Source organism: Pseudomonas sp. G(2018) (genome assembly GCF_005502415.1).
Taxonomy (GTDB): Bacteria; Pseudomonadota; Gammaproteobacteria; order Pseudomonadales; family Pseudomonadaceae; genus Aquipseudomonas.
Map to the genome: position 1 here is coordinate 1 of NZ_SCOO01000044.1, position 45,985 is coordinate 45,985.

Here is a 45,985-nt window from a genome sequence, read left to right on the forward strand (position 1 = left end):
CCTGGCCCAAAAGCTCTCCACTCTTATCGTTGCTTTTAGTCATAAACATAACCGTTTGCCTATCCCTTATCGTAAGGGGGAAACGGTGTCCTGTCTTTCATGGGGCTCGTTCAAGACCTTAGGTCGGTGCCTAGATCCTCAAACTCGGAAGCAGGTGAGTTTCAGGCAGGATGTCTACGCCAGTGTGGGGGTCCTTGCCCAAAACTGGGACGGCATCAAACGTGAGATCGAGGTCATGATCACGACTCGCCAATACGTAGCGTTCTTCGACTATATGCGTTCATTGAAAGGCTTGGGGACCGGCGAGAAAAGCATGCTGATAAAGATCCCTCTGGTCATGCGAGAGTTGCGTTGTCAGCTTTATCCATCGATTCCAGGTGAGTTCTGCTGTGTGCCGGATGCTCGTGTCTATGATGCGTTAAGTGCGATGAACCGAGACCACAACAAGCGTATAAACCTGACGCATCACGCTGGCAGCGTAAAAAAACTGATCAACGCCTCTGCGAAGATTTATCAGCTGTTCGGTGATTTGTATGACCTGCCGTTGTTCGCTTATGTTGACCTTGGCCCGAACGGCGGGTGACGGTTACGAGGTGCAAATCCACATGGACCCGCTTTCGCATGGCTGATGCTATCAATTGGTAAATATTGGCCGCCCGTATTGGAGCAAAGAAGTGGATCGAACTGCGTGGCCTCTTGGACCATATCGGCCGAGTCGTTCGAGTTGTGGTTGGAGAGGATGGAATGACATGTAGTTTGGGGGCTGAACGAGCCCATTTCGAGCTACATGTGGGAAAGCTATCGCACGTCCCGTGACGTCACGCTAGGTTTGTAGATGGACTTGTGGGGAGCCACCCGGTACTCCATGCGATGGGCGCCTCGCCGTGCTGGGGCAGTCAATACAAGGAAACGTAGGCATGCAAATCGTCGATGGTAACCGGCTTTACTCCGCTTCAGATCTTTGCGGTTTTCTAGAATGCGAGCACCTGACGGCTCTCGACATGGCCCACCTTGTATCGCCTATGGAGAGGGCACCAGAAACTGAGGAAAATCGCCTGATTCAGGAAAAGGGCCTTGAGCATGAGGCGGCCTACCTTGAACGGCTGAAGCTTGAGTATCCAGTAGTGGTGGATATCGCTGCGAGTGGCGCGCGGTCTATCTCAAAGAAGGTCGAGTTGACACGGGAAGCGATGCAGGCCGGTGCCGATATCATTTTCCAGGCGACGTTACAGGACGATGTTTTTATTGGTCATGCCGACTTTCTCCGAAAGGTTGCACTGCCCTCAGATCTTGGTGATTACAGCTACGAGGTGATCGATACCAAGCTGGCGAAAACGCCCAAAGCAAAGTTCATTGTCCAGTTAGCGCTGTACTCCCAGCTGCTGGTTCCATTGCAAGGTGTTCGTCCTCACTTCATGCATGTTGTGCTCGGTGATGCAGTGCGTAGCGAACGGCCATTTCGTGTGGCAGATTACGCAGATTATCTCGATCAGGTTCTTCAGCGCTTCGATGCTTTTGTCTCTGCCCCACAGCCGTCAACCACCTATCCTGATCCTTGTGATCATTGCCGCTTTTGCGGGTGGCGCGACCTTTGTGCCATTCAACGCGAGCAAGATGATCATTTGTCTGCGGTCGCGAATATCAGCAAGTCCCAAATCAAAAAATTGCAAAGCGCCGGTGTTCAGACCTTGGAGCAATTGGCCAACATTCCGGAACGTATTTCCATTCCCAAACTTAACGGCGAGTCCTTGAGTAAATTGAGGCATCAAGCCCGTCTGCAACACCTGGGCCGTCATAGCGATGCACCAATTTACGAACTGTTGCCTCCGCAGGCTGGGCTGCGTGGATTCGGCCGTATGCCTGAGCCAGCGGAAGGCGATCTTTTTTTTGATATGGAGGGGGATCCGCTTGAAGAGGGCGGTTTGGAGTATTTGTTTGGCTTGTACATTGATGAGGCAGGGAGCCAACGCTTCCTGCCTTTTTGGGGGCACTCTCGTACAGAAGAGAAACAAGCGTTCGAAGCCTTCATCGATTTTTTGATGGCGCATTTGGCGCGCTATCCGCAAGCCTACATCTATCACTACGCCAGCTACGAAGAGACAGCGATCAAGCGTTTGATGAGCCAGCACGGCACCCGTGAGACTCAAGTTGACTGGTTGCTGCGGAACGGCAAGCTGATCGATCTGTATAAGGTGGTGCGGGAGGCGATACGCGTTTCCGAACCGAGCTACTCGATCAAGTACATCGAACATTTCTACATGGAAAGACGGGTTGGCGAGGTGACCAGTGCCGGCGCGAGCATCGTGTTTTATGAACGTTGGAAGCAGAGCGGTGATCCTGAACTGTTGGAAACCATTGAGCGCTACAACGAGGATGATGTGCGCTCCACTTACTTGCTGCGTAACTGGCTGCTTGCGATCAACCCCGATGGCAGCAATTTTGCCGCGACGAATGTGGGGACCGTCGAAGTTGATCCTGTTGCCGTAGGGGCCAGCGAACAGGAGATTCGCCTGGAAAGTTATCGTCAGCGCCTTATTGGTCAGTTGCCGGAGGATGAATCGCAGTGGGATGACGAGGCGCTTGTTAAGGCGTTGATTTTTCAGTTGCTTGATTTTCATCGGCGCACCGAGAAGCCGGTGTGGTGGGATATGTTCAAGCGTCAGGACATGGCGAGGGATGAGCTTCTTGAGGATATCGAGAGCCTGGCTGGGTTGACACGCACAACACAGCCACCCGTACCGGAAAAGCGCTCATTCCTTTATCAATACCGCTTCCCCGAGCAGGAGACCAAGCTGCGTATCGGGTCGCAGGGAATGGTGGTCGAAACACTGAGCGCGATTACTCTGCATGAATTGGACATGGAAAACCGATTGGCGACCTTTAAGGCCACTGCCGAACGGCAACCTCCCGAAGACTTTGATATGGGACCCGGTGGGCCAATTAATAGCAACGTTATTCGCGAAGCATTATTCCGCTACGCCGATGCGGTTCTGGCAGGTGGTGGGCATTTTCAAGCGGTGGAAGACTTTTTGTTTCGTCGCTCACCCAGAGTGATTGGCTTGGAAGCCGGGACGGCCCTTTTAGCGGCTGGACTGGATCCTCTCGATGCAGTCAAGCAGGTGGTGCGTAACCTCGACCATAGTGTGCTGTTCATTCAGGGGCCTCCGGGTGCTGGTAAAACGTATACGGGGTCTCACCTGATAGTTGATCTGCTGCAAGCTGGCAAGCGGGTCGGGATTACCTCTAACTCTCATCACGCGATCAACAACTTGCTTGCTGCGATAGAAACCTGTGCTGAGGCGTCTGGTTTCAACTTCGTCGGCTTGAAAAAATCCACTCAGGGGGCTGAGGAGAGTCGTTTTGCCGGGCGCTGCATCACGTCCCAAGATGACAAAACGAAATTGTTGGCCGCATGGAACTCGGGAGCACGTCTTGTCGCTGGTACTGCTTGGCTGTTCGCGGATGATGCATTTAGCGAAGCGTTGGATTACCTGTTCATTGACGAAGCTGGTCAGGTCAGTGTGGCCAACCTCGTGGCGATGGGGATGTCAGCCCGCAGTTTGGTGCTGATGGGCGATCAGATGCAATTATCGCAACCGATTAAGGGGACGCATCCAGGGCGCTCAGGAGATTCGATCCTGGATTATCTGCTTGATGACGTGGCCACGATTCCCACGGATCGTGGGGTATTCCTGGCGCAGACATGGCGTATGCACCCTGAGGTGTGTTCCTTTATTTCCGATGCGGTGTACGACGGACAATTAACATCGGCCCCGGGAACCGAGCGACAAGTACTGGTGCTGGATGGCGAGCGTCCTGAGATACCCGATTGCGGGTTGTATTTTTGTGCGGTGGAGCACGACGCCAATAGCCAAAGCTCAGAGGAGGAAGCCGCTGTCGTCCGCGACCTCTACTGCTATTTCCTAGGGCAAACTTATGTAGATAAGGATGGCGAGGTGCACCGGGTCGACGTGGACAATATCTTGGTTGTCGCACCGTATAACCTTCAGGTGCAATTGCTCAAACGGGAGCTGCCGGCCGGCGCCCGAGTCGGGACGGTGGACAAGTTTCAGGGGCAAGAAGCCGAAATTGTGATTGTATCGATGGCAACTTCGAATGAAGACTATTTACCTCGGGATATTGGTTTCCTCTACTCGAAAAACCGCTTGAATGTAGCGGTCAGTCGAGCCAAAACCTTGGCTTGTGTGATAGCCAGTCCAGCCTTGACGGCCATCCGCTGCAAGACACCAGAGGAGATGTCGCTGGTAAATACACTTTGTAAGGTAGTTAAAAGTGGATCAATGACGCGCGACAGAGTGTAGAGCTGACGGTGCGCCGCTCCAACGGGCGGCGCAGTTTTGCTCGAAAAGTACTCTCAGCGAACTTGCGTCGGTGCGTTAATGCATTTGTAGCCAGGGTACTGGGCTTCGGCGGTGATCTTAGCCATGTTTGAGGTCACGGCTTGCACCGTGATGCTGAAGTTGGCCTGGGGGCCTGCGTTGGCGACCACGCGCTGCATAAAAGCTGAATAGATTTTCATCAGGTGAGGCTCCTTGTTTGTTGATCTCCTAGCCTAAGCCGTTTGACGACAACCTGTGTCGCGGTTGATTTTTTGCGACTCGTGCTGACTTGCCCTTCGAAGCCCGCTTTATCTAAACACGACTCACGTTAATCAGGAGCCCAAACCAATGCAGGACATATTTCTGTTGGAGCCTCAAACGAAGGTAGACCGTAAGAAGTCCTACATTCGATCTTACCCACATATTCTCGCGCAATTACAGACAGGGTCGGCATTAACCGAGCGAGATTTTGTCTGCGGAGCGCACATCGTTTACGGCTGGATGCCGACCATCTTGGATCTGTACCCAACGGCTGAACGGACATTGCAGCAGGGAGCCAACTTACTCAACAAAGCGCGTGTCAATGGAGTTTTGAATCAATGCGAATTGGCCGAGCTGGCGGCTCTAGTCAACAATTCGGTGGTAGGGGCGTCCAAGCTGCTGCACTTTGTTAATCCCGATGCTTTCGCCATTTGGGATTCGAAGATCTATCGCTTTACTCATGGTCATGCGGCTCATCAGTACAGAGTGAACAATACGGAGGCTTATTTGAAATATCTGGGCCAGTTGAGTGAGCTTCGAAAAGACGGACGGTTTCCAGGCCTTCACTCTTCGGTCAACGAAAAAATGGGTTACCCAGTGTCACCGCTCCGAGCCATCGAAGTGGTGATGTTTCTAAATGCTTGAGTGATGTGAGTGAGTGTGAAATTGACCGAGAGGTAGGCATTCCGACCTCTCGTGGCGCGTTGCTCTCTGTGGAACAGGTTGGAGCACGGTCTCGCAAAATGGCATTTATGGGCGCGGAATCGTTACGCCACTTTCGCTCAGCCCTGGACTGATCACCTGGAGAAATCGTTGAATTTTCAACAAGCTTATGCCGCCCTAGAAAGCCTGATTCATAGCCTCCCTAGCCTCTTTTCAGATGTCACGGTCAATTTCGCGTTCGGCGAAAATAGACCAGCCATAGGGAACTGGTTAGATCCACTAAACTTAGGCCTCCTCGCGACCGGTGATGGCGTTGGTTCCAAGAGCGGGGTGTACTTTTTTGGCTCGCCGGAGGGCGAGATTATCTATATCGGCAAGGCGACCAAAAACAATCTGCATCACCGAGTATGGGGCCATGTGAAAACCCCGCAGGTCGAGCTTGATGGCAGACGAACTTTTCCAAAGCATGGGTTCAGTGAGCACTCTTATACACCTGAGCAAACGGCTTGTATCCTCGGAGGTGATGCCTTTTTGGGGGTGGTGACAGTGTCTGATCCCGAGCTTGTATCAATGGTTGAGGTGTACCTACATACCGTGCATGTCAAAACACATGGTTGCCTTCCCTGCCTCAATAAACAGATTGGATAGGCGGCGAATGATTTCGCTTGGCAAAACCCCTGCTGACAGAGCTACACCATCCAAGGAATGTAGGTAACAGCACGACTGTTGCCATCAGGGTCTCTGGTGGTGCGCTCACTTGTCTACAGTCCTCAAATTAGAGATCTGCTCAAAACCATGGCATACCAGCTAGGTGGGTACTACAAACCGGCGTATCGCAATTGAGCCTTTCCGGCTGAGGTCATTCCGAGGCTCATCGAACGGCTTGAGGGCTGCGCGCTGATAGAGTGACTCTGCTCATGGGGCAAACGACCAAGCAGGAACACCGGCTGCGAGAAGCTCGTGCTTGTTCTCAAGGTAAAGGTGTTGAGCCTTTGGGTTGCCGGTTGCTGAGTCAGTGACATCTATATTCCACTGCCGGAGAAAGTAGCCGACGAGGCATGCCTTTAGCTCAACATACTTGGCCTCTTCTGTTATGTCGTAATCAAGGCGAATGGTGTCAGGATGCTCGGCTGCTGGATGCGGAACAAGCCTCAAGCGAACGTCAGCTGTCCAATGTGCGTCGTTATCGAGCTTGGCATCTGAATGATCTCCAGGGTGGGCGGAAGTGAATCGCGAGAGGTTGAAGTCCCGAAAGTCTTCTTTAGCATGATCGAAGCAGCGTACATGCCAGCGCAATCCGTCATGCACCATCGCCAGTGGGGACAACACGCGCTCTCGGTGTCCACTGCTCATCGATCCGTATTCAACCGTCATCTTCCGGCCCAGGTAGATGCAACGTGTAATCGTGCTCACCAGGGATAACGGAATCTTTCTTTTGATGCTGGAGCTGATCCAGCCAGGTAGACGCTTGGCATGCTCTGAGTCCATGGCGATTGCTCGCTCACCGACGAGTGAGAACAGCGCCTGATCAACGTCATGCTGGAAGTGGGGTTTACCTTCGGACAGGACGTAACACTTTTGCCGCAGGTCATAACGCAGTACATCGGGAGCCAACTCTGAGTACAGGGACAGATCTTTCGTGGCCGCTGGTTCACTGATCCCAAAACGGGACACTAGATCTTTTCGACTGACCTGGCCGGTGAACAAGGCGAGGAACTCAATGTAGAACAGTCGTTCGCGCTGGATGTCTCGTTGCTGATCCATATGTTGGCTTAGCTTAATTTCGCATGAGTAGAATTTTTCAGTTTAGCAGGTGAGCATAAAAAAAGTGACAGAATAAAAAATATTATGTGATAAAAAGAATTACGTGATAAAAAGTATTTGCATTTTCTTGGTCTGGGCGTATAGTCATGGCTGTGGTGCCTGGTTTGGACAAGTGTAGATTTCGTCTAGGCGCCCCAATCCTTGGTTTCACCTTCGCTATGTAGGAGCATTTCAATGAGCCAGCCTGACAAGCCCGAACACCCGCACGATCCCGCGAACCCGGATCACGGCAAGCCGAATCAAACCCACATCATCGTCAATGGCCGGCCGCGCACAGTCGAAGGTGATCAGGTCTCCTACGCCCAGATCGTGGCCATGGGCTCCGATGGCTCGGACCCAAGTCAGGCCTTCTACACCGTGCAATACACCGGGCCACACGTCCCTGACGGCACTCTTGCCGAAGGCCAGACCATGAAGGTTTATAACGGGATGAAGTTCGATGTCTCCAAAACCAACAGGTCTTGATTCAGCGGTTCAGCAGCTCATAGAAGAGGGCTACGAAGTAGAGATTCTGCATAGCTTCCTGCTGATCCACTCCGTACCCTACGTCACGCCTGAACGGGAAATTAAACTGGGTACGCTGGTTTGCGCTTATTCAGGCACGCCAGGCGTAGCTGGTCGGCCGAACGATCACACCGTATGGTTTGCGGGCGCGACACCTTGCAAGGCCAGTGGCGAACCCTTGGCGGAGGTCATCAATAACTCGAATGAGTGTGTGCTGTTTGACCAGTTCAAGGTTAACCACTACTTCTCAAACAAGCCGGCATCGAACCCTACCTTCCCAAACACTTACCACGAGAAAATCAGCCACTACGCTGAGGTTCTTGCTGCCCAAGCGCGAGTTATCGACTGCGATGCCGACCCTAAGACCGGTAAGGCCTTTCCTTCGCGGGACGTAGACTCGGTTTTTCGTTACGGCGACTCAGCATCGTCACGGGCGGGCATCACGGCAATCGCGCAAAAACTCCAATTGGCCAAGGTCGCGATTGTCGGTGCTGGCGGTACGGGGAGCTACATACTGGATTTGGTGGCGAAGACCCCGGTGCGTGAAATCCATCTGTTCGATGAGGATGAGTTCAAACGGCACAACGCCTTCCGCGCTCCTGGCGCGGCAACTCTGGAAATGTTGGAAACCCGTCCGGCAAAGGTTGATTACCTGCACGGCATTTACACCCACATGCACAAAGGCGTAGTTGCCCACCCATACCATCTGACATCGACTAATATCGGCGAGCTGGAGCAATTCAGTTTCGTGTTCGTGTGCGTAGACGATGGCCCCGCGCGCGGACTGATCTGCGGGCACTTGCGACATGCCGGCATTCCGTTCATCGATGTTGGGATGGCCATCAACAAGCAGGACGAGACCTCAAGCCTGCGAGGTACATGCCGGGTGACATTGGGAACCGTCCAGAAGAACGATCACCTGGAGAGGCTGCTTGATATTGAGCCTGAGCAGGGGGATGCGCTTTACCGGAGCAATATTCAGGTCGCTGACATGAACGCGCTCAATGCAGCATTGGCCGTGATCCGCTGGAAGCAGCATTGCGGGTTCTACTCCGATCAAGAGCTAGCCCACAATCAGACCTTTACGGTTGCGCTCCAATCGCTCGCACGCTCTGAATTTGGTGTCACTGAATGAGGCAGGCCAGTATCACTCCAGAGTTCGTCGAGATCATCCCAGATAAGCTGGTCGACGGCGTGCTGTACATCAGCGAGAGGTACGGCACTGCGCTGCACAAATGCTGCTGTGGCTGTGGGCAGGAAGTGGTCACCCCGCTCAAACCTTCTGGCTGGAAGGTCATGCGAGACGGCGGGAAAGTATCCTTGGCCCCCTCCATTGGCAACTGGACATTTCCCTGCCGGTCGCACTACTGGATTCGGCGTAATCAAATTGTCTGGGCGGGGGCGTTCAGCGACCAGATGATCAAGCGCGTGCAGGCCCGTGATCGCCGTGACATTGATCTGCATATTGCAAGGGTGAATGCCCAAAAGGCAGACGCGCAGGGGCACGTTCATCAACCGACAGATCAAGATCCGGGCGACAGAGGGTTCACATGGGGCGACCTGATAACGGCCTGCCTCGCCCGAGTTAAGGCCTGGTGGCGCGGTCGTAGGTGATTCGACCCGCGCCAGAGATAACGGGCTGGCGCTGATCCCGTTCGGTGGGGTGGCCTTTGCAGCAATTGATGGGCGTGTGGTTCTAATGGCGTCACATCGGAGCAATGTCGGCCTGCGCTGGGTGTAATTGGGCATTATGGTCAATCGACCCCCTCATGTCACCCATGTCTGGGGAGAGTCCCAATGGGGACTGGTGGCCAACACCCCGGTCGCTGGTCGACCGGAAGTAGGCCAGCTGGTCGATGTCTTTCCTGCTGCGGTCAAGTTATCTAATGCGCCGAGGTGTACACACCCGAATTACGCTCCGGATAACTCTCATACACATGCTCAAACACCGCTGAGCATTTCAGGTAGTAGAGTTCAGGTGTATAGGCGCGAGGCAGACCGAGGTCCAGAGTGTCTTCGATGGCTAACTTCAATTGTGAGCGCGCTGTGGACTTCTGTCGCCAGTTGATGACGAGCAACTCCTTGAGGCGGGCCAGCAGTTCGCGGGCGGCTTTCTTGACCGCAGTACGCTCTTCCGGGCTGAGGTCTGGGGCAGGACGAGTGAGGATGTCGAAGATGACTAGCTCTTCCTCAGTCACGTTCTCGCGGACATGCCGCTCCTGCTCCTGATTCAAGTTGTTACTTAGGTCTAACAACTCCTGATAAAGCTCTTCAATACTGCGACTGCCAGCGTTGTAGCTCTCAATCAGCGCTTCAAATTTCTCGGCAAAGTCGGCACGAGTGCGGTTCAGCTGAATCATTTTTTCAAGCTTGGCGCGAATCGCCGCCTTGAGTTGCTCAAGGTCGGTGTTCTTGTGCTTGGCTTCTTTGAAGCGCTTGGCCAATGCTTCGAAGTTTATCTTTGATAGATCCAGCGCTGGAGGCCCTTCCTCGCGGATGGCATGCCCGGTGATGGAGTCATCCAGCAAATTGTTGATGTTATTAATTACCAGCGAAATGTCAGGCGGGTTCGGGCTCAGACTGGTGCGGATACAATCAGCCAGCGTCGATATGCAGGCAACACGACTGGCAAACTCCAGCGCAGACGGATCAGGTTTGACTGCCTGGTACAGCGTGCTGACCAGCCTTTCATGCGCAAAGAAATCACGGCGCAATGAATCAGGTGAGATCAGTTCGTTCATTGCGTCAGCGATGCACTGCAAGCGCTCTAAGCCACCAACGGGTGTTGCCTCGATCTCATCCAATATCACGCCATGAGCGGCGCAGAACGTGGTCGCTTCAGCAACTGTATTGCGCAAATCTTCAATCAGCTGCTGCTTATCTTTTACCGGCTTCTTGCCGTTCTTACCTGCGCCATAGATGGCCAGCGCCTTTTCCAGGGAGGCGAAGACGTTGGCGTAATCGACGATGACACCGCTGTGTTTACCAGGGAAAACACGGTTGGCACGCGCAATAGTCTGCATCAACGAATGGTTACGCATCGGTTTGTCGAGGTAGATCGTCGAGCAGCTTGGTGCGTCGAAGCCGGTCAGCCACATGGCGCAAACAAAGGCGATGCGCAGCGGGTCTTCCGTATCCTTGAACTTCTCATCCAATCCCGGATTCGACTCGAACATCCTTTTGCGATGTGGTTCGATATCTAACCCAAGGCTCTGCATTTGCTGAATTTCGTTTTGCCCTGGTGAAACAATCAGCGCCATGTCGGTGCTGGTCAGCACCTCTAGGCGCTGTTTCAGTTCGGCTGCGCGCGCATCGCGTCTTGCCTGGTCTGGGGTCATTTCCCCGGTACGGGGCTGGTATGCGAGTTCACCCAGTTCCTTCTGTACTTTTACGGTTTCACCAGCCCAGTACTGTTTAACCTTGTCGTGCATGCGCAGCGCAGTAGCCTTGTCGATGCACACCACCATCGCCTTACCGACGAAGCCACGACCCAGGAAGTGACGCACGATGTCGACCGCCACGGTGTCCAGTCGGTCATCACGGGTGATCAGATGATATTGCCGACCTAGTTCGCGCTCCAGCTTGGCTTCTTGGTCCGGGTCGAGTTCGGCATCTTCGATCAGTTGGTAGATGTCCTCGTTCAAGTTCGGGTTGATAAGCTGTAATTCTGGAGTGCGGTTCTCGTAGAACAGCGGCACGGTGGCGCCGTCTTCGATGGACTGCTGGAAGTCATAGATCGAAACGTAGTCACCGAAGATTTCTTTGGTCCGCTCTTCGCCGGTAATCAGCGGCGTGCCGGTAAAGGCCAGAAACATCGCCTTGGGCAATGCCGCACGCATGTTCAGCGCCAGCGTGTCGTATTGGCTGCGATGCGCCTCGTCGGTGAGTACGATCACATCAGAGCGGTCACAGAGCATCTCCGGTGTCTGGAATTTATGCACTAGGGTGAACACGTAGCGGTGGTTGCCGCGCAACAGTTCGCGCAGGTGAGCGCCACTGGCGGCATGGCACTCATCCCCTTCGGCCTCACTTACCGCGCCGGTAGATTTGAAGGTTTTGGCAATTTGCTCGTCCAATTCCACCCGGTCGGTAACGACCACGAAGGTCCAATTACCGACCAGCTTGCGCAGCACCTTCTGGGCGAAGAACACCATCGAGAAGCTCTTACCGCTGCCCTGGGTCTGCCAGAACACGCCGCCGCGCCCATGGCCCAGCTTGCGCGCTTCCAGCATCGAGGCGATGGCATTGTTTACGCCGAGAAACTGGTGGTTCTGCCCGATGATTTTGACCAGCCCGGCCTTGTGTTCGGAAAAAAGCGTGAAGTTCTCCACCAGGTCCAGCAGGCGACTAGGGTCGCATGTACCTCGCAGCATCACTTCCAGCGACACCCGGCGCGGCTCATCTTCGCGTTCGATACGCTTCCATCTGACCCAGCGCTCCCAGTCGGCGGTCAGCGAGCCAACCAGGCTGTCCGTGCCATTGGAAGCAATCATCAGTGCGTTAAACCAGAACAGCCCAGGAATCTGCTGTTTGTAGTGCGTCAGATTCTCGTCGAATGCAGCGCGTGCAGGCACTCCGGGCTTCTTCAGCTCGATCACCACCCAGGGCAACCCATTGACGAAGCCCACTAAGTCGGGTCGACAGGTATAGAGAGCGCCGGTCACGCTGAATTGGCTGACCAGCAGAAAGTCGTTGTTCTGCGGCTGCTCCCAGTCCACCACACGTAAGCGCTCAATCTTCTGGCCACCGTGTTCATGGTCGGGCACGGACACCGTGATGCCTTCCTTGAGCAGTTGATAGGTCTCGCGATTGGCGGCTTCCGCAAGCATGGCGGAGCGGTCGCGGGCCAGTTCGTCGATGGCGGCGGAGATGGCTTCAGCAGGTAGCGTTGGGTTGAGCTTGCACAGTGCCGCGCGCAGGCGGGCAGCCAGAACAACCTCGCTCTTGGTTTCGCGTCCCAGCGTGCCGCTGGGGCCGAAGGTTTCTTCCAGCGCCGACAGCGTCTGCCAGCCGAGATCAGCAAACAATCCGATGGCAGGTTGCTCGACGAGCTGGTCTTCACTGTAGGCGTAAGCGCTCATTTCTCGGTCGTCCTTGAGGTCAATCTAACCAGATGGCTAGCGCGGTAGCAGTGGGTCGCGGGGCTGAAAAGGCTTTGTCATCTTAAGGCTTTAATAATTAAGTTTTAGCACTTGGTCAATCCTTACCAGCCGTTGCGTGAGTCAGTCCAGATACTCATCCCATCTCCCTTCATCTTCAATGGGTGAATCTGGATACTAGGTTGCGACCCGACGAGTCATGGCAATGGGTAATTCCAGTCAATCCAGCTCAATCTCTAACTTGTCTTCGATTTCCTTTTTTATTTAGAGAGCTTGGCGAACTGCTGCTTGGCCGCTGCCCCGGAATCCAAAGCTCCAAGCAACAGCTCACTTAGCCTCAAGTCGTCCGCCAGCGTGTTCAAATTTTTGGCTTCAGTCAGCCACGGTGTGAAATCGTTCGCTTCATGTTTCCATGCCTCATGCAATGGCACGCGCTCCAGCTTACACAGGTTCTTTTTCATACTCATGCGGATGTTTCTACGTCGATCTGGCCGGAGAGCAGGCGCGGCAACAATAGGTCGCGGGTGCGGCGGAGGTTTTTGATTTGCTTACTATAGGTTTCTGCTGCGGATCTCATTCCCTTGACCGCAGACCCGAACTGACATTGCAGAACGGTTGGAGGCACTACCAGATCAATGTCTGCAATAGCCGCACGACCAAGTTCGGTCTGTCCAGTCGCGCCAGTTCCGAGGCGCTCAAAGGTCTCCTGAAGACTGAGCAGGCAGCAGCCATAGAAGTCGAGATCAATGTGGGATGCCGCACGGGAAATCGTCACATGGGTATCGATCGTGCATTTTTCAGGACATTCATAAACCTGCGCGACACGCCCAAGTGTGCCGACACCGGTTGAGTTGATTAGCACATCGCCGAAACAAATCTGCTTTTCGCTTGGTATAGCTTTGGATTGCCTGCGCGCGGGTTCAAGGTTTAGTCGCTGGTCACGGACGCACCTTTGGTTGATTACGACTGAATCACCCTCCTCGTCATATCGTGGCGTTATCCCTCGGTTGATATATGACGAGATGTTACCGAGCTTCTTTACCTCCCACCCCTGTGGAATCTCACCGAGGGGGGAAGTGATGCGATGCACGTTCTCGTGGCCGGGGAAGCGGAAGTGAACGAACCATTCGCGGTAGAGCGTACGGGCCATCGACTCCAGAATCTTAATGCGCCGCTGGCTGTTTTCGATTAGTTCGTCGTAGGCCGATAGAATGCCCGCGATGCGTTGCTGGACTGGAAGGGGGGGTACTACAACGGGCATGACCTTGAGTAACCCAATCGCCATTCGGACCTGACTTGCTGACCCTCGTGCGCAACTGATGATGTATTCATGGAACTCTTGACTACGACCAAGATAGCCAAGCCAGCGTTGGTCAATGTCAGGCGATGACGAGCGGATGCACACTGCATTCTGGTTGAGCAGAGCGCCGTCCGCACTGGCCGGAATTATTGCAGCCCGCCCCACAACCGATCCAGGCTGGGTTGGGTGAGAGCCAACCGTACAAATAACGAGATCACCTTTACGCAACCTATGCCTAAAGTACTTTTCGAACGAAGACTTTGGTAGAAACTTACAGGCAGTGAGGTCAACCGTTTCGTTCTTGATATCGGTGACGCGAACAACGGGCACGCCTTCATCGGAGTACTCGGTTTGATTCCAAGCACCTCCGTTTGTGAAGTCGGCAATAGCATCTAAGGTGGTCTGACTAAAGGAATTATTCGTCATGCGCTTAGAATTCCCGCCACATTAGTGGCAATGGTCTGTTCCAGCTTCCGCGCCTGGGCATTCAGAGATTCCAGTTCCTCATTCAGAATTTCCAGTTGCTCCTTGAAGTCTTCGTCGCTGGCCTCTTCGCCTGGCGTAACACCGACATAGCGGCCGGGATTGAGCGACCAGCCCTGGGCTTCGATTTCCTGAAGGGTGGCGGCTTTGCACAGTCCCAGCACATCTGTATATGCGGGCTGGTCACCGAAGATCTCCTTGAGCTTGCCTTGGGTATCCGCTCCCCCAAGAGTGAGGTCGAGTGCTTCGCCGCGATACAGACGTACCAAATTGGCTATAAAGCCGATCTGCGCGGCTGTCCAGTCACGGTGAGCGCGGTCGATCTGGCGGTAGATGTGGCGGGCGTCGATAAACAGCACGGTATCGGCACGCGGGGTGTTGGCCTTGCCCTTGTCGAGAAACCACAAAGTTACGGGAAGGGTAACGGTGTAGAACATGTTGGGGCCAACCGCGACCATCACGTCCACTGCCTGTGCTTCAATCAGCTTCTGCCGTAATTCCTGCTCGGAGGAGCGCGCATCTGAGGCCGAGTTGGCCATGACGAAGCCTGCGCGGCCTTGCTTGTTCAATGACGAGTAGAACAGCTGAATCCACAGGTAGTTGCCGTTGTCGGTGCGCGGCAAGCCAAAAGGGTAACGGCGTGACTTCCCTTGCGCATCGTGGCCAACCATCTCGGTCAGACGCTCTTTGTCTACGGCATTAACGTTGAACGGTGGATTGGCAAGTACAAAGTCGAACTGGCCGACGGCGTTGTGCGGGTCGTCATAGTAACTATTGATGTTGCCGCCATGGCTTATCTGGCCTTCCAGACCATGCACCGCCAAGTTGAGGCGGCACAGACGGCCGGTTTCATCGGTTTTCTCGACGCCACTGATGGAGAGTTCGGCGGCAGGATTTTTTCGGTGTTCGGCCACGAAGCGCGCCGACTGTACGAACATGCCGCCAGAGCCGCAGGCGGGGTCAAGAATGCGGCCATGGAAGGGTTCAATCACTTCGGTGAGCAGGCGCACAATGCTGCTAGGGGTGTAAAACTCGCCACCTCCCTGGCCCTCGCTCATGGCGAAGGCACCGAGGAAGTATTCGTAAATGCGGCCAAAGGCGTCGTAGTCGAGTGTGGCAGGTATCTCGGAGACCTTCTTCAGCAGCTCCTTGAGTAGGGTGCTGGTGAATAGGTTATAGGTCTTTGGCAGCACGCCAGCGAGCTTGGGATTGTGCTTCTCGATTTCACGCATAGCGGTGTTGACAGCACCGCCGATGTCGGATGCCTCGGGAAGGTTTAGCAGGTGGTCGAAGCGCGCTTCTTGGCTTAGGTACAGCGTGCTTTCCGCATGGTAAGCCTCCGGCACATCTACCCGGCTACCCCTGCGCGCTGAAGCACTTTCCGCTTCAAGCTTGCTGCGCAGCAAGGCAAAGCGCGCCTCTGCAAAGCGCAGGAAGATCAATCCAAGGATGGGGCCGGAGTATTCCTGTGCCTTCAAACCCGAGTTGGCGCGGAACTGGTCAGCGGCATCCCATAGGCGTTTTTCAAGCGAGTTGGCGGTAGCGTCTTTTTCGGAGGGGGCGATCCATTGCATGGTCTGTATTTCTCAATCTGGTGCAGCTTGTTAATTGGCGCGCAGGGCTTGCTGGGGCTGAAACGGTGACCTCAAATTAGTCACCTCAGTTCTTACAGCTCATTTTGCTTGCTTGCCCGATTTTGCGAGCTGTAGACGCCGTCGTCGTGTGTGGCGCATTGACCATGAAATTCAGGAGGCCGGAAATTAAAAAAAGGCTGCCATTGGACAGCCCTTTTTGGTGCCTCAATTTTGCGTTTATTGAAAAACTTTCACGCTTTAGTGATTTTGAGCGAGCATAGGAATCAATCCCAGCTCAACGCCCCACCAGTCTGATACTCAATAACCCGAGTCTCAAAGAAGTTCTTCTCTTTCTTCAAGTCCATGATCTCGCTCATCCAAGGGAACGGGTTAGTCGTCCCTGGGTACTCTTCCTTCAGACCGATCTGCGACAGGCGACGGTTAGCGATGAACTTGAGGTAGTCCTCCATCATCGCCGCGTTCATGCCCAGCACGCCGCGAGGCATGGTGTCGCGGGCGTATTCGATCTCCAGTTGAGTGCCCTGCAGGATCATCTGCGAGGCTTCTTCCTTCATTTCGGCATCCCACAGGTGTGGGTTTTCGATTTTGATCTGGTTGATCACGTCGATGCCGAAGTTCAGGTGCATGGATTCGTCGCGCAGGATGTATTGGAACTGCTCGGCGACGCCGGTCATTTTGTTGCGGCGGCCCATGGAGAGGATTTGGGTGAAGCCGCAGTAGAAGAAGATGCCTTCCAGAACGCAGTAGTAGGCGATCAGGTTGCGCAGCAGTTCCTTGTCGGTTTCGACGGTGCCGGTTTCGAACTTCGGATCGGAGATCGAGCGGGTGTATTTCAGGCCCCAGGTGGCTTTTTTCGCGACCGATGGGATCTCGTGGTACATGTTGAAGATTTCGCCTTCATCCATGGCCAGCGATTCGATGCAGTACTGGTAGGCGTGGGTGTGGATCGCTTCTTCGAAAGCCTGGCGCAGGATGTACTGGCGGCATTCCGGGTTGGTGATCAGGCGGTACACGGCCAGGACCAGGTTGTTGGCAACCAGGGAGTCGGCGGTGGAGAAGAAGCCGAGGTTGCGCATCACGATGCGGCGCTCGTCGTCGGTCAGGCCTTCCGGGTTTTTCCAGAGGGCGATGTCGGCGGTCATGTTGACTTCTTGCGGCATCCAGTGGTTTGCGCAGCCGTCCAGGTATTTCTGCCAGGCCCAGTCGTACTTGAAGGGCACGAGTTGGTTGAGGTCGGCGCGGCAGTTGATCATGCGCTTTTCGTCAACGGCGACACGGGCGGAGGCGCCTTCGAGTTCGGCGAGGCCTTCGGCGACGTCGAGGGAGTCCAGGGCGGCTTTGGCGCGGGCAACGGCGGCGGAGTCAGCGGCGGTCACGGCGCGGGCTTCCAGGGCGGCGGCACCACCGGCGCTGTCGAGACGGTCCATATTGGCTTCGGTGGCGTGGCCGGCGTTGGCGCTCTTGGCCGCTACTTCCGTGTCTTCTTTATCGAATTCGTCCCAGCTCAGCATGACGTGTCGTCTCCTGCGTGAGGGCCAGTGTGCCCGTGTGAAAATGGATGGTCTGGTTTTTCACACGGCCGTACTGGCCGCGTTGATAGCGTTTTTTGCAGCGGTACACGCAGGCAAATAAACATAATTTTGTACGGGTACTGAGAGCCTCTGACGGGCGCAAAAGTCGGTGACGACTTCGGCGTGGGCTTCAGACTGGCTGTCATCCCTGTAAGGGAATATTGCAGGCCCGTTTAAGGCGGCATTATAAGGAAATTTTTACGGCCGTGGTGGGGCGAATCCGCGCATGGAGCGGTCGATGAGCAGGGTTTTTCGGTCGGAGCTAGGGATTATAGGGCTTTGCCGGGTGCAGATTTTTTTTCAGAAAAAAAGCTTGATATCGGATTTGCTCAAGAAGTGATCAAAAAGCGCCTTTTTTCACTACATCTTGTGTTTCGAAACGCTTTTCGATGACTCCAGACACAACTGAGCCCGACCGAAGCCGGGCTGAAATCGACCCTGGGCGTTGCGCTGAAAAGGGTGCGATTCGGTGCAGTCTGATCAGCCGCTGGAGCAGCCATTGCCCATGACGCTGTAGCGCAGAATATGGCGCTGGCCTTTGGAGTCGTCGTATTCCATTTTCATTGGGACAACTTCACAGACATTGGGCACTTCGCTCATGGAAATAACGTTGGCGATGTCCAGGTGCATTGAGTAGGTGTAATCCTCAATAGGCGGTTGTTGCTGTGCGACATCAGTCTGGACCTCGTCTGCCATGGCGGTTAAGCACAGACTGCCGAGGGCCAGTACCCATAAAGCTTTCATCTGATTTTTACCTTTTTAAGGTCGAATGGGGTCACGCAACCTTTTTGGGGTTGCGTGTGGAACTGCACTACTTGGTTTGGGTTAACGGCCTTCGTGGGGGCTGTAACTGGGTTAACTCAGGTTGCCGGGTTGGCGAGGCGAATTTTAGGCGGGGGGGGATACGTTCATATAGATGTGGTTCTGATAAACACTTTTGACAGATCCTGTAACAATCCCTGAATAGCCTCCATTTCTGTAGGAGCGAGCTCGCTCGCGATGAATCTGAGGGCTCTGCGGGGTGTCTGGTTTGGCGCGTTATCGTTGACGACCATCGCGAGCAGAGCTCGCTCCTACAGGTGTTGTGTGATGTTTTGGCCGCTGGCGAAGGGATATCCACGACATTTTGTAGGGCCTTGTTACTACCATCGTCGAATGGTTCTATAGCGCCGGCCCGGCTAAAACGGGGGCCATACAAAAACAACTATTCCACCGAGGTAAGAAAGATGAGTGCGGCTTCTCTGTATCCCGTTCGTCCCGAGGTTCTGGCCAATACGCTGACTGACGAGGCGACCTACAAGGCCATGTACCAGCAGTCGGTCGTCAACCCGGACGGTTTCTGGCGCGAGCAAGCCAAGCGCCTCGACTGGATCAAGCCTTTCACCACGGTGAAGCAGACTTCCTTCGACGATCACCATGTCGACATCAAATGGTTCGCCGATGGCACCCTGAACGTTTCCTACAACTGCCTCGACCGTCATCTGGCCGAGCGCGGCGATCAAGTCGCAATCATTTGGGAAGGGGATGACCCTTCCGAAAGCCGCCACATCACCTACCGCGAACTGCATGAACAAGTCTGCAAGTTCGCCAACGCCCTGCGTGGCCAGGATGTGCACCGCGGCGATGTGGTGACTATCTATATGCCGATGATTCCCGAAGCCGTGGTCGCCATGCTGGCCTGCACCCGGATCGGTGCGATTCACTCGGTGGTGTTCGGTGGTTTCTCGCCGGAAGCCCTGGCGGGCCGCATCATCGACTGCCGCTCGAAAGTGGTGATCACCGCCGACGAAGGTATTCGTGCCGGCAAGAAGATCCCGCTCAAGGCCAACGTCGACGACGCCCTGACCAACCCGGAAACCAGCAGCATCCAGAAAGTCATCGTGTGCCAGCGCACCGGTGGCGATATCAAGTGGAACCAGCACCGCGACATCTGGTACGAAGACCTGATGAAAGTGGCTGGCACCGTTTGCGCGCCGAAAGAGATGGGCGCCGAAGAAGCGCTGTTCATCCTTTACACCTCCGGTTCCACCGGCAAGCCGAAGGGCGTGCAGCACACCACCGGCGGTTATCTGTTGTACGCGGCCATGACCCACGAGCGCGTGTTCGACTACCGCCCGGGTGAAATCTACTGGTGCACCGCTGACGTCGGCTGGGTCACCGGCCACAGTTACATCGTCTACGGCCCGCTGGCCAATGGTGCGACCACGCTGCTGTTCGAGGGCGTGCCGAACTATCCGGACATTACCCGTGTGGCGAAGATCGTCGACAAGCACAAGGTCAACATCCTCTACACCGCGCCGACCGCGATCCGCGCGATGATGGCGTCGGGCACTGCTGCCGTAGAAGGCGCCGATGGCAGCAGCCTGCGCCTGCTCGGTTCGGTGGGTGAGCCGATCAACCCGGAAGCCTGGGATTGGTACTACAAGAATGTCGGCAAGTCCCGTTGCCCGATCGTCGATACATGGTGGCAGACCGAAACCGGCGGCAACATGATGAGCCCGCTACCGGGGGCTCATGGCCTCAAGCCAGGCTCTGCGGCACGTCCGTTCTTCGGCGTGGTGCCGGCCCTGGTGGACAATCTGGGCAACATCATTGAGGGCGAGGCCGAGGGCAATCTGGTGATCCTCGATTCGTGGCCAGGTCAGGCGCGTACGCTGTACGGCGACCATGACCGTTTCGTCGATACCTACTTCAAGACTTTCCGCGGCATGTACTTCACCGGTGACGGTGCTCGTCGCGATGCCGATGGTTACTACTGGATCACCGGTCGTGTGGATGACGTACTCAACGTCTCCGGCCACCGCATGGGCACCGCCGAGATCGAAAGCGCGATGGTTGCTCACCCGAAAGTCGCCGAAGCGGCAGTGGTGGGTGTGCCGCACGACATCAAGGGGCAGGGCATTTATGTCTACGTCACCCTGAACGCTGGCGAAGAAACGAGCGAGCAATTGCGCCTGGAGCTGAAAAACTGGGTGCGTAAAGAGATCGGCCCGATTGCTTCGCCGGATGTCATCCAGTGGGCGCCGGGGCTGCCGAAGACTCGCTCGGGCAAAATCATGCGCCGGATTCTGCGCAAGATTGCGACCGCTGAATACGAAGGGTTGGGCGATATCTCCACCCTGGCCGATCCGGGTGTGGTGCAGCATTTGATTGATACGCACAAGACGATGAATGTTGCGTAAGTAGCGTTTGGCGTCATTGAAGCCCTGCCGGGTGTGAGTCCGGTGGGGTTTTTTATTGCCTGTGGGTTTTGTGTTGTCTGGGCGGGCCTCTTCGCGGGCAAGCCCACTCCCACAGGGATTGATGGTGTTTTTGTGATCTGAGCCACACCACAAAAAACTGTGGGAGCGGGCTTGCCCGCGAAGGCGGTTTGGCAGGCGCAACAGCAACATCTACCAATAATTATCGGGTTCCCCTGTCGGCATTTTCCTACTGTTACCCGCGTTCTTTCAGGTTACTGAATGTGTAACCGCATCGCGCCAGTGCGGGGCGTTGGGAAACGCCAAGCCCCGTATCAGGGCCTCAAAACCACCGATGAAAAATAAGACCCTACGCTGCGCTTGCCGGATTAGAAGGGTTTGCCAATAATAGGCCCGCAATTTGCAGCATAGATCGGTTTACTGTCTTTTGCTCTTGCATGATTTTGCAAGGCTGTCAACGTGCCCAAACGGCTTTCTTGGTGCTTCTGTAACTAGTTGTCGCATTGAAGAAATATCGGCTTCGGGCCTGTCGTTAGAATGCCGATCATTCGCTCGTCGTTGCCTGTGTTGAAATTTCGCACACGCAATGTAGGACGCAGCAACGCTTTCCGGTTCCACTCATTCGCATATTGGGCTGTCGCTCACTCTGCCGTTTTAGCCCTTTTCCGATGGAGTCCCAAGATGAAGAAACTCGTGCTGCTTGGCGCCCTGGCACTGTCTTCCGTGCTGTCCCTGCCAACCTTCGCCGACGAAAAACCTCTGAAAATCGGCATTGAAGCGGCCTACCCTCCGTTCGCCTCCAAAGCACCGGACGGCAGCATCGTTGGTTTTGACTACGACATCGGCAATGCATTGTGCGAAGAGATGAAGGTCAAGTGCGTGTGGGTCGAGCAAGAGTTCGACGGTCTGATCCCGGCACTCAAAGTGCGCAAGATCGACGCGATCCTGTCGTCCATGTCGATCACTGAAGACCGCAAGAAGTCCGTGGACTTCACCAACAAGTACTACAACACCCCGGCGCGCCTGGTCATGAAGGCTGGCACTCAGGTCAGCGACAACCTGACCGAGCTCAAAGGCAAGAACATCGGCGTGCAACGTGGTTCGATCCACGAGCGCTTCGCCCGCGAAGTCCTGGCTCCGCTGGGTGCCGAGGTCAAGCCATACGGTTCGCAGAACGAAATTTATCTGGATGTGGCCGCCGGCCGCCTCGACGGCACCGTGGCAGACGCTACGCTGCTGGATGACGGTTTCCTGAAAACCGACGCTGGCAAAGGCTTCGCGTTCGTAGGCCCGGCCTTCACCGACGTCAAATACTTCGGCGATGGCGTGGGTATCGCGGTGCGCAAGGGTGACGCGTTGAAAGACAAGATCAACACCGCGATCGCTGCCATCCGCGAAAACGGCAAGTACAAGCAAATCCAGGACAAATACTTCGCCTTCGATATCTACGGCAAGTAACACGTCTCGGCGACAAGTCCGAAATGGCGCAAGCAACAGGGTCTCTGCGGTTTGCGCCATTTTTTCATCCCAACTCTCGAGGACCTGAATCATGTTGAAAGGCTACGGGGCTGTCATCCTCGATGGCGTTTGGCTGACGCTTCAGCTCGCCTTGTCGTCCATGGCCCTGGCCATTGTTCTGGGCCTGATCGGCGTGGCACTGCGTCTGTCGCCGGTGCGCTGGCTGGCCTGGCTGGGCGATCTGTACTCCACGGTGATCCGTGGTATTCCCGATCTGGTACTGATCCTGCTGATTTTCTACGGCGGCCAGGACTTGCTCAACCGCGTCGCGCCGATGCTGGGCTACGACGAATACATCGACCTGAACCCGTTGGCCGCCGGTATCGGCACCCTGGGCTTCATCTTCGGTGCGTACTTGTCGGAAACCTTCCGTGGCGCGTTCATGGCGATCCCCAAAGGTCAGGCCGAAGCCGGCATGGCTTACGGCATGAGCAGTTTTCAGGTGTTCTTCCGGGTGTTGGTGCCACAGATGATTCGCCTGGCGATTCCGGGGTTCACCAACAACTGGCTGGTACTGACCAAGGCTACCGCACTGATTTCGGTGGTGGGTCTGCAAGACATGATGTTCAAGGCCAAGCAGGCGGCCGATGCCACCCGTGAGCCTTTCACCTTCTTCCTCGCAGTGGCGGCTTTGTACCTGGTGATCACCAGTGTCTCGTTGCTGGCATTGCGTCACCTTGAGAAGCGCTACTCGGTAGGCGTAAGGGCGGCTGATCTATGATCTTCGACTACAACGTCATTTGGGAGTCCTTGCCGCTGTACTTCGGCGGCCTGGTGACCACCCTCAAACTGCTCGCGCTGTCGCTGTTCTTCGGCCTGCTGTGCGCGCTGCCGCTGGGCTTGATGCGGGTCTCGAAAAACGCCGTGGTCAACTTGACCGCATGGCTCTACACCTACGTGATTCGCGGCACGCCGATGCTGGTGCAGCTGTTCCTGATCTACTACGGTCTGGCGCAATTCCAGGCCGTGCGCGAGAGCTTCCTGTGGCCGTGGCTGTCCAGCGCCACCTTCTGTGCGTGCCTGGCGTTCGCCATCAATACCAGCGCCTACACCGCCGAAATCATCGCCGGCAGCCTGCGGGCCACGCCGAACGGCGAGATCGAAGCGGCGAAGGCCATGGGCATGTCGCGGGTCAAGATGTACAAGCGCATCCTGCTGCCGTCGGCCCTGCGCCGTGCGCTGCCGCAGTACAGCAACGAAGTGATCATGATGCTGCAAACCACCAGTCTGGCGTCCATCGTGACCCTGATCGACATCACCGGTGCCGCGCGCACGGTCAACGCCCAGTTCTACCTGCCGTTCGAGGCGTACATCACCGCCGGCGTGTTCTACCTGTGCCTGACCTTCATTCTGGTGAAGCTGTTCAAGCTGGCCGAGCGTCGCTGGCTGGGCTACCTGGCCCCGCGGAAGCACTGATATGGAACGCATCGATCATGCATTGCCGTGGAGCCATCTGGGCAGCGAGCGCCAGATCTCGGTGTTTCGCTTCGGCAGAGGCGAGCGCAAGGCCTACATCCAGGCCAGTCTCCACGCCGATGAACTGCCGGGGATGCGCACGGCCTGGGCGCTGAAAAAGCGCCTGGTCGAACTCGAAGCCCAGGGCTTGCTCAACGGTGTGATCGAGTTGGTGCCGGTGGCCAACCCGCTGGGCCTCGGTCAACTGCTGCAGGGCAATCATCAAGGGCGTTTCGAGGCGGGTAGCGGCAAGAATTTCAACCGCGATTTCGTCGAACTCAGTGCGCCAGTGGCCGCTGAGCTCGATGGGCATCTGGGCGATGATCCGCACGCCAATATCCGTTTGATCCGCCAGACCATGAGCGATCTGCTGGCCGCGTTGCCACCGGCCACCAGCCAGTTGCAGGGCATGCAGCGTGTCTTGCTCAGCCATGCCTGCACCGCCGATGTGGTGCTGGATTTGCACTGCGATTGCGAAGCGGCGCTGCACATGTACGCCTTGCCGCAGCATTGGTCGCAGTGGCGTTCACTGGCCGCGCACCTGAATGTGCGGGTCGGCCTGCTGGCGGAAGATTCCGGCGGCAGCTCCTTCGACGAAGCCTGTTCGCTGCCGTGGTTGCGGTTGTCGCGTCTGTTCCCGGACGCGCAGATTCCGCTGGCGTGCCTGGCGACTACCATTGAATTAGGTGGTCAGGCCGACACCGGTCGCGCTGAGACTGAGGTGCACGCCGAAGGCATTCTGGCGTTCCTCGCCGAGCAAGGCCTGATCAGCGGCGACTGGCCAAATGCAGCGCATGAGCCTTGCGAGGGCTTGCCGTTCGAAGGCACTGAGTTGCTGTTCGCGCCGCATCCTGGCGTGGTGAGTTTTCTGCGTAGACCCGGCGAGTGGATCGAGACCGGTGATGAGATTTTTGAAGTGATCGATCCGCTGGCGGATCGGGTCAGCACGGTGTGTGCTGGTACGTCCGGGGTGCTGTTTGCCATTGAACGGCTGCGTTATGCCCAACCCGGTTTCTGGCTGGCCAAGGTGGCGGGGCGCGAAGCGCTGCGTCACGGGCGCTTGCTCAACGACTGACTGACTGCTTTTTGTGAGAACCGACCGCATGTACAAACTTGAAGTCCAAGACCTGCATAAACGCTATGGCAGTCACGAAGTGCTCAAGGGCGTGTCCCTGAAAGCGGCGGCTGGCGATGTGATCAGCATCATCGGCTCCAGTGGCTCCGGCAAAAGTACCTTCCTGCGCTGCATCAACCTGCTGGAGCAGCCGCACGCGGGCAAGATCCTGCTCAACAACGAAGAGTTGAAGCTGGTGGCGAACAAGGACGGTGCGCTGAAGGCCGCTGACCCGAAACAGCTGCAACGCATGCGTTCGCGCCTGTCGATGGTGTTCCAGCACTTCAACCTGTGGTCGCACATGACCGCGCTGGAAAACATCATGGAAGCGCCGGTGCACGTACTCGGTGTATCCAAGGCCGAAGCCCGCGAGAAAGCCGAGCACTACCTGAACAAGGTGGGCGTGGCGCATCGCAAGGACGCTTACCCGGGCCACATGTCCGGCGGCGAACAACAGCGCGTGGCGATTGCCCGTGCGCTGGCGATGGAGCCCGAGGTGATGCTGTTCGACGAGCCGACCTCGGCACTGGACCCGGAACTGGTCGGCGACGTGCTGAAAGTCATGCAGGCCCTGGCCCAGGAAGGCCGGACCATGGTGGTGGTGACCCACGAAATGGGCTTCGCCCGTGAAGTGTCGAACCAGTTGGTGTTCCTGCACAAAGGTGTCGTCGAAGAAAGCGGCAACCCGCGTGAAGTGCTGGTGAACCCACAATCCGAGCGCTTGCAGCAATTCCTCTCGGGCAGCCTCAAGTAATCAAGACTGCCGTTGTGCACCGCGATAGTGCATGCTTCGCAAACTAAAGGCCGGCCCCCGATCTCTGTGGGAGCTGGCTTGCCAGCGATAGCGGTGGGTCAGTTTGCATCTCTGGCACAGACAGACCGCTATCGCTGGCAAGCCAGCTCCCACAAGGGATCGCTGTTGGTTTTGAGATTTGTGTTCATTTACGGGCTAGCATTGGCCCATGCCTTCATCACTGTTCTTCGTTTCGGATTGCCCACCCATGACTGCCCATCGAATTGGTTTCCTGATTTGGCCCAGCACTAAAGCACTGACGCTTGCGCTGGCTGAGGAGGCCTTGCGTGTTGCCCAGCGTGTGCATCCGGACGTGGTCTACGAACTGTCGTTCTTGCAGGCCGAACCGCCAACCGAAAGCGCCTGGCAATTGCCCGGCGAAGCCTGGACCGGCAAGCTCGAGAACTTCCAGAAACTGTTCTTGCTCGCCGACGAACCGCCGACCACTTTGGCGCCGGCGCTCAGCAGTGCGTTGAAGCAACTGGTGCGTTCCGGGTGTGCGATCGGTGGCCTGTCGGCCGGTGTCTATCCGTTGGCGCAACTCGGCTTGCTCGATGGCTATCGCGCGGCCGTGCACTGGCGCTGGCAGGATGATTTCGCCGAACGCTTCCCGAAGGTCATCGCCACCAGTCATCTGTTCGATTGGGACCGCGATCGCCTGACTGCATGTGGCGGCATGTCGGTACTCGATCTGTTGCTGGCGGTGTTGGCCCGTGATCACGGTGCGGAGCTGGCCGGTGCGGTGTCGGAAGAGCTGGTGGTCGAGCGCATCCGCGAAGGCGGCGAGCGTCAGCGCATTCCATTGCAGAATCGCCTCGGCTCCAGCCATCCGAAGCTCACCCAGGCCGTGTTGCTGATGGAAGCCAACATCGAAGAACCGCTGACCACCGACGAAATCGCCCAGCATGTGTGCGTGTCCCGTCGACAATTGGAGCGGATCTTCAAGCAATACCTCAACCGTGTGCCGAGCCAGTACTACCTGGAGCTGCGCCTGAACAAGGCCCGGCAGATGTTGATGCAAACCAGCAAGTCGATCATCCAGATCGGCCTGTCGTGCGGTTTCTCCTCGGGGCCGCATTTCTCCAGCGCCTACCGCAACTTCTTCGGCGCCACGCCGCGGGAAGATCGTAACCAGCGACGTAGCAGCAGTCCGTTCGAGTTGTCGTCGGTACCGTCCGAGCGCGGCTGACCGCTGGCGCAATTTGCGCAAATCAAATCCCGGCAACTCTGCCGCTAACCCTGCCGGGCAGTTAAACTGCGCCTTTGCGACCCTATATGTCGCATTGCCGTAAACCCGGGAAAATCCGGGGTTTGCGCTATAAGAAGTTGTCGCTTGGCGGCAAGGCCGGGCTGAAAACTGTCCTTACAATCCCCCCATCGCTCGCCAGTTTCAGGCGAGTGTTTTCTCTTCAGGAGACTCCGATGTCCGTTGAGCACGCTGCGGTACAACGCGCCGATTTCGACCAGGTTATGGTTCCCAACTACGCGCCTGCCGCTTTCATTCCTGTGCGTGGCGCCGGTTCCCGCGTCTGGGACCAGTCCGGTCGCGAGCTGATCGACTTCGCTGGCGGGATTGCCGTAAACGTATTGGGCCATGCGCACCCGGCGCTGGTCGGTGCCTTGACCGAGCAGGCCAACAAGCTGTGGCACGTGTCCAACGTGTTCACCAATGAGCCGGCCCTGCGTCTGGCCCATAAGCTGATCGATGCCACCTTTGCCGAGCGTGCCTTCTTCTGCAACTCCGGCGCCGAAGCCAACGAGGCCGCCTTCAAGCTGGCCCGTCGCGTCGGCCACGATCGCTTCGGCAGCGAGAAGTACGAAATCATCGCCGCCCTCAACAGCTTCCACGGTCGTACCCTGTTCACCGTGAACGTCGGTGGCCAGTCGAAGTATTCCGACGGTTTCGGTCCGAAAATCACCGGTATCAGCCACGTGCCGTACAACGATCTGGCCGCGCTGAAAGCCGCCATTTCCGACAAGACTTGCGCGGTGGTGCTGGAGCCGATCCAGGGCGAAAGCGGTGTGATCCCGGCTGAACTCGAATACCTGCAAGGCGCCCGCGAACTCTGCACCGCGCACAACGCGCTGCTGATTTTCGACGAAGTGCAAACCGGCATGGGCCGTACCGGCAAACTGTTTGCGTACCAGCATTACGGCGTGACCCCGGACATCCTGACCAGCGCCAAGAGCCTGGGCGGCGGTTTCCCGATCGCGGCGATGCTGACCACCGAAGACCTGGCCAAGCACCTGGTCGTCGGCACCCACGGCACCACCTATGGCGGCAACCCACTGGCGTGCGCGGTCGCCGAAGCGGTGATCGACGTGATCAACACCCCTGAAGTGCTGGCCGGCGTCAACGCCAAGCACGACAAGTTCAAGGCGCGCCTGGAGCAGATCGGCGAGAAGTACGGCCTGTTCACCAAGGTGCGTGGCCTGGGCCTATTGATCGGATGCGTGTTGACCGACGCCTGGAAAGGCAAGGCCAAGGACATCTTCAACGCCGCTGAAAAAGAAGGCCTGATGGTGTTGCAAGCTGGCCCGGACGTGGTGCGTTTCGCCCCGAGCCTGGTGGTGGAAGACGCCGATATCGATGCCGGTCTGGACCGCTTCGAACGCGCCGCGGCAAAACTGACGCAAGCCTGATAGCCCCTCGGCGCCTGACCGTTCAGGCGTCGAACCAAATTTTTGTTTCGGGTTGAATCAAAAGTGTGGGAGCCAGCCTGCTGGCGATGAGGGCCTGATAGCCAACATCATTGTTGCCTGACAGGACGATATCGCCAGCAGGCTAGCTCCCACAGTTGACTCTGAGTTGTTTCAGGGATGGCCCGGGATTTTTCTTCTGTAAGTTCTGAGATTAAGGAGTGACACCATGCTGGTGATGCGCCCCGCGCAAATGGCTGATCTGGGCGAGGTACAGCGTCTGGCTGCGGACAGCCCGATTGGTGTCACTTCCTTGCCGGATGACGTTGAACGCCTGAGCGACAAGATCGCCGCGAGCGAAGCGTCGTTCGCCGCCGAAGTGAGCTTCAACGGCGAAGAGAGCTATTTCTTCGTCCTCGAGGACACCGCCACCGGCAAGCTGGTGGGCTGTTCGGCAATCGTTGCCTCCGCCGGTTATTCCGAACCGTTCTACAGCTTCCGTAATGAAACCTTCGTTCACGCTTCTCGCGAGCTGAAGATTCATAACAAGATTCATGTGCTCTCCCAGTGCCACGACCTGACCGGCAACAGCCTGCTGACCAGTTTCTACGTGCAGCGCGAGCTGGTGGGTTCGCCCTGGGCCGAGCTCAATTCCCGTGGACGCCTGCTGTTCGTGGCCAGCCATCCGGAGCGCTTTGCCGATTCCGTGGTGACCGAGATCGTCGGCTACAGCGATGAAAATGGCGACTCGCCGTTCTGGGATGCCATCGGCCGCAACTTCTTCGACCTCAACTACGCTGAAGCCGAGCGTCTTTGCGGCCTGAAGAGCCGTACGTTCCTGGCCGAGCTGATGCCGCATTACCCGATCTACGTGCCGCTGTTGCCGGACTCCGCGCAAGAAGCGATGGGCCAGGTGCATCCACGAGCGCAAATCACCTTCGACATCCTGATGCGCGAAGGCTTCGAGACCGATCACTACATCGATATTTTCGACGGCGGCCCGACCTTGCATGCCCGCGTCTCGGGGATCCGTTCGATCGCCCAGAGCCGCGTGGTGCCGGTGAAAATCGGCGAGCCGGTCAAAGGTGTCGGTCGACAGTATCTGGTGGCCAACGCGCAGTTGCAGGATTACCGCGCCGTCATGCTTGAGCTCGATTACGCGCCAGGCAAACCCGTGACCCTGGACCTGGAAGCGGCCGAAGCCCTGGGTGTCGGTGAAGGTGCGAGCGTACGCCTGGTGGCGGTTTAACGCCTGCTTCAAAAAATGCCTGAAAAGCAGCGAGTTTCACGGGTGGCGCAAGCGGCCCGTTTGAGGAGATAGCATGATCGTTCGTCCCGTACGCAGCAGCGATTTACCCGCTCTGATCGACCTGGCCCGCAGCACCGGCACCGGCCTGACCACTTTGCCGGCCAACGAAGAACGTCTGGCCCATCGGGTTGGCTGGGCCGAGAAGACCTTTCGCGGTGAAGCCGGGCGGGCTGATGCGGACTACCTGTTCGTACTCGAAGATGACGACGGTCGGGTGGTGGGCATTTCCGCCATCGCTGGCGCGGTCGGTCTGCGTGAGCCCTGGTACAACTTCCGCGTCGGCCTGACCGTCAGCGCTTCGCAAGAGCTGAACATCTATCGCGAAATCCCGACGCTGTTCCTGGCCAACGACCTGACCGGCAACTCCGAGCTGTGCTCGCTGTTCCTGCACGCCGATTTCCGCAGTGGCCTTAACGGTCGCATGCTGTCCAAGGCGCGGATGCTGTTCATCGCCGAATTCCCGCAACTGTTCGGCAACAAGATCATCGCCGAGATGCGCGGTGTGTCCGATGATGCCGGGCGTTCGCCGTTCTGGGAAAGCCTGGGCCGCCACTTCTTCAAGATGGAATTCAGCCAGGCCGATTACCTGACCGGCGTGGGCAACAAGGCGTTCATCGCCGAACTGATGCCAAAATTCCCGCTGTACACCTGCTTCCTGTCGCCGGATGCGCGCAATGTGATCGGTCAGGTGCACCCTGATACCGAGCCTGCGCTGTCGATGCTCAAGAGCGAAGGTTTCAGCTACCAAGGCTACGTCGACATTTTCGACGCAGGCCCGGCGATCGAGTGCGAAACCGGCAAGATCCGCGCCGTGCGCGACAGCCAGGCGCTGGTGCTGGCCATCGGCACGCCGGGCGACGACGCCACGCCATTCATTATCCACAACCGCAAGCGCGAAGAGTGCCGCATCACTGCCGCACCCGCACGCTTCGCCGCCGGCACGCTGGTGGTCGACCCGCTGACCGCCAAACGTCTTCAACTCAACGCCGGCGATCAGGTGCGCGCCGTTCCGTTGTCCGCAGCCCGGGAGTCGAAATAATGAAGTCGCTATACATTGCAGGTGAATGGCTGGCCGGTCAGGGCGAAGCCTTTGAGTCGCTGAACCCGGTGACCCAGCAAGTGCTGTGGTCCGGTCAAGGCGCCACGGCCGCTCAGGTTGAATCGGCGGTGCAAGCGGCGCGTCAGGCGTTCCCGGGTTGGGCTCGCCGGACTCTGGAGGAGCGTATCTCGGTGCTGGAAGCCTTTGCTGCCGCCCTGAAAAATCACGCTGACGAATTGGCCCGCACCATCGGTGAGGAAACCGGCAAGCCCCTGTGGGAATCGGCGACCGAAGTCACCAGCATGGTCAACAAGATTGCAATCTCGGTACAGAGCTACCGCGAGCGCACTGGCGAGAAGAGCGGCCCGCTGGGCGACGCCACCGCCGTATTGCGTCACAAGCCACATGGTGTTGTAGCGGTATTTGGTCCTTACAATTTCCCTGGCCACTTGCCCAACGGGCATATCGTGCCGGCGCTGCTGGCCGGTAACAGCGTGTTGTTCAAGCCTAGCGAGCTGACGCCGAAAGTCGCCGAGCTGACGGTCAAATGCTGGATCGAGGCCGGTCTGCCGGCCGGTGTGCTGAACCTGCTGCAAGGCGCCCGCGAAACCGGTATCGCTTTGGCGGCGAACCCGGGCATCGACGGTCTGTTCTTTACCGGTTCCAGCCGCACCGGCAATCACCTGCATAATCAATTCGCCGGTCGCCCGGACAAGATCCTCGCGCTGGAGATGGGCGGCAACAACCCGCTGGTGGTCGATCAGGTCGCCGATGTGGACGCTGCTGTTTACACCATCATCCAGTCGGCGTTCATTTCTGCCGGTCAACGCTGCACCTGTGCGCGCCGCTTGCTGGTACCGCAAGGCGCGTGGGGTGACGCGTTGCTGGCGCGATTGGTGGCGGTCAGCTCGACCCTTTCGGTCGGTGCTTTCGATCAGCAACCGGCGCCGTTCATGGGCTCGGTGATTTCCCTTGGCGCGGCCAAAGCATTGATGGAAGCCCAGGAGCATTTGTTGGCCAACGGTGCGCTGGCCTTGCTGGAAATGACCCAACCTCAGGCTCAGGCCGCATTGTTGACCCCGGGCATCCTCGACGTGACCGCCGTGACCGAACGCCCGGACGAAGAGCTGTTCGGCCCGTTGCTGCAAGTGATCCGCTACGCTGATTTTGAAGCAGCGATCGCTGAAGCCAACGACACCGCGTACGGTCTGGCGGCGGGGCTGCTGTCGGATTCCGAAGCGCGTTATCAGCAATTCTGGCTGGAAAGCCGCGCCGGTATCGTCAACTGGAACAAGCAACTGACCGGTGCTGCGAGCAGCGCGCCTTTCGGCGGCGTCGGCGCTTCGGGCAACCATCGCGCCAGTGCCTACTACGCGGCGGATTATTGCGCGTATCCAGTGGCCTCGCTGGAAACCCCGAGCCTGGTGTTGCCCGCAGCGCTTACACCTGGCGTGAAGATGGCGTGATGCCCATCGCCAGCAGGCTGGCTCCCACAGGTTCAGTGGTGTTCACACATTTTGTGTACCACGCTATCACTGTGGGAGCCAGCCTGCTGGCGATGGCCGCGCCTCGGTCTCAAATCTCGTTACTGAAGCCATAACAACAGATTCTCGTGGAGCCTCGCTGATGAAATCCTATGAAGTCAATTTTGACGGTCTAGTGGGGCCGACCCATAACTACGGCGGCCTGTCCTACGGCAACGTCGCATCCCAGAGCAACAGCCAACAATCTTCGAATCCGAAGGAAGCAGCGCTGCAAGGCCTGGCGAAGATGAAAGCACTGATGGACATGGGCTTTCAGCAAGGCGTGCTGGCGCCACAGGAGCGCCCGGACGTGGCGGCACTGCGTCGCCTGGGCTTTGGCGGCACCGACGCTGAAGTGATCGAACGCGCGGCAAAAGACGCGATGCCGCTGCTGGTCGCCAGTTGCTCGGCGTCGAGCATGTGGGTTGCCAACGCCGCCACCGTCAGCCCGAGTGCCGACACTGCGGATGGCCGCGTGCACTTCACCGCCGCTAACCTCAACTGCAAATACCACCGCAGCATCGAGCACCCGACCACCAGCCGCGTGCTGGGGGCAATGTTCGCCGACCAGAAGCACTTTGCGCACCACGCGGCCCTGCCGGCCGTGGCCCAGTTCGGTGACGAAGGCGCGGCCAACCATACCCGTTTCTGCCGCGAATACGGCGAAGCCGGTGTCGAGTTCTTCGTGTTCGGTCGCAGTGCGTTCGATAACCGCTACCCGGCTCCGCAGAAGTACCCGGCCCGCCAGACCCTGGAAGCGTCCCAGGCCGTGGCGCGTCTGCATGGCTTGAAGGATGAAGGCGTGGTCTATGCCCAGCAGAATCCATCGGTGATCGATCAAGGTGTGTTCCACAACGACGTGATCGCCGTGGGTAACGGTGAGGTGTTGTTCTACCACGAGGACGCGTTCCTCGAGACCGAACAGATGCTCGCTGAATTGCAGAGCAAACTCGCCAAGGTCGGTGGGAAATTTCAGTCAATCTGCGTACCGCGTTCCGCGGTAACCGTGGAAGACGCGGTTCGGTCCTACCTGTTCAATAGTCAACTGCTGTCGCGTCCTGACGGCTCCATGCTGTTGATCGTCCCGGAAGAATGCCATGGCAACGAGCGTGTCTGGCAGTATCTGCAGGGTTTGACCAGCTCCGGCGGCCTGATCCGGGAAGTGAAAGTTTTCGATCTCAAGCAAAGCATGCAGAACGGCGGTGGCCCGGCTTGCCTGAGGTTGCGTGTCGCACTCAACGAAACCGAACTGGCGGCGGTCAATCAAGGCGTTATCATGACGGCACCGTTGTACGGCACATTGACCGAATGGGTTAACAAGCACTACCGCGACCGCATGACCGAAAACGATCTTGCGGACCCGCAATTGCTGCTTGAGTGCCGGACGGCACTGGATGAACTGACGCAAATCCTTAAACTGGGCGCGGTTTATCCATTCCAGATCAATTGATCGACGGCGCGCTTTCGGGCACGACAGCGCGTCGCTTCATCTCCAATGAGAGCGTAATTACATGAGCGACAAACTGCAGCTGATCCTTGAAGACACCGACGGCACGCAACTGGAAACTTCCTGCACCCGCGTCGCGGTCATGTGGCAAGGCAAAGAGCTGTGGATCCAGCATGACGGCCGCGGCCAATTGCTGATCGGCGTGGACGTCGAAGAAGGAGACGCCGAATACGCCAACCTGCTGTTGCGCCCATTGGCGACTAATCTGGTAAGTCTGCAATTGGAGATGGAACCGGCTGACCTCGGCGACGACGAGGATCACGTTCACGGCCCGGATTGCAACCACGACCACTAAGGAAACCGCTCTATGCTCGCCCTCGGCAAACTGCTTGAACTGACCCTCGCCGGCCGCGAACCGGCGGAGAAGACTCAACTGACTGTCGAAGGCGTGCGCATGCGCTGGTTGAGCGAGGGCGCGCTGGAAGTCCGGCCGCCCGAAGCGCGCGACAATGGCCTGGATCTGCTGCTGTCAGCGGGGATCCACGGCAACGAAACAGCACCGATCGAATTGCTTGATCGACTGTTGCATGACATCGCTCGCGGCGATCTGAAGCCGCGCGCACGCATTCTGTTCCTGTTCGGCAACCCCGAAGCGATTCGCAAGGGTGAGCGTTTCGTCGAGCAGGACGTCAATCGGCTGTTCAATGGCCGTCACGAACAAAGCAGTGGCTCCGAAGCCTTGCGCGCCTGTGAACTGGAGCGGCTGGCCGCCAGTTTCTTCAGCCCGCCGGATCGCCAGCGTCTGCACTACGACCTGCACACCGCGATCCGCGGCTCGAAAATCGAGCAGTTCGCACTGTACCCATGGAAAGAAGACCGCCAGCATTCGCGCCTGGAGCTGGCTCGTCTGCGCGCCGCCGGCATGGAAGCGGTGTTGCTGCAGAACAAACCGTCCATCGTCTTCAGTTCCTACACCTACGACAAACTCGGTGCCGAGTCTTTCACCCTCGAGCTGGGCAAGGCGCGACCATTCGGGCAGAACGACGGTGTCAACGTGTCCCGGCTGGAAAACCGTCTCAAACAGATCATCGAAGGCACCGAGCCGGAGTCGACTGAACAAGCGCTTGATGGGTTGCAGCTGTTCAGCGTGGCGCGGGAAATCATCAAGCACAGCGACAGCTTCCGCTTGAACCTGCCGGCGGACATCGAGAACTTTTCCGAATTGGACGTGGGTTATTTGCTGGCTGAGGACATCGCCAATACCCGCTGGATCATCGAGGAAGAGGGCGCCCGGATCATCTTCCCTAACCCCAAGGTGAAGAACGGCCTGCGCGCCGGCATCCTGATCGTGCCGACCACCGACGAAAACCTGGCCTGATATCAATACATAACCAATGTGGGAGCGGGCTTGCTCGCGAAAGCGGATTAACATTCAACACATTTGTTGACTGTCCGTCCGTCTTCGCGAGCAAGCCCGCTCCCACATTTTTTGGTGTTTAGACGGCTACCGCACGCGGCTCAGTGCGACGCAACGCACGCACCTTGCTCAACGTATCCGCACAAGTCTTCGCCGCTTCCTGGCCTTTATGCACAAAATGCTCGAAGAAGAACTTCTGGTGCTCTTCACCGGCATGGAAGTGGTGCGGGGTCAGGGACACCGAGAACACCGGTACTTCTGTTTCCAGTTGAACCTGCATCAGGCCGCTGACCACAGACTGGGCGACGAATTCGTGACGGTAGATCCCGCCGTCCACCACCAGGGCTGCCGCGACAATGCCGGCATAACGGCCGGTCTTGGCCAGCAACTTGGCATGCAAGGGCATTTCAAAAGCCCCGCCAACTTCGAAGAAGTCGATGTCGGATTCCTGATAACCCTGGGCAATCATTTCCGCGACGAAGCCTTTACGGCTCTGGTCAACGATTTCCTTGTGCCAGCAGGCCTGGATGAACGCAACGCGCTCGCCCTGATGGTGTTTGCTTTTGCTGTCGATTGCGGTGGGTTGCATGTTCTGACTCCTGTTTGTGTGAAAAACAGGGCGTTATGAATCGAATGGGATTTAAGGGTGCGCAGGCACAAGTGCCTGCGGACGGCGCTTTGGCATAGAGCCTGGGCGGCGCCAATCCCGTTCTCTCTTCATCCGGACTATGACCGTCGGCCCCGGGATCACACCGGGTCTGCTGACCTTGCCGCCAGCACCGCCGAAGCCGTGCCGTCACCAAGCGCTCGCGGGCTATGCGCATTGCGCGCAATTACCGCCGGTGGGGAGTTGCACCCCGCCCTGAGAACGTTTTGCCGCCAGAATGTTGGGCGGCGCAGCGTTTTTAACACATATTTCGTACCTGTGCATTGCTGCTATCTGATGATTGCTATCGACTTTTTCGTCGAATGAATAAGCCTTTTGCTCTTCAAGGGTTGATTATTCGTCGGCATGACCGCAGTAATTCCTGCCTGAAAGGGATTTTCCCCTGCTAACCGAGGCCAGATTCATGAGCGTTATCGATCTTCGCAGCGACACAGTCACCCAGCCCACCGCCGGCATGCTCGACGCGATGGCCTCAGCGGCCACCGGGGATGACGTTTATGGCGAAGATCCGACAGTCAATCGTCTGGAAACCGAGTTGGCAAAACGCCTGGGTTTTGCCGCGGCACTGTTTGTCCCGACCGGCACCATGAGCAATCTGCTGGGATTGATGGCCCATTGCGAGCGCGGTGATGAGTACATCGTCGGTCAACAGGCCCACACCTATAAGTACGAAGGGGGTGGTGCGGCAGTGCTCGGCTCGATTCAGCCGCAGCCACTGGAAGTGCAATCCGATGGTTCGCTGGACCTGGCGCAGATTGCCGCCGCGATCAAGCCGGACGACTTCCACTTCGCCCGCACCCGCCTGCTGGCGCTGGAAAACACCATGCAAGGCAAGGTCCTGCCGCTGGAATACCTGGCCCGGGCCCGCAGCTTTACCCGTGAACACGGGTTGCAACTGCATCTGGACGGTGCCCGGCTGTATAACGCGGCGGTCAAACTGGGTGTCGATGCCCGGGAAATCGCCCAGCATTTCGATTCCGTCTCGGTCTGCCTGTCCAAAGGACTGGGCGCGCCGGTCGGTTCGGTGTTGTGCGGTTCGGCGCAGTTGATTGCCAAGGCGCGGCGCCTGCGCAAGATGGTCGGCGGCGGTATGCGCCAGGCCGGGATTCTGGCGGCGGCAGGCTTGTATGCCTTGGATAACAATGTTCAGCGCCTGTCCGACGACCACGCCAACGCCCAATTGCTGGCCGAAGGCCTGCGCGCGGCGGGTTATGAGGTCGAGCCGGTTCAGACCAACATGGTTTACGTGAACATGGGCGACCGGGCCGAGGCGATCAAGGCGTTTGCCGCCGAACGCGGGGTCAAGCTCAGTGCCGCCGCACGCTTGCGGATGGTCACCCACATGGACGTCAGCGCTGCGCAAATCGAGCAGGTCGTCGCGACATTCGTCGACTTTTCCCGTAAGTGATAGCGTTAGCAGTCCAATTGACCGTTTCTATCGTATAAACACGCTGTACCCCGCGCGCAGGGCCGATATAATGCGGCCCTTTGCCGTCGTTTCGTCTGTTGACGTTTCGAACAGGCCTTTGGCCGCAGCCTCCGTGGAAGAACCTAATGAAAAGCGCAGAAATCCGTGAAGCCTTCCTTCGCTTCTTCGAAGAGCAAGGCCACACCCGTGTAGCCTCCAGCTCTTTGATTCCGGGCAACGACCCAACCCTGCTGTTCACCAACGCGGGGATGAACCAGTTCAAGGACTGCTTCCTGGGCCAGGAAAAGCGCGCGTACACCCGCGCCGTCAGCAGCCAGAAATGCGTGCGCGCCGGCGGCAAGCACAACGACCTGGAAAACGTCGGTTATACCGCCCGTCACCACACCTTCTTCGAAATGCTGGGTAACTTCAGCTTCGGTGATTACTTCAAGCGTGATGCAATCACCTACGCCTGGAACTTCCTGACCTCCGAGAAGTGGCTGAACCTGCCGAAGGAAAAGCTCTGGGTCACCGTCTACGCCAGCGATGACGAGGCGTATGACATCTGGACCAAGGAAATCGGCGTTCCGGCCGAGCGCATGGTTCGCATCGGCGACAACAAGGGGGCGCCGTACGCTTCCGACAACTTCTGGACCATGGGCGATACCGGCCCGTGCGGTCCTTGCACCGAGATTTTCTACGATCACGGCGCCGACATCTGGGGTGGTCCACCAGGCTCGCCGGAAGAAGACGGCGACCGTTACATCGAAATCTGGAACAACGTGTTCATGCAGTTCAACCGCACCGCCGACGGCGTGTTGCACCCGCTGCCAGCACCGTCGGTGGATACCGGCATGGGCCTGGAGCGGATCAGTGCCGTGCTGCAGCACGTTCACTCGAACTATGAAATCGACCTGTTCCAGAGCCTGCTGAACGCATCGGCCAAGGCCATCGGTTGCACCAATGACGCCCAGGCTTCCCTGAAAGTCGTGGCTGACCACATTCGTTCCTGCGGTTTCCTGATTGCCGACGGCGTGCTGCCGTCCAATGAAGGCCGTGGCTACGTGCTGCGCCGGATCATTCGTCGCGCTTGCCGTCATGGCAACAAGCTGGGCGCCAAGGGCAGCTTCTTCTACCAGATCGTCGCGGCATTGGTTGCCGAGATGGGCGAAGCCTTCCCTGAGCTGAAATCCCAGCAGGCACACATCGAACGTGTACTGAAAGCTGAAGAAGAGCAATTCGCCAAGACCCTGGAACAGGGCCTGAAAATCCTCGAGCAGGATCTGGCCGAACTCAAAGGCGACGTGGTGCCGGGCGATGTCGTGTTCAAGCTCTACGACACCTACGGTTTCCCGATGGACCTGACCGGCGACATCGCCCGTGAGCGCAGCCTGACCATCGACGAAGCAGGTTTTGAACGCGAAATGGAAGCCCAGCGCGTCCGTGCACGTTCCGCCAGTTCCTTCGGCATGGACTACAACAGCCTGGTCAAGGTCGACGTCGACACCGAGTTCACCGGTTACACCGCTCACAGCGGTTCCGCCAAAATAGTTGCTCTCTATAAAGACGGGCAATCGGTCGACGTACTGAGCGAAGGCGAAGAGGGTGTGGTCGTGCTCAATCAGACGCCGTTCTATGCGGAGTCCGGTGGTCAGATTGGTGATTGCGGCTTCCTCCAGGCTGGCGCTTCGCGTTTCGACGTGCGTGACACCACCAAGACCGGCGGTGCGTTCCTGCATCACGGTGTACTGGATTCGGGCAGCCTGATCGTAGGTACTCCGGTCGAGACTCATGTCGATGCCGAAGTGCGCCACGCCACGTCGCTGAACCACTCGGCCACTCACTTGCTGCACGCCGCATTGCGTCAGGTGCTGGGCGATCACGTTCAGCAGAAAGGCTCGCTGGTCGACAGTCAGCGCCTGCGCTTCGACTTCAGCCACTTCGAAGCCATCAAGCCTGAACAACTGAAAGCGCTGGAAGACATCGTCAACGCCGAGATTCGCAAGAACTCCGAAGTTGAAACCGAAGAAACCGATATCGAAACCGCCAAGCAGAAAGGCGCCATGGCGCTGTTCGGCGAGAAGTACGGGGACAACGTGCGCGTGCTGAGCATGGGTGGCGACTTCTCCGTCGAACTGTGTGGCGGTATCCACGCCAACCGTACCGGCGACATCGGCCTGCTGAAAATCATCAGCGAAGGCGGTGTGGCGTCGGGTGTGCGTCGTATCGAGGCAGTCACCGGTGCTGCGGCACTGGCCTACTTGAATGCGGCGGAAGAGCAACTCAAGGAAGCGGCCAGCCTGGTCAAGGGCAGCCGCGACAACCTGATCGACAAGCTGTCGGTTTTGCTGGAGCGCAACCGTCTGCTGGAGAAGCAACTCGAGCAGTTGCAAGCCAAGGCGGCCAGCGCGGCCGGCGACGATCTGTCGGCGCAAGCGCAGGACGTCAAGGGTGTGAAAGTGCTGGCCGTGCGTCTGGACGGCCAGGACGGCAAGGCGCTGCTGGCGCTGGTCGATCAGCTGAAAAACAAACTCGGTCGCGCAGTGATCCTGCTCGGCAGTGTCCATGAGGAAAAGGTCGTTCTGGTTGCAGGCGTAACCAAAGACCTGACTGGCCAACTCAAAGCCGGTGATTTGATGAAGCAAGCCGCTGCGGCAGTGGGCGGGAAGGGTGGTGGTCGTCCAGACATGGCGCAGGGCGGCGGTACCGACGCCGGCGCACTGGATGCAGCACTGGCGCTGACCGTTCCATTTGTAGAGCAGGGTTTATAAGGCAGGGTGTCCGGCCCGCAGTCTAGTGGCGGGCCGGTACGCTGTTTGAGTGATTATTTGGGCGCCCTTCATGGGCAGAGGCGGCTTTGAAATGGCTTTGATCGTACAGAAATTTGGAGGCACCTCGGTCGGCACTGTCGAGAGAATCGAGCAGGTCGCCGACAAGGTTAAGAAATTCCGCGATGCCGGCGATGACCTGGTGGTTGTGCTGTCTGCAATGAGCGGCGAAACCAACCGTCTGATCGATCTGGCCAAGCAAATCAGTGGCGACGGCCAGCCGGTTCCTCGTGAGCTGGATGTGATCGTGTCCACCGGTGAGCAGGTGACGATTGCCCTGTTGGCCATGGCGCTGATGAAGCGTGGTGTGCCCGCGGTGTCCTACACCGGCAATCAGGTACGGATTCTGACGGATAGCGCGCACAATAAAGCGCGTATCTTGCAGATTGATGACCAGAAGATTCGCGGCGACCTGAAGGCCGGTCGCGTGGTGGTTGTCGCCGGTTTCCAGGGCGTCGACGAACACGGCAACATCACCACGCTCGGTCGTGGCGGTTCCGACACCACCGGCGTAGCCCTGGCGGCAGCCTTGAAGGCTGACGAGTGTCAGATCTACACCGACGTCGACGGTGTCTACACCACCGACCCGCGCGTGGTGTCCGTGGCTCAACGCCTGGACAAGATCACCTTCGAAGAGATGCTGGAAATGGCCAGCCTCGGTTCCAAGGTTTTGCAGATCCGTGCGGTGGAATTCGCCGGCAAGTACAACGTTCCGCTGCGCGTATTGCACAGCTTCAAGGAGGGTCCGGGCACCCTCATTACTATTGATGAAGAGGAAACCATGGAACAGCCGATCATTTCCGGCATCGCTTTCAATCGCGATGAAGCCAAGCTGACCATCCGTGGCGTGCCAGACACCCCGGGCGTTGCGTTCAAGATTCTCGGCCCTATCAGCGCCGCGAACATCGAAGTCGACATGATCGTGCAGAATGTCGCGCACGATAACACCACCGACTTCACCTTCACGGTGCACCGCAATGACTATCAGGCGGCACAAGGCGTGCTGGAAAACACCGCTCGTGAGATCGGTGCTCGTGAAGTCGTTGGCGACACCAAGATCGCCAAGGTGTCGATCGTCGGCGTAGGCATGCGCTCTCACGCAGGCGTAGCCAGCCGCATGTTCGAATCCCTGGCCAAGGAAAGCATCAACATCCAGATGATCTCGACTTCGGAAATCAAGGTTTCCGTCGTGATCGAAGAGAAGTACCTGGAACTGGCTGTGCGCGCCCTGCACACGGCTTTCGATCTGGACGCACCGGCCCGCCAGGGCGAGTGATGCGTTCACCAAAGGGCGCGGTCTGACCGCGCCCTTTGTTTTTTTGAATGGCGTGACCCCGAGGCTGTTCTTTTGCTCGCGCTAGTCAATACTCAGGCATGTAGGCCGCGACCGCTTTGGTTGTAGGTCGAGTGCCTTTTTTTTGCAGACTGTTGTCCCTGAAATGTAAGGCGTGAGGAGAAAGGTATGTTGATTCTGACTCGTCGGTGCGCAGAAAGCCTGATTATTGGTGATGGCGAAATCACCGTGACCGTGCTCGGCGTCAAAGGAAATCAGGTGCGTATTGGTGTGAACGCGCCTAAAGAGGTGGCTGTCCACCGTGAGGAAATTTACCTGCGCATCAAGAAAGAGAAGGACGAAGAACCAAGCCATTAATTTTTATCGTTTTTTATGTTTGCAAACGGGGAAGAAGCTGGTTAATATACGCCCCGTGTTGCGGAGAGCTGGCCGAGTGGCCGAAGGCGCTCCCCTGCTAAGGGAGTACACCTCACAAGGGTGTCGGGGGTTCGAATCCCCCGTTCTCCGCCATTATTTGCGTAGTACGTTGTAATCTGGCTTCTTCGGTAAGTTGTTGAAATTACTAGAAAAAAGCGCTTTACAAACAGATTGAACGGCCTATAATGCGCGGCAACAAATGCACTCGTAGCTCAGCTGGATAGAGTACTCGGCTACGAACCGAGCGGTCACAGGTTCGAATCCTGTCGAGTGCACCATTTAAGAGTTGTTTGCAGTAATGTGAGCTACTCTGTTTCAACCAGTTGTGGTCTGGTTTAAAAACACAAATGCACTCGTAGCTCAGCTGGATAGAGTACTCGGCTACGAACCGAGCGGTCACAGGTTCGAATCCTGTCGAGTGCACCATACAACAGAAAGCCCGCATTTAATGCGGGCTTTTTGCCGTCTGGGATTTGGCTTTTCCTTTCGTACATCCTTTCTCATCGAATTCAATGTTCGCGCCACGACCTCGTTTGGTTTCGTAGTGATAGCGTGTGTTCGAGTTCCGAATGCTGATCTTGTCTGGCTTGCCGAGAGCGCTTTCGACGTCTTGCTGAGTCATCCCCGCGATAATCCGCTGGTTGATGATTGCCTCGCGCCGCTCGTTCGCGCTGATCGGATTTCCGCATTTGTCTTCTGGTTTGCCGACGACAGTTGGAGCTCTTCTTTGGGTTTTCGTGCCGGGTGTATCGCCTCGCTCGGCTTCAGGCATTAGAGCTGTCACTGCGCCAGCTGGTGTGAGCGTGCGGATATCCTGGAGCGAAAAGCTTTCGCCTGCTGTGCAACTCTGCGTGGTAAAGGTGATGTGCCCGTTGTTCGCCTCGCATCGGTGAATGGTCGTGGCAAGTGCCCAGGGTGGGTAGAGCAGGGTGATGAGTAAATAATAATGTGCGCTCTGTGGCATCGGGCGTCCTCCATGACGTTGTTCTCAAGCGTAGTCGCCACATTTTTTTGCTGCGGTGTGTTTTCTTTTCAGGATAAGTCGTCGCAGTTTCAAGGATCAGGATGGCGCTCAGGTTTGCATTGCAAGCGCTTGTTTCAGCCGCGATTTTTTAACATTTAAAGCCGTCAGGCGGTGTATCATTGCGCCCGTCAGCCCCGCCGGGGCTTGTGGAATACCTCCATGGACTTACCCAGTAGCTACTCAGTAAAACGTTTTTCCAATCATGAATTGACTGATTGATCCTTCCGGCGTGTTCCACTGCTGGGAGTGGAGTTCGCCTATGTCTGAAGTTGAAGTAAAGAAAACACAGGAAAGCTTGCAGGACCGCCTCGCTCAGGTTATTGAGCTGTTGCAGCGTCAGCGAGTGGTTGAAGACCTGACTCATCGCCAGGAAGGCCCGCATCACGATCGGGTCGAAAACCTGGTTCACCGTCAGAACCTCGTCGAATTGCAGCGCAAGCTCGATGACCTGCACTCCGCCGACGTCGCCTATATCCTTGAAGCCTTGCCGCTGGACGATCGTCTGACGCTCTGGCAATTGGTCAAGGCTGATCGCGACGGCGACATTCTTCTCGAAGTATCCGACTCGGTCCGCGAAACCCTGATCGCCGACATGGACGATCATGAGCTCCTGGCTGCAGCCAAGGACATGGATGCCGACGAACTTGCTGACCTGGCTTCCGAGCTGCCGCGAGATGTCGTCCACGAGTTGATGGAAACCCTCGATGCCCAGCAGCGCGAGCGCGTACGGTCTGCGTTGTCCTATGACGAGGAGCAGGTCGGTGCATTGATGGACTTCGAGATGGTGACCATCCGCGAGGATGTCAGTCTCGAAGTGGTTCTACGTTACCTGCGGCGTCTCAAGGAGCTGCCAGGTCATACGGACAAGCTGTTCGTAGTCGACTATGACGGCGTCCTCAAGGGCGTACTCCCGATCAAACGTTTGCTGGTCAACGATCCGGAAAAACAGGTTTCTGAAGTCATGGCCAGTGACCCGGTGAGTTTTCATCCGGACGAAGAAGCCTACGATGCCGCCCAGGCGTTTGAGCGTTACGACCTGATTTCCGCACCTGTGGTCGATAAAAACGGCAAGCTGATTGGTCGTTTGACTATCGATGAGATGGTCGACCTGATTCGTGAAGAGAGCGAAAACGAAGTTCTCAACATGGCGGGTCTGCGTGAAGAAGAAGATATTTTTGCATCGGTCTGGAAGTCGTTGCGCAACCGTTGGGCCTGGTTGGCGGTGAACTTGATCACTGCATTCGTCGCATCTCGGGTGATTGGCCTGTTTGAAGGTTCCATCGAAAAGCTCGTGGCGCTTGCCGCGCTGATGCCGATCGTTGCGGGCATTGGTGGCAATTCCGGTAACCAGACTATCACCATGATCGTTCGGGCCATGGCGCTGGACCAGGTAAGCACCGGTAATACGTCGCGACTCATGCGTAAGGAGTTGGCGGTAGCGCTGATCAATGGTGTGATCTGGGGTGGTGTGATCGGGGTTGTTGCTTACCTGCTTTATGGCAGCTGGTCTTTGGGGGTGGTGATGACTGCTGCCATGACGCTCAACTTGTTGCTTGCTGCGTTGATGGGCGTTTTGATTCCGATGACGCTCGCGCGGCTTGGGCGCGACCCGGCAATGGGGGCCAGTGTAATGATCACGGCCATGACAGATAGTGGTGGGTTCTTCATTTTCCTCGGGCTGGCCACGATCTTCCTGCTCTGAGTTTTATTGCAGTCAAGCCCGCTACTCAGCGGGCTTTTTTTTGCCTGAATTACAGGCAAAAAAAAAGCCAGCGATCAGGCTGGCTTGAGCTTTCAATGTGAGTCAGGAGGCGTCAGCGGCCATCTCGGCATCATGGGCAATGAGTGAGACGAGTGCGTTTTGCTGGCGGTGGGAGAGTTGACGGAAGCGTTGCAGCAATTCGCGTTCGTGCAATGAAAGCTCTGGGCTGTCCAGGCGCATGCTTAGTTCTTCGCCCAGCGCACCTTCCTGAATAAGGCTCTGCTCAAGGCGTGCGATGATTTCGGAATTCATGCTGCGGTGATGATTGCGAGCCACCTCGGCAATGCGTTCACGCATTCCGTCTGGCAGACGTACGACGAACTTGTCAGCCGTACGGCTGGAATAAATTGCCTGTTTCAATGGGCGCATATATTTAACCGGTTAGTTCAGGGGAGCGGTTCTCGGGATTGGCCGCAGGATGTCTGATACGACAAGCGCTATGGCCAAATGTTCAACCTGAATTGATAGAGGCGCGCATCATGCCTCAAACTTGCCAGATCATTGGCGTCAATTCTGTGACAAATATTGAACTGGGTAAAGGCGTTATGCCAGCACCAATTATCAGAAATGCGGACTGGTTTGGAAAGCTGTCCAGGTCCGTATTGCCGGTTGCGTCCTCTGCCTGACAGTCGACGTCAAGATCTCTGACGGGTGTGTCATACGAATCGATCACTGTTCCTTGCCCTTTACAGGATAGTGGCAAATGGCCGATTTACTAGAGGTGGATGGGCGGCGAGAACTATTTAGGATGGATGGCAGGGGATTTTGTCATTGAGGGCTGCCGGATCTCGCGTGGAGGGGGTGTCGAATGGTGTCCGTCTGGCGTTTCTGTCGGTGTGAGGAAGATGTCATGAGTCGCCTATTGGTTTTGCTCGGGAAAACTTCGCCGCTATCTGGAGCATCCTCCTACACTTAAAAAGCCCACGGACGACATGACAAAGATGGGCTTGCCCGTTAACATGCACGACGTCTATCGCTCTGCGATTCTCGCGGGCAATTTGTGTCTCAGTAGCTCAATTGGATAGAGCATCCCCCTCCTAAGGGGAAGGTTGGCAGTTCGAACCTGCCCTGGGACACCACCTTTTCATAATTCTCCAGTCTCTCTTTCCTCGCATTCATTGGCAGTGGCTATGTGCTTACTGTTCGGATGTGACTCCTTCTGTATAGAAGAAGCGATGCTTCCCGCTTTTTGCGCCTTATTAATAGAAAACCAAATCAGTGCTTGACGTCAGATCTCAGGTGTCTATAATTCGCCCCACTTCCGGCGCAGTCGAAACGGAAAACTCCTTGGTAAACAATGAGTTACGCGGTTTTCGACAGCGGGTTGCTTCAGGTCATCGAAGCCGAAAGGGAGTTGAAAAAGAGGTGTTGACAGCGGCGAGTAACGCTGTAGAATTCGCCTCCCGCTGACGAGAGATCGAAAGCGCAAGTGGTTGAAGTTGTTAAGGAAATCCTTGAAAGCTTCGAAAAATAATCACTTGACAGCAAAT

General features: G+C 57.0%; 37 protein-coding genes, 4 tRNA genes and 1 riboswitch. Of the genes, 30 read left to right on the forward strand and 11 right to left on the reverse strand.

Annotated elements, in window-relative coordinates; all coding sequences use genetic code 11:
* Positions 1–583, forward strand: a 583-nt coding sequence (locus FFS64_RS31360) for a hypothetical protein (protein ID WP_218571095.1), incomplete at its 5' end; no start/stop codon positions are given.
* A 334-nt stretch (positions 584–917) separates the two neighbouring features.
* On the forward strand, positions 918–4,322 hold the full coding sequence (locus FFS64_RS27795) for a TM0106 family RecB-like putative nuclease (RefSeq protein ID WP_137807981.1): 3,405 nt from the start codon (positions 918–920) through the stop codon (positions 4,320–4,322).
* Between the two features lie 53 nt (positions 4,323–4,375).
* Here the strand turns inward: FFS64_RS27795 and FFS64_RS31365 are convergent, their stop codons facing one another.
* Positions 4,376–4,540, reverse strand: a complete 165-nt coding sequence (locus FFS64_RS31365) for a hypothetical protein (RefSeq protein WP_171017148.1) — start codon at positions 4,538–4,540, stop codon at positions 4,376–4,378.
* 148 nt (positions 4,541–4,688) lie between these two features.
* Here FFS64_RS31365 and FFS64_RS27800 point away from each other — a divergent pair, with 148 nt between their 5' ends.
* Together FFS64_RS27800 and FFS64_RS27805 are read left to right on the forward strand one after the other, a co-directional pair.
* On the forward strand, positions 4,689–5,246 hold the full coding sequence (locus tag FFS64_RS27800) for a hypothetical protein (RefSeq protein ID WP_137807982.1): 558 nt from the start codon (positions 4,689–4,691) through the stop codon (positions 5,244–5,246).
* A gap of 168 nt (positions 5,247–5,414) precedes the next feature.
* Entirely contained in the window at positions 5,415–5,912 is a 498-nt protein-coding gene (locus FFS64_RS27805; protein WP_171017149.1) for a hypothetical protein, read from the forward strand.
* A gap of 267 nt (positions 5,913–6,179) precedes the next feature.
* On the opposite strand, the gene FFS64_RS27810 is transcribed toward FFS64_RS27805, so the two are convergent.
* Complete coding sequence (locus FFS64_RS27810) at positions 6,180–7,028, reverse strand: YafY family protein (protein ID WP_137807983.1); 849 nt, start codon at positions 7,026–7,028, stop codon at positions 6,180–6,182.
* Positions 7,029–7,262: 234 nt separating this feature from the next.
* Here FFS64_RS27810 and FFS64_RS27815 point away from each other — a divergent pair, with 234 nt between their 5' ends.
* From FFS64_RS27815 to FFS64_RS27825, 3 genes are read left to right on the forward strand one after another with little or no spacing between them, the layout of a single operon-like run.
* Positions 7,263–7,553: a multiubiquitin domain-containing protein gene (locus tag FFS64_RS27815; protein ID WP_137807984.1), complete on the forward strand. Its 291-nt coding sequence runs from the start codon at positions 7,263–7,265 to the stop codon at positions 7,551–7,553.
* Complete coding sequence (locus FFS64_RS27820; protein WP_137807985.1) at positions 7,528–8,727, forward strand: ThiF family adenylyltransferase; 1,200 nt, start codon at positions 7,528–7,530, stop codon at positions 8,725–8,727. Before FFS64_RS27815 ends, FFS64_RS27820 begins: the two co-directional genes overlap by 26 nt.
* Positions 8,724–9,206, forward strand: a complete 483-nt coding sequence (locus FFS64_RS27825; RefSeq protein WP_137807986.1) for a DUF6527 family protein — start codon at positions 8,724–8,726, stop codon at positions 9,204–9,206. Before FFS64_RS27820 ends, FFS64_RS27825 begins: the two co-directional genes overlap by 4 nt.
* Positions 9,207–9,475: 269 nt before the next feature.
* On the opposite strand, the gene FFS64_RS27830 is transcribed toward FFS64_RS27825, so the two are convergent.
* The 6 genes from FFS64_RS27830 to FFS64_RS27855 all read right to left on the reverse strand — a co-directional run bounded on the left by FFS64_RS27830 (position 9,476) and on the right by FFS64_RS27855 (position 18,384).
* Positions 9,476–12,673 carry a type I restriction endonuclease subunit R gene (locus FFS64_RS27830; protein ID WP_137807987.1) on the reverse strand — a complete coding sequence of 1,066 codons (3,198 nt, stop codon included), beginning with the start codon at positions 12,671–12,673 and terminating at the stop codon, positions 9,476–9,478.
* Positions 12,674–12,951: 278 nt separating this feature from the next.
* On the reverse strand, positions 12,952–13,158 hold the full coding sequence (locus tag FFS64_RS27835) for a hypothetical protein (RefSeq protein ID WP_137807988.1): 207 nt from the start codon (positions 13,156–13,158) through the stop codon (positions 12,952–12,954).
* Positions 13,155–14,417, reverse strand: coding sequence for a restriction endonuclease subunit S (locus FFS64_RS27840; RefSeq protein WP_137807989.1), 1,263 nt, complete (start codon positions 14,415–14,417; stop codon positions 13,155–13,157). The genes FFS64_RS27835 and FFS64_RS27840 overlap by 4 nt, the downstream gene beginning before the upstream one ends.
* Complete coding sequence (locus FFS64_RS27845; protein ID WP_137807990.1) at positions 14,414–16,048, reverse strand: class I SAM-dependent DNA methyltransferase; 1,635 nt, start codon at positions 16,046–16,048, stop codon at positions 14,414–14,416. Before FFS64_RS27845 ends, FFS64_RS27840 begins: the two co-directional genes overlap by 4 nt.
* Before the next feature lie 284 nt (positions 16,049–16,332).
* The gene (locus tag FFS64_RS27850) at positions 16,333–17,580 is read right to left on the reverse strand and encodes a ribonucleotide-diphosphate reductase subunit beta (RefSeq protein WP_095193262.1); all 1,248 of its coding nucleotides are present in this window, start codon (positions 17,578–17,580) and stop codon (positions 16,333–16,335) included.
* Between the two features lie 540 nt (positions 17,581–18,120).
* On the reverse strand, positions 18,121–18,384 hold the full coding sequence (locus tag FFS64_RS27855) for a DUF2790 domain-containing protein (protein ID WP_095193263.1): 264 nt from the start codon (positions 18,382–18,384) through the stop codon (positions 18,121–18,123).
* A gap of 482 nt (positions 18,385–18,866) precedes the next feature.
* Between FFS64_RS27855 and acs the strand changes: the two genes are divergently transcribed.
* From acs to astE, 14 genes are all read left to right on the forward strand, one after another.
* The gene (gene acs, locus FFS64_RS27860) at positions 18,867–20,822 is read left to right on the forward strand and encodes an acetate--CoA ligase (RefSeq protein ID WP_137807991.1); all 1,956 of its coding nucleotides are present in this window, start codon (positions 18,867–18,869) and stop codon (positions 20,820–20,822) included.
* A gap of 699 nt (positions 20,823–21,521) precedes the next feature.
* Positions 21,522–22,298 carry an ABC transporter substrate-binding protein gene (locus FFS64_RS27865; protein WP_137807992.1) on the forward strand — a complete coding sequence of 259 codons (777 nt, stop codon included), beginning with the start codon at positions 21,522–21,524 and terminating at the stop codon, positions 22,296–22,298.
* A gap of 91 nt (positions 22,299–22,389) precedes the next feature.
* Positions 22,390–23,079: an ABC transporter permease gene (locus tag FFS64_RS27870; protein ID WP_095193266.1), complete on the forward strand. Its 690-nt coding sequence runs from the start codon at positions 22,390–22,392 to the stop codon at positions 23,077–23,079.
* On the forward strand, positions 23,076–23,774 hold the full coding sequence (locus tag FFS64_RS27875) for an ABC transporter permease (RefSeq protein ID WP_137807993.1): 699 nt from the start codon (positions 23,076–23,078) through the stop codon (positions 23,772–23,774). The genes FFS64_RS27870 and FFS64_RS27875 overlap by 4 nt, the downstream gene beginning before the upstream one ends.
* Position 23,775: 1 nt before the next feature.
* The gene (locus FFS64_RS27880) at positions 23,776–24,888 is read left to right on the forward strand and encodes a succinylglutamate desuccinylase/aspartoacylase family protein (RefSeq protein ID WP_137807994.1); all 1,113 of its coding nucleotides are present in this window, start codon (positions 23,776–23,778) and stop codon (positions 24,886–24,888) included.
* A gap of 28 nt (positions 24,889–24,916) precedes the next feature.
* Positions 24,917–25,681 carry an ABC transporter ATP-binding protein gene (locus FFS64_RS27885; protein ID WP_007971015.1) on the forward strand — a complete coding sequence of 255 codons (765 nt, stop codon included), beginning with the start codon at positions 24,917–24,919 and terminating at the stop codon, positions 25,679–25,681.
* Between the two features lie 247 nt (positions 25,682–25,928).
* Positions 25,929–26,909 carry a transcriptional regulator ArgR gene (argR, locus tag FFS64_RS27890; RefSeq protein ID WP_171017150.1) on the forward strand — a complete coding sequence of 327 codons (981 nt, stop codon included), beginning with the start codon at positions 25,929–25,931 and terminating at the stop codon, positions 26,907–26,909.
* A gap of 233 nt (positions 26,910–27,142) precedes the next feature.
* Positions 27,143–28,363 carry an aspartate aminotransferase family protein gene (locus FFS64_RS27895; protein WP_137807996.1) on the forward strand — a complete coding sequence of 407 codons (1,221 nt, stop codon included), beginning with the start codon at positions 27,143–27,145 and terminating at the stop codon, positions 28,361–28,363.
* 226 nt (positions 28,364–28,589) lie between these two features.
* Positions 28,590–29,609 (forward strand): arginine/ornithine succinyltransferase subunit alpha, encoded by a 1,020-nt coding sequence (gene aruF, locus FFS64_RS27900; RefSeq protein WP_137807997.1) that lies wholly within the window; start codon positions 28,590–28,592, stop codon positions 29,607–29,609.
* Positions 29,610–29,682: 73 nt separating this feature from the next.
* Complete coding sequence (gene astA / locus FFS64_RS27905) at positions 29,683–30,708, forward strand: arginine N-succinyltransferase (RefSeq protein WP_137807998.1); 1,026 nt, start codon at positions 29,683–29,685, stop codon at positions 30,706–30,708.
* Positions 30,705–32,174, forward strand: a complete 1,470-nt coding sequence (gene astD, locus FFS64_RS27910) for a succinylglutamate-semialdehyde dehydrogenase (RefSeq protein ID WP_171017151.1) — start codon at positions 30,705–30,707, stop codon at positions 32,172–32,174. The genes astA and astD overlap by 4 nt, the downstream gene beginning before the upstream one ends.
* A gap of 160 nt (positions 32,175–32,334) precedes the next feature.
* On the forward strand, positions 32,335–33,681 hold the full coding sequence (astB, locus tag FFS64_RS27915; protein ID WP_137808000.1) for an N-succinylarginine dihydrolase: 1,347 nt from the start codon (positions 32,335–32,337) through the stop codon (positions 33,679–33,681).
* 61 nt (positions 33,682–33,742) lie between these two features.
* Positions 33,743–34,033 carry a topoisomerase II gene (locus FFS64_RS27920; protein ID WP_137808001.1) on the forward strand — a complete coding sequence of 97 codons (291 nt, stop codon included), beginning with the start codon at positions 33,743–33,745 and terminating at the stop codon, positions 34,031–34,033.
* 12 nt (positions 34,034–34,045) lie between these two features.
* Positions 34,046–35,056, forward strand: a complete 1,011-nt coding sequence (gene astE / locus FFS64_RS27925) for a succinylglutamate desuccinylase (protein ID WP_137808002.1) — start codon at positions 34,046–34,048, stop codon at positions 35,054–35,056.
* A 118-nt stretch (positions 35,057–35,174) separates the two neighbouring features.
* Here the strand turns inward: astE and FFS64_RS27935 are convergent, their stop codons facing one another.
* Entirely contained in the window at positions 35,175–35,684 is a 510-nt protein-coding gene (locus FFS64_RS27935; protein WP_095193277.1) for a 6,7-dimethyl-8-ribityllumazine synthase, read from the reverse strand.
* Between the two features lie 115 nt (positions 35,685–35,799).
* Positions 35,800–35,969, reverse strand: a riboswitch (FMN riboswitch).
* Positions 35,970–36,165: 196 nt separating this feature from the next.
* Between FFS64_RS27935 and ltaE the strand changes: the two genes are divergently transcribed.
* The 7 genes from ltaE (at position 36,166) to FFS64_RS27970 (ending at position 42,135) form a co-directional block, all read left to right on the forward strand.
* Positions 36,166–37,170: a low-specificity L-threonine aldolase gene (gene ltaE, locus FFS64_RS27940; protein WP_137808003.1), complete on the forward strand. Its 1,005-nt coding sequence runs from the start codon at positions 36,166–36,168 to the stop codon at positions 37,168–37,170.
* A gap of 146 nt (positions 37,171–37,316) precedes the next feature.
* Positions 37,317–39,941, forward strand: a complete 2,625-nt coding sequence (alaS, locus tag FFS64_RS27945; RefSeq protein ID WP_137808004.1) for an alanine--tRNA ligase — start codon at positions 37,317–37,319, stop codon at positions 39,939–39,941.
* Positions 39,942–40,032: 91 nt separating this feature from the next.
* Positions 40,033–41,274, forward strand: a complete 1,242-nt coding sequence (locus FFS64_RS27950; RefSeq protein WP_137808005.1) for an aspartate kinase — start codon at positions 40,033–40,035, stop codon at positions 41,272–41,274.
* Between the two features lie 186 nt (positions 41,275–41,460).
* A complete protein-coding gene (gene csrA / locus FFS64_RS27955) occupies positions 41,461–41,649 on the forward strand; it encodes a carbon storage regulator CsrA (RefSeq protein ID WP_002554426.1) in 189 nt (62 codons plus the stop codon).
* Positions 41,650–41,711: 62 nt separating this feature from the next.
* A tRNA-Ser gene (locus tag FFS64_RS27960) sits at positions 41,712–41,802 on the forward strand.
* A 108-nt stretch (positions 41,803–41,910) separates the two neighbouring features.
* A tRNA-Arg gene (locus FFS64_RS27965) sits at positions 41,911–41,987 on the forward strand.
* Between the two features lie 71 nt (positions 41,988–42,058).
* Positions 42,059–42,135 (forward strand) — tRNA-Arg (locus FFS64_RS27970).
* 19 nt (positions 42,136–42,154) lie between these two features.
* On the opposite strand, the gene FFS64_RS27975 is transcribed toward FFS64_RS27970, so the two are convergent.
* A complete protein-coding gene (locus FFS64_RS27975; RefSeq protein ID WP_137808006.1) occupies positions 42,155–42,673 on the reverse strand; it encodes an outer membrane protein assembly factor BamE in 519 nt (172 codons plus the stop codon).
* Positions 42,674–42,992: 319 nt separating this feature from the next.
* Here FFS64_RS27975 and mgtE point away from each other — a divergent pair, with 319 nt between their 5' ends.
* Positions 42,993–44,435, forward strand: a complete 1,443-nt coding sequence (gene mgtE, locus FFS64_RS27980; protein ID WP_137808007.1) for a magnesium transporter — start codon at positions 42,993–42,995, stop codon at positions 44,433–44,435.
* Positions 44,436–44,537: 102 nt separating this feature from the next.
* On the opposite strand, the gene FFS64_RS27985 is transcribed toward mgtE, so the two are convergent.
* Complete coding sequence (locus FFS64_RS27985) at positions 44,538–44,864, reverse strand: Arc family DNA-binding protein (RefSeq protein WP_003178899.1); 327 nt, start codon at positions 44,862–44,864, stop codon at positions 44,538–44,540.
* Positions 44,865–45,497: 633 nt separating this feature from the next.
* Here FFS64_RS27985 and FFS64_RS27990 point away from each other — a divergent pair.
* Positions 45,498–45,574 (forward strand) — tRNA-Arg (locus FFS64_RS27990).
* Positions 45,575–45,985 lie beyond the last annotated feature (411 nt).

Bases quoted from the DNA above. Each gene is read 5' to 3' on its own strand.
- acs (WP_137807991.1), top strand. From the start codon at position 18,867: ATGAGTGCGGCTTCTCTGTATCCCGTTCGTCCCGAGGTTCTGGCCAAT.
- csrA (WP_002554426.1), top strand. From the start codon at position 41,461: ATGTTGATTCTGACTCGTCGGTGCGCAGAAAGCCTGATTATTGGTGAT.
- FFS64_RS27895 (WP_137807996.1), top strand. From the start codon at position 27,143: ATGTCCGTTGAGCACGCTGCGGTACAACGCGCCGATTTCGACCAGGTT.
- FFS64_RS27920 (WP_137808001.1), top strand. From the start codon at position 33,743: ATGAGCGACAAACTGCAGCTGATCCTTGAAGACACCGACGGCACGCAA.
- argR (WP_171017150.1), top strand. From the start codon at position 25,929: ATGACTGCCCATCGAATTGGTTTCCTGATTTGGCCCAGCACTAAAGCA.
- FFS64_RS27985 (WP_003178899.1), bottom strand. From the start codon at position 44,864: ATGCGCCCATTGAAACAGGCAATTTATTCCAGCCGTACGGCTGACAAG.
- alaS (WP_137808004.1), top strand. From the start codon at position 37,317: ATGAAAAGCGCAGAAATCCGTGAAGCCTTCCTTCGCTTCTTCGAAGAG.
- FFS64_RS27795 (WP_137807981.1), top strand. From the start codon at position 918: ATGCAAATCGTCGATGGTAACCGGCTTTACTCCGCTTCAGATCTTTGC.
- FFS64_RS27810 (WP_137807983.1), bottom strand. From the start codon at position 7,028: ATGGATCAGCAACGAGACATCCAGCGCGAACGACTGTTCTACATTGAG.
- FFS64_RS27950 (WP_137808005.1), top strand. From the start codon at position 40,033: ATGGCTTTGATCGTACAGAAATTTGGAGGCACCTCGGTCGGCACTGTC.
- ltaE (WP_137808003.1), top strand. From the start codon at position 36,166: ATGAGCGTTATCGATCTTCGCAGCGACACAGTCACCCAGCCCACCGCC.
- FFS64_RS27840 (WP_137807989.1), bottom strand. From the start codon at position 14,417: ATGACGAATAATTCCTTTAGTCAGACCACCTTAGATGCTATTGCCGAC.
- FFS64_RS27885 (WP_007971015.1), top strand. From the start codon at position 24,917: ATGTACAAACTTGAAGTCCAAGACCTGCATAAACGCTATGGCAGTCAC.
- FFS64_RS27825 (WP_137807986.1), top strand. From the start codon at position 8,724: ATGAGGCAGGCCAGTATCACTCCAGAGTTCGTCGAGATCATCCCAGAT.
- mgtE (WP_137808007.1), top strand. From the start codon at position 42,993: ATGTCTGAAGTTGAAGTAAAGAAAACACAGGAAAGCTTGCAGGACCGC.
- FFS64_RS27815 (WP_137807984.1), top strand. From the start codon at position 7,263: ATGAGCCAGCCTGACAAGCCCGAACACCCGCACGATCCCGCGAACCCG.
- astA (WP_137807998.1), top strand. From the start codon at position 29,683: ATGATCGTTCGTCCCGTACGCAGCAGCGATTTACCCGCTCTGATCGAC.
- FFS64_RS27830 (WP_137807987.1), bottom strand. From the start codon at position 12,673: ATGAGCGCTTACGCCTACAGTGAAGACCAGCTCGTCGAGCAACCTGCC.
- FFS64_RS27880 (WP_137807994.1), top strand. From the start codon at position 23,776: ATGGAACGCATCGATCATGCATTGCCGTGGAGCCATCTGGGCAGCGAG.
- FFS64_RS27850 (WP_095193262.1), bottom strand. From the start codon at position 17,580: ATGCTGAGCTGGGACGAATTCGATAAAGAAGACACGGAAGTAGCGGCC.
- FFS64_RS27870 (WP_095193266.1), top strand. From the start codon at position 22,390: ATGTTGAAAGGCTACGGGGCTGTCATCCTCGATGGCGTTTGGCTGACG.
- FFS64_RS31365 (WP_171017148.1), bottom strand. From the start codon at position 4,540: ATGAAAATCTATTCAGCTTTTATGCAGCGCGTGGTCGCCAACGCAGGC.
- FFS64_RS27845 (WP_137807990.1), bottom strand. From the start codon at position 16,048: ATGCAATGGATCGCCCCCTCCGAAAAAGACGCTACCGCCAACTCGCTT.
- FFS64_RS27820 (WP_137807985.1), top strand. From the start codon at position 7,528: ATGTCTCCAAAACCAACAGGTCTTGATTCAGCGGTTCAGCAGCTCATA.
- astE (WP_137808002.1), top strand. From the start codon at position 34,046: ATGCTCGCCCTCGGCAAACTGCTTGAACTGACCCTCGCCGGCCGCGAA.
- FFS64_RS27835 (WP_137807988.1), bottom strand. From the start codon at position 13,158: ATGAGTATGAAAAAGAACCTGTGTAAGCTGGAGCGCGTGCCATTGCAT.
- FFS64_RS27855 (WP_095193263.1), bottom strand. From the start codon at position 18,384: ATGAAAGCTTTATGGGTACTGGCCCTCGGCAGTCTGTGCTTAACCGCC.
- FFS64_RS27800 (WP_137807982.1), top strand. From the start codon at position 4,689: ATGCAGGACATATTTCTGTTGGAGCCTCAAACGAAGGTAGACCGTAAG.
- FFS64_RS27875 (WP_137807993.1), top strand. From the start codon at position 23,076: ATGATCTTCGACTACAACGTCATTTGGGAGTCCTTGCCGCTGTACTTC.
- FFS64_RS27975 (WP_137808006.1), bottom strand. From the start codon at position 42,673: ATGCCACAGAGCGCACATTATTATTTACTCATCACCCTGCTCTACCCA.
- FFS64_RS27865 (WP_137807992.1), top strand. From the start codon at position 21,522: ATGAAGAAACTCGTGCTGCTTGGCGCCCTGGCACTGTCTTCCGTGCTG.
- astB (WP_137808000.1), top strand. From the start codon at position 32,335: ATGAAATCCTATGAAGTCAATTTTGACGGTCTAGTGGGGCCGACCCAT.
- FFS64_RS27935 (WP_095193277.1), bottom strand. From the start codon at position 35,684: ATGCAACCCACCGCAATCGACAGCAAAAGCAAACACCATCAGGGCGAG.
- aruF (WP_137807997.1), top strand. From the start codon at position 28,590: ATGCTGGTGATGCGCCCCGCGCAAATGGCTGATCTGGGCGAGGTACAG.